This is a genomic window from Brachybacterium sp., assembly GCF_036379615.1.
Classification (GTDB): domain Bacteria; phylum Actinomycetota; class Actinomycetes; order Actinomycetales; family Dermabacteraceae; genus Brachybacterium.
Genome location: NZ_DASVGJ010000047.1, coordinates 1 through 56130 on the forward strand (window position 1 = coordinate 1; position 56130 = coordinate 56130).

Sequence of the window (56130 nt, forward strand, 5' to 3'; positions counted from 1 at the left end):
TGCAGGGTGGCGGGCGCTGGGTGCGCGCAGCTCTCCCGAGGCTCAGCTGTCCTGGAACTCCTCGTCGAGGTTGGTCTCGAGCAGGGCCGAGAGCACCTCGAGGGACTCCTCGGCACCGTCGCCCTCGGCGCGGAGCGTGACCTCGTCGCCGTGGCCGACGTTCAGCGTGAGCAGCAGGAGGATGCTGGAGGCCTTCACCGGACCCATCGCGCCGGTCTCGATCGTCACGGAGACCTCCTGTTCGCTGGCGGCCTGGGAGAAGATCGCGGCGGGGCGGGCATGGAGGCCGCTGGAACTCGCGACCTTCACGGTACGTGCTGGCATCTCGAACGCCTTTCTCGACGTGGTGGTCCTCAGGGTATCGCTGAGCGGGACCGGGTGGAGCGTCGCCCGGCGTTCGACCGCTGTTCACCGGGGGGATCCCCGGCCGGAGAGGAGTATTCCAGGTGCTCGGAATCGGTGGGGAGGCGAGCTCCTGTCCCTCTGCAGCGGTCACGGTCCGTCAGGGGTGGCGTGACGTCCGGTCGCGGTGCGAGGGCGCGCCGACCACGCCGGGGGAGTCGTAGCCGGACATCCCCGGGGCGCTCGCCCGGACGCCACGGGGGCCGATGGCGTCCCGGCCCGCCTCCGTCAGCTCGAACCACGCGATCATGTCCGGGCCGGGTGCGCGCCCGCCGAGCGCGGCCCAGGTGGTGCCGATGTGCTCCACGATCTCCGCCACGGGCAGCGACCAGGGGCGGAACCGTCCTGCCGTGACGAAGCCGGCGCGGATCTCCCCGCGAGCGAGCAGCCGAGCCAGCAGGAGCGGGCCGCGCCGCGTGAACTCCTCATCGTCCAGCGCACCGGCGTTCGCGAGCACCTCCACCACATGCCCGGGATGCAGCCACTGCTCGCGGCCCAGGGCGAGCAGTCGCTCCTCCAGACCGCTGCGAGCGGAGCCGGCGTGCGCAGCCAGCGCCTCCGCAGTGGCGTGCAGCGGTGCCCCGGGAGGCTGGTCGGTGAGCTCTCCGGTCGCGGCGACCTGCAGTTGGGCGCCCCGCGGACCGTCCAGCTGCCAGCCCGGGACCGTGCTCAGTCGCAGCGGACCCTGCGCTCCGCGGAGCACGAGCGCCAGATGGCCGTCGACCAGCTCGATCTCCTGGATAGAGGCCCCCACCACACGGTCATCGCGCAGGCCGACGGCCGCCTCCGGCGCCGGTCCGATCGTGGGTCCGTCGAGCTGCTGGATCCGTGAGTGGAGCACCCAGCCCCGCGCCGTGACGGTCCAGGTCCCTCGGGCACCGACCCGGGTGTGGATGATCGTCTGCCCCGGGAGGGCGTCGAGCAGGGGATGGCCCTGCGGCCGACCACCACCGGACAGGCCGGACAGGAAGGAGCGCATGCCCCCATCCTGCCGCACGGCCGATCGAGAACTTTCGTGAGGTCGGGCGAGGCCGACCGCATGGCCGATCGGAACCCGCCGCACCGCGGTCCGGGTGATCCGCGCGTGGGACGCTCTGCCCGTCTATCCTGAACAGATGACCAGCACCAACGACCGTGCCCCGGACCCCCGCCCGGCACGGACCCGAGCCGCCATCTTCGCCGCAGCCCGTGACCTCACCTCCGCCGACGGCGAGGTGACCGTGAACGCCCTCGCCAAGCAGGCCGGCGTGAGCCGCGCCGCCTTCTACAGCCACTTCTCGGGCCTCGACGCCCTGATGGGCGCGATGCTGGAGCAGATGTTCGAGAAGGCCTGGGAGCGAGGTGCCAAGTACGGCAGCGAGGGCACCGGGCTCAAGGAGCGGATCTGCTTCGGCTTCGGGATGCTGGTGGCCTACGTCGAGCGGCACCATGCCTTCCTGCGCGGTGCGCTGGAGTGGAAGTTCGCCCACCGCACCTTCATGGTGATGATCGAGATGATGACGGAGCTGCACGCGATCGCTCTGGACCGGCTCGGCGATGACCTCCCGGCGGGCATCGAGATCCGGTCGATGGGTCGCGCGATCGCCGGCGGTGCCGTCGCGCAATGCTGCCAGTGGCTGGTGGACACCGAGGAGGAGGCGCGCAGCGGCGGCGCCCCCGACGCCACCGAGCTGCTCCGGTCGATCCTGCGCAACGCCCCGGCCTGGTACACGGGGCTCGAGCCCGGCGCGGAGTTCGGTGTGGTGGAGCTGCTGGAGAACTGCCGGCAGATCAAGGCCGACGAAGAGGCCTGATCCCGGGGTGCCGGGCTCTGGGTCGGTCGCCGTTCCCGCCCGACAACAGCTCTCTCGACCCTGCCCGTTCAGCAGTCGCCGAGCAGGCGGAGCAGCACCCGTGCCCCGAAGCGCACCGCGTCCACCGGCACCCGCTCGTCGACCCCGTGGAACAGCGGGGCGAAGTCCAGATCCGCCGGCAGCTGCAGCGGGGCGAAGCCGTATCCGGCGATGCCGAGCGCGCTGAGCGACTTGTTGTCCGTGCCTGCGCTGAGGCAGTAGGGCAGCACCCGCGATCCCGGATCCTCCGCCTCGATCGCGCGGGTCATCGCGCCGACCAGCGGCGTCTCGCGCGGGGAGTCGACCGAGACGCCCACATGGTCGATGATCACCTCGACGTGCTCGCCGCTGAGCTCGTCCAGCAGGGCGAGCACCTCGTCCTGGTGCCCGGGCAGGAAGCGGCAGTCGAAACCGGCCTCCGCCGTCTGCGGGATGACGTTGACCTTGTAGCCGCTGCTGAGCATGGTGAGGTTGGCGGAGTCGCGCAGGGTGCCGGAGACGAAGTGCCGGGCCCCGCCTGCGAGCGGCAGGAAGGAGTCGATGTCCTGCTCGTCCCAGCCGGTGCCCGTGATCTCGGTGATCCCGTCGAACAGGGCGCGCACGCTGGCGATGTACTCGATCGGGAAGCGGTGCTCGTCGATCGCGGCGATCGCGCGCGCCAGGCGCACGATGGCGTTCTCGTCATTGGGCACGGAGCCGTGCCCGGCCCGGCCGTGGGCGCGCAGCCGCCCCCAGGCCAGGCCCTTCTCCGCGGTCTGGACCAGATAGGCGCGCACGTCCTGCCCGGTGTCCTTCTCCGGCAGGGTGATCGAGTAGCCGCCCACCTCGCTGATCGCCTCGGTCATGCCCGCGAACAGCTCGGGGTGATGCTCCACCAGCCACTCCGCGCCCCACACGCCGCCGTTCTCCTCGTCGGCGAAGAAGGCGAACATCAGATCCCGCGGCGGGGCCTGCCCGGTGCGGGCGAGATGACGGGCCACGGCGAGGATCATCCCCACCATGTCCTTCATGTCCACCGCGCCGCGGCCGTAGATCATGCCGTCGATGATCTCGGCGCCGAAGGGGTCGACCGTCCAGTCCTCCGCCCGGGCGGGCACCACGTCGAGGTGACCGTGGAGGATGAGGCCGCCTCGTGCGCGGTCCGCTCCGGGGATCGTCACCAGCACGCTGGGACGGCCGGGCCGGGACTCGATGACCGTCGGCTCCAGCCCCACCTCGCGCAGCAGCGCCACGACGTGGTCCGCGGCCGCGGTCTCGCCGCGCCCCCAGGTCGCGGGGTCGTTCCCGCCGAAGTTCGTCGTGTCGAGGCGGATCAGCTCGCGGGTGAAGCGGACCGCCTCGTCCTGCAGCGTGGTGAGCTCACCGGCGGTGGGGGCGGCGATCGGCATGCCGGGGTCCTCCTCGGGGGTCGGGTGCCCTCACCGTACTCGGCGGCACCCGAGCCCCGTCGGCCCGGTCATCACCCGCGCGGGCGCTGACAGGCTGCCCGGCGGGCTCACCTCCTCCCGCTCAGCCCTCGAGGTGGGCGCGGAGGAACCACTGGAACTTCTCGAGCTCGGCGGTCTGTCCGATGAGCAGGTCCTCGGTGATCGGGTCGAGCTCGCCGGAGAGCGTGATCGCCTTGCGGTTCGAGGAGATGACGCCCTCGTAGACGCCGTCCAGGGCCCTCAGGTGCTCCTGGGTGTCGGCCTTGCCGAGGGTGTAGTCGGACCAGCTGCGGTCGGCGACCAGTCGGCCGGGGGTGCCGACGGGGGAGGCGCCCAGCTGGGCGATGCGCTCCGCGAGCTCGTCGGAGTAGCCGCGCACCAGCTCGACCTGCGGGTCGAGCATCTCGTGGACGGCGACGAAGTGGGGACCGGTGACGTTCCAGTGCGCGTGCTTGAGCGTCAGGTGCAGGTCGTTCATCGCGTGGAGTCGGTCCTGGAGGGACTCCACCAGGCGGACGGAGTCGTCGGTGCCGAGACCGGGGATGGTGTAGGCGAGGTCAGTCATGTCGTCTCCTCAGAATCGATGACGGGGTGTCATCGCGTCCAACGACCGGTGCTCGGCGATTGTTCCGGCGCTGACCGATTGTTCCGGTGCTCGCCGAGTGCTCCTGTCCTCGCCGAATGCACCTGGAGGTTGTGGCCCGTCGATCACGCAGGTGAGCCTCGCCCGCCCAGGAAGCGCGCCGTACGATGGTCGTGACCCGCCCGCCCCTGCAGGAGGTGCGCCCATGGTGCAGATCTTCACGCTCCGCGAGCGGCTCGCCGCGCTCCCGGGCACGGTGCGTCGGCGCGCCGACGCCGCCGGACTCCGCTCTGCGCTGGTCGCGGACGCCCGGGCGGTGGTCTCGGAGATCCCGCGCGATGCGGACGCCGGCCATCTCGAGCGCGCGGCTCGGCGCCTGCTGCGACGCGCCGCCCAGGACGAGTTCGCGCGGGAGGGCGTGGCCCGGGTTCCGCTGCCGCCCGAGGCGACCGGACGGTCGGAGCTGCGCCGGGCCGACGTGGCCGGCGAGGCGAGCTTCCATGCCTTCGTCGAGGACGTGCTCAGCGCTGTGGACATCGCGCCCAGCCCGCTCGAGAGCGACGACGCCGTGGAGCTGCGGGATGCGCGCGGCTCCTCCGACGCCTACGGGCTCTCCCCCGAGGTCGCCTCCGACCTGGCGTCCTTCCTGCTGGGGCGCGCTCATGCGCTGGAGGAGAGGGACGAGGGCCTCGAGGACTATCTCGGCCGTCAGGCCGAGCAGATCCGTGAGGACGTCCGCGAGGTGCTGGTGCGACAGGTGCGGGTGCCGCTCGAGCTGCGGGTGGCGAGGGACCGGCACGAGCGCGTCTCCCGAGGCGAGTGGGCGCGTGATGACGCCGCGTCGACCGACGGGGAGGACTCCTCCCGGAGCGAGGGCGCGGAGTTCCCGCGACGGGCCCGGGCCGCCTTCGAGTTCGCGCAGTCCGAGGCCGGGCGTGCCGCCTTCGGGGTGCTGCGCTCTGGCGCCGAGCGGGCTGCGGGCAGGGCGTACGAGCGCTACGGCCACCGCGGTCCGACGGATCGGGACCGGGCGGATCGCGGCGCGACGGATCGCGACCGGCCCGGCAGCGGTGCGGCCGACCGCACCCCGTCGGGCGGGGAGAACTGGCCGCCCCGCACGCCGCCCCTTCACTGAGCCGCGGGGCCCCTGCCCGCTGAGGCGCGGCGCCGCAGCTCAGGGATCGCAGAGCTCAGAAGCTCAGGGATCGCAGAGCTCAGACGCCGGCCTTCTGCGCGAGCTGGCGCTTGATCCGAGCGAGCATCCCGGCCATACCGTTCAGCCGCAGCGGGCTGACCACCTCGGCCAGGCCCAGTGCACCGGTGACCGTCTCCGGGGTGCCCAGCACCTCGCCCACGGTGCGGCCGTCGAGCGCCTCGGCGAGGATCGAGGCGAAGCCTCGGGTCGTCGGCGCCTCCGGCGGGGCGGAGAAGAACAGCCGTGCGGTCGCCTCTCGTCCCGTGCCCTCCACCTCGGTGATCAGGAAGATCGGGGACTGGCACTCGGGAACCGGCTCCAGCAGCTCGGGATGCTCCGCATAGCGCTCCGGCAGCGCCGGCAGCTCCTGCGAGAACTCCAGCAGCAGCTGCAGGCGATCCTTGCCGGACAGCGCGTGGAAGTCCTCGGCGATCTCCGCGAAGGCGGCGGGGAGACCCGCGTCGGGTCCGGGGGCGGGGTGGGAGGAGGTGGCGCCGGTCATCGTGCGGGAACCTCGCCCGGCTCGGTGCCCTGGGCGATCGGCAGGCGCACGCCGTTGCCCCACTCGGTCCAGGAGCCGTCGTAGTTGCGCACGTTCTCGAAGCCCAGCAGGTAGGTGAGCACGAACCAGCTATGGGCCGAGCGCTCGCCGATGCGGCAGTACACGACCGTCGGCGTCGTGGTGTCGAAGCCGAGCTCCTCCTGGTAGATCGCTGCGAGGTCCGCACGCGGCTTGAAGCGGCCGTCCTCGGCGGCGGCACGGGCCCAGGGCACGGAGCGGGCGGTGGGGATGTGCCCGCCGCGCACGGTGCCCTCCTGCGGGTAGTCCGGCATGTGGGTGCGCTCGCCGGAGTACTCCTGCGGGGAGCGCACATCGATCAGCGGCCCGCCAAGGAAGTCCAGCACGTCCTCGCGGTAGGCGCGGATCGGTGCGTCCTGGCGCTCCACGACCGGGTAGCCGCTGGTGGCAGCCGGGATGCCCTCGTCGGAGGTGGTCAGCTCGCGACCCTCGGCCTGCCAGGCGGCGCGGCCGCCGTCGAGCAGGCGCACGTCCTGATGGCCGAACAGCTCGAAGACCCACAGTGCGTAGGCGGCCCACCAGTTCGACTTGTCGCCGTAGATCACCACGGTGGTGTCGCGGGTGATCCCGGAGGCGTCCATGAGCTTCGCGAAACCGGCGCCGTCGACGTAGTCGCGGGTGACGGGATCGTTGAGGTCCAGGTGCCAGTCGACCTTCACCGCGCCGGGGATATGGCCGGTCTCGTAGAGCAGCACGTCCTCGTCGGACTCGACGACCACGAGGTCCTCGGGCCGGCCGTCGGCGAGCTGATCGGCCAGCCACTGCGTGGTCACCAGCTTCTCGGGGCGGGCGTAGGCCTGCAGGGCAGGAGTCGGGTCAGCAGGAATGGTCATAAGTATCCCTTTCTACGGTCTGCGTCGCACACGAGTATCCCCAGTCTGTCACCGTGGGCGGGGGGATGGCATCCCGGGGGCTTCGCCCTGGGCGGACATCACCCTGGAGCCCGCTCCCGGCGTCACCCGAACCCGCTCCTGACATCGCCCTGCCCTCCCCGCGGCGACCGCACCGCGCGAGCTCGCACTGATTCGTCCGTCGCGCCTCTTCCGCGGAGCGCCTTCCGGCTCCTACGGTGAGGCCATGGAGAACCTGGATCAGGAACCCGTCATCCCCACCCTCGATGTCACCGTCCTGGACTGCACCGATGCCCTGCAGCTCGCCACCTTCTACGCCAAGCTCCTGGGCTGGCGCGTGGAGGAGGGCAGCGACGCCGACTGGGCGGAGCTGCTCCCGCCGCGCGGTCGGGTCTCGCCCGACGAGGCCGACGGGCAGGCCTCCCTCGCCTTCCAGCGCATCGAGAACTATCAGCGCCCTACCTGGCCCGAGGGTGCGCATCCGCAGCAGTTCCATCTCGACTTCGCAGTCTCGGACATCGAAGCGGCCGAGCCGCGGGCACTGGCCCTGGGAGCGATGGTCCACGACCACCAGCCCTCCGGCTCCGGCAGCTTCAAGGTGTACGTGGACCCGGCGGGGCACCCCTTCTGCCTCTGCCTCTCCGCCTGAGCTTCGCGGTGTGAACTGCACGGTCTGAACTGCACGGTCTGAGCTGCGCGGTGTGAACTGCACCGCCGGGGCGTCGAGCCCACCGGGGCGGCTCAGCTCGCGTAGACCTCGAAGGATGCGCGGATCTGCGCGGCCGAGGCGTCACCGTGCACCAGCGTCTGCAGCAGCAGGCGTGCCTTGACGGCCGGCAGCAGACCGGCCATGACCGCGCCCGCCTCCAGCAGATCGACTTCGGAGCCCGGATAGGCGTAGTGGTGGGTGGAGGTGCCGCCGGAGAAGGCGCGAGAGGCGACGACCACGGGGACGCCGGCACCGAGCAGGCGTCGCAGCCGGGGCATCGCGGCCGGTGAGACGTGCCCCATCCCGACCCCGGCGATCACCAGGCCCTGCATCTGATCGCGGGGCAGGTGGTCGAGCAGCTCGAAGTCCTCGTCGAGCCCGGCGGTGAGCACGGGGACCGCCGGGAGACGATCCGGCGGGAGACCCGGGAGCAGCAGCCCGCACCCCGCGACATCGTGGGGCAGAGGGCGGGGGAGGGGGGCGTGCAGCAGGCGCAGATCGTCATCCTCGATGATCGCGAGCGGCCCGGACGGCTCCGAGGCGAAAGCGGAGACCGAGCGGGAGGATGCCTTGGTGACCTGGTCCGCGAGGTGCGCATGCCCGTCGAAGACCACCAGCACCCCGAGCCCGCGGGCCGACGGCGCGGTGGCCGTCCGGATCGCGTCCCGCAGATTAGCGGGCCCGTCGGCACCCAGGTCGCTCGCCGGGCGCATCGCCCCGGTCACCACGCACGGCGCCTCGCGGTCCCAATAGCGCTCGAGCAGGAAGGCCGTCTCCTCCAGGGTGTCCGTGCCATGGGTGAGCACCACACCGGCCGCGCCGTCGTCCACCGCGGCCCGGGCGTGCTCGAGCACCGAGCGCAGGTGGTGCGGGCGCACGTCCGAGGAGGAGACGTTCGCCAGCGACTGGGTGAAGATCTCCGCGCCGCCGGCGACGGTCGCCAGCAGGCGCTCGCCGGCGGCGGCGTCGGGCCGGGCGTTCCCGCCGGAGGCGTCCTGGGACATGAAGATCGTGCCCCCGAGGGACAGCAGTGCGATCTTGCTGCGTGCGGAGTCGCTGTGCGCCCGGTCCCTGCTCACCGAAGAGTCGCTGCTCATGCCGGATCCGGCTCCTCGCCGAGGTAGACCGCCGCGGTGCGCACCGATGCCTTGCGCGCCGGCTTCTTGTCCACACCCGTGGCGACGTGCGCCTCGAACCAGGCCTCGGCGGTCGCGCGGGTGAACTCGGCGCCCTCGGGGGAGGCGGCGAACCGGCTCAGGCGCGGCATCAGATCGGCCGACGGATCCTCGAGGTGCAGCGCCAGCGCGTACAGCGCAGCGTCCCAGCCGCAGCCGGTCGCGGCGGGTCCGAAGTGCGCCCAGTGGGCGTCGGCCGGGACCGTGTGGCGCAGGGTGAAGCGGGTGCGGCGCACCGGGTCCGGGTCAGCAGCTCGGTCCTGGTCGGCAGTCTGGTCGGGGTCGCCGGCACCCTCGGGGTCCGAGGGCGGCGCACCCTCTGCCTCTGCCTCCTCGACAGGCTCGACCAGTAGTTCCATCTCGCTCGAGGTCTTGTCGAACTCCCAGGTCAGCAGCAGTCTGCGGGGTTCCTCGGCCGCGAGCACCGTGCCGCGGGTCTGCATGTCGGGCAGCTCGTAGGTGCCGCCCGTGATCGCCTCGCCGCTCGCCCGGCCGAACCATGCCTCGAGGTGGGCGCCGATGGTCAGCGCGGACCACACCTCCTCGGGGTGGACGGCGAAGGTCTGGGACAGGGTGACGTCATGGCCGCCGGTCACCGGGGTGACGGTGCGGGTGACCTCGGTCAGCTGGCTGGTCGGGGTGGCAGTCATGGGGCTCCTTCGAAGGCGGGGTGGGACCCTCGGGGTCCGGACCCACTGTGTCAGGTCCGGCCGGTCGCCGGGTGGGGACGGTCGCGGGTCGGGGGCGTGGGGAGGGAACGGGGCCGGTACGGTGCGCCGCCGGGCCGGACCGGGGGTTCAGCTTCGGCGCAGGCGCACGATCACCTCGGCGTGCGCCGTGTGCGGGAACATGTCCACGTAGCGGCCGGCGACGATGCGCAGCGAGGGCATCGCGGCGAGGTCGGTGGCGAGGGTGCTCGGATTGCAGCTGGAGTAGATCACGTCCCGCACCCCGGAGCGCTCCAGCCAGCCGGCCAGTTCGCGGCCGAGCCCGCGACGAGGTGGGTTCACCACCGCGATGTCGGGAGGGCCCGCAGCCCCGGCGGCCTCGGCGATCGCCCAGGTGGTGGCATCGTCGGCGAGGAAGGTGGTGTTCGTGACCCCGGCGGCCGTCGCCGCCTCACGTGCGCCCTCGATGGCCTGCGGAGAGACCTCGACGCCGGTGATCTGAGCGTCCGGCAGCGCCCGGGCGAGGTGGAGGGCGAATCCGCCGATCCCGCAGTAGAGGTCCCAGAGGCGGAGCGCCCCGTCGCGGCCCGCACCGTGGAGGGAGCCCTGGCCCGCGTCGCCGCTCGCACCCTGGCCCGCGTCGTCGTCCGGGCTCCGGTCAGTACCGGAGGCCGCCGCGAGCTCGCCCACCCAGGTCGCGGCCTGGCGGTACAGCTGCCCGGCGACCTCGGTATTGGTCTGCAGGAAGGACTGCGGGCGGGCGAACAGGGTCACGTCCCCGGTGCGCACTGCGATCGAGGCCGCGCCCGCGAGGTGGATCTCGCGCTCGCCCTCGACGGCGGTGGTGTGCTCGGGATGGATGTTCGCGGTGATCGCCACGAGCGAGGGGTGGTCCTCCAGCAGCCGCGGCAGATGCTCGCGGAGGCGGTCCAGCGCCTGCTCGCTGCGCAGCACCAAGCGGAGCAGGTACTCGCCCTCCGGTGAGGCGGTGACCAGGACGTTCTTGATCTCGCCGCGACGCCGGGCGACGTCATACGGCGGCACCTGGGCACGCCGGATCAGGGCCTTGGCCCCCTCGAGGATCTGCTCGACCCCGTCGGGGTAGAGAGGGCAGTCGCAGAGATCGGTGCCGGCGGACTGCCCCGGGAGGGTGAGGACGGGGGCGGCGGCGGTCCCGCCCACGGCCATCTTTCCGCGGGCGCGGAATCCCGCCTCGGGGCCGACAATCGGGGCCGCCCACACGGTGCCGGGGGCGAGGTGCCCGGCCAGCAGCTGCTCGACGCGGGCACCGCCCTCGGCGAGCTGCCGAGGGCGGGGGAGGTCCAGCAGCGTGCAGGACCTGCACGCGCCGGAGTCGAAGTGGGGGCAGCGCACCCGAGGAGTCTACGAGCGTTCGTGCGTCACAGGGTCCCGGTACCGTTCGGGACGGGTCACGAGACGCGGCTGCACTCCTTCGACAGAGGCCGCGCGGCAACCGGAGACCGAACCCGGTGCCCGTCGAGGAAGACCCGGCCGGAGGCGACCGCCCATCCGGTCAGGCGGCCCTCCCGGGCCGGATCGGAAGGATGACCATGACCGACGATGACCGCACCACCAGCTGGCGCGACCAGCTGATCGAGCTCGACCTGCCCGGAGTCGGGTCGATCACCGCCAGCGCGGATCCCGCGCTGTGGGCGGAGCCGGAGACCGCCGCGGGCTCCGGCCGCGTCCGTGACTGCACGCGGGACCCTGACCGTGACCGCGCGCCGGAGTGCGGTCCCGAGCGCGAGGCGGAGGCGTTCCGGCGCCGGGAGCCCACGTCCCCGCCCGATCCGGCCCGGGTGCGGCAGACGCTGCGCGGCCGGGTCCCGCTCGACCTCGCGCACACCTGGCTGGTGGTGCCCGCGCTGGGCCCAGTGCTTCCCACGCTCAGCCCCGAGGGGACCACGATCGCGGACCTCAGCGGTCAGGAGTCCCCCTTCGAGGTGCGCCCCGCACGTGACGAGGCGCCGCCGCGGCCCAGTCAGGAGGGAGTTCTCGCCGGAGCGCCGCGCCCCGGGACGCCTGCGAAGGGACGGCGCGGCCCGGTGCGGCCGCCGCAGCACAGCTGGTTCCGTCGGCCCGCGCTCGCCGAGGAGCTGCGCCGCCGCGGTGGACCGGTCGCGCTCGGCGCCCTCGTGGGCCCGCGCCGGGACTGGTTCGAACCGGCCGTCGCCGTGCGCGAGGACCTGCTCGCCGTGCATCCGGACCAGGCGCTCGAGAGCGCGATGACCGTCGCGGTGGACCACGGGCAGGCAGCGGTGCTGCGTCTGGGACCGCGGGGGCTGGACGTGGTCCCCACCGGCGCCGATCCCCGGATCGAGGAGCTGCAGGGACAGTCGCTCCTGGTCACGGCACGGCCCGCACAGTGCCCCCTGCAGGGCGAGGACGGCTGCGGGCCCTGCCGACCCGTCGGCGGGCCCTGGATCCGTGCCTCCCACGCCGCGCAGGTGGACTGGGAGGCGCGCCGCTCGCAGGCGCTCGCGGTGCAGGAGTGCGGGGTGTGCTTCGGGGAGGCGCTGCCGCCGGAGCCGGATCAGCCGCCGGTCCCGAGGCTGGGCCGACGCACCCCGGTGGTCCGCATCAGCCGCCTGCACCTGCGGGGAGGAGAGGTGGTGCGGATCGACCCGATCGCCCCGCCGTCGTGAGGGCGGGCGCTGCGGCAGGCGCCGTCAGACCGTCAGGGAGCGGGGTCGGTTCAGGCGAACCACTCGGTGGGCGGGCCCAGCGAGAGCAGGATCGAGAACACGATCGCGAGGCCGACCACCGTGATGAGCACAGCCGGGAGCGGGTGGCGCAGGGCCCAGGAGACCAGGCGCTCCGGGGCGGTGCGCCCCTGCTTCTCGCGCAGCTGCCAGGTGTCGCCGAGCAGGCCGCGGCGCAGCGCCCAGCGCTCGAACGGCACCGTGAGGTACGGGATGATCGCCGATCCGAGACCCAGCAGCAGATCCGTGAGCTTCCAGCGCTGATCGACCGCGACCAGCACCGTCACCACCGCATAGGCGAGGAAGGTGAAGCCGTGCAGCCCACCGCCGATGCGCACCAGCACATCGGTCGCCTCCACCACATACTTCAGGAACATGCCGGCCAGCAGCAGGGTCCAGGTGATCACCTCTGCGAGGGCGAGCACCCGGTAGAGGCGGGACGGGGTCGAGAGCAGGCGCATGCCCCGATGGTGCCAGGCGGGCCCGGGCGTCCGCTGGGGATCCGCTGCGGCAGAGCCTCCGACGAAAGAGGGAGCCGCAGGTGGACGATCAGGGGTGGCCGCTGCGCGTGCCGAGACTCACAGTGGAGGGATGACGACGCATACGATCCCCGGAGAGCTCTTCCTGCTGCTGACCAATGATGCGGGCCGCCAGGACTCGACCCAGTACCGCCGCCAGGCGCTGGCCGCCGCCGCGGTCGCCGAGCTGGCCCTGCGCGAGAAGATCGCCCTCACCGAGGAGCGATCGCCCGTGGTGCAGGTGCGGGACACCGAGCCGACGGATCTGCCCGTGCTGGACCAGGCCCTCGGCGCGCTCGCCGAGCTGGACGGGAAGAAGCTCAGATCCGTCATCGCCCACCGCTCGATGGACCTCACCGAGGTGATCGGGGAGGGCTACGCCGCCGCCGGTGCCGTGACGCGCAAGGACGGCTGGTTCTTCACGTCCTGGCCCGCGCAGGACGACACCCTCGAGAGCGCGCTGCGTGCCCGCCTCGCCCGCGCCGTCACCGAGCCGTCGGAGGCGAGCCTGCAGGACGGCATCCTGCTGGAGCTGCTGCGCGCCCAGCGCATCGCCCACCGCATCCTCCGGGACGAGCTGCCGGTCCTGGGTCGTCGTGAACTGGACCAGCGGATCGCCGCACTGGAGATCGACCATCCGGCGGCGACGGCCGTCCGGCGGATCATGGACGACATGGCGGCCGCGATGATCGCGTCCACGGCGGCCGCGGGTGCTGCCGGCTCCTGAGCCGCAGCACGGCCGCATCAACGCACCGGCGCACGGCCGCACCGGCGCAGCATCGCCGCGGCACCGGTGTCGCGCAGCCTCCCCTGCCTCCGCGCAGCTCGACTCAACTCAGCGCAGCTCGACTCAACTCAGCGCTGCCTCAGCGCAGCTCAGCGTCGGGTGGCGCGGGTGGTGCGAGCCGTCGCGACCGCGGTCCATGGATCCTCCGGCCAGGGATGCTTGGGGTAGCGTCCGCGCATCTCCTTGCGCACCTCCCGGTAGGGGCCGTCCCAGAAGGAGCGCAGGTCGTCGGTGACCGCGAGCGGCCGACGGGCCGGGGAGAGCAGATGGAAGAGCACCGGCACCCGGCCCCTGACCAGCCGCGGCGTCTCGGCCAGGCCGAACAGCTCCTGCAGCTTGACCGCCACCACCGGGCGGCCGTCCTCGGCTTCGGGGGCGGGGTACTCGATGCGGGCCGAGCCGCCCGAGGGGACCGCCAGCCGCTCCGGCACCAGCTCCGCGAGCTCCGCCGCCTCCGGCCAGGGCAGCAGCAGGCGCAGCCCGCCGGTGACGTCGACCGAGGACAGGCGAGTGGTGCGGGCGGAGAGCTGCGGGGCCAGCCAGGCCTCCAGGGAGTCCAGCAGTGAGGCCTCGTCCATCGCCGGCCAGGGTGCGCCGATCTCACGGTGCACGAGCGCGAGCCGCGCACGCAGAGCCGCCGCTGACTCGTGCATCTCCAACGCGGCCAGGCCTCGGGTGCGGACTTCGGTGAGCACGGCGGGGACGGCGTCCGCAGCGGTGGCGCGCACCGGGGTCGAGGTCAGCTCGATGGCCCCCAGTCGTTGCTGCCGACGGGCCCGCACGGTCCCGTCCTCCAGGCGGGCGGTGCGCTCCTCGACGCGCAGTTCCGCCCCAGCGAGCAGGGCATCCTGCTCGGTGAGCGGAGCGGCGGCACGGATCACCGCCCCGGTCCCATCGGTCGCGCGTCCCTCCGCCCGCTGCACCTCCCAGACCGCGATCCAGTCGTGGCCCAGCAGACCGCTGCCCTCGGGCAGGGCGGCGCGGGTGCCGGAGGCCAGCAGGTAGGAGCGGGAGCCGGCCCCCGTGCACAGCGCGATCCGCTCCGGCCGGGCGAGGGCGAGCACGGCACCGGCCTGGTGCGCGGGGTCGTGCGCGGTGAGGGGCACGGCCGGCGGGGCGGGCGGGTGCGCGGTCGGGAGGTGCGCGGTGGGGCTGGGTGAGGTGGAACGGGGCGCGGCGGGTTCGCCGGAGCGCCCGTCCGCAGCGGGACGGGCGAGGCGGGAGAGGCGATCGCGCTCGCGCCGCCAGCGCTCGACGCCCGGGGCGCGACCGGCGCGCAGGTCCGCGAGCAGTCGGGGGAGGTCCGCGCCCGTCGGGCGATGGTCATCGGAGACGGCCGCCACCACTTCCGCCGCGAGACGGGCCGGATCCCGTCCGGGCAGTCGCTGCGCCCCGTCGAGCAGGGCACGGGCCTCCCGCACTCCGACGGGCAGCCGCGCCACCCGGGTCCCCGACGGTGTGGGCCTGCCCTCGTCATCGACCAGGCCGAGGGCCTGCAGGGTGCGCTCCGCGGCGGCGATCTCCCCGGCCGGGGGCGGGGTCAGCAGCGGCAGGCCCACCCCGCGCGGCGTGCCCCAGCAGGCCAGGGTCAGGGCCGCGTCGGTGAGGTCGCTGCTGGTGATCTCCGGCGGGGACTGCGCCGGCATCCCGACCAGGTCCGATTCTGCGAAGGCCCGCACCGCCGCGCCCGGAGCCTGCCGGGCGGCTCGGCCCGCCCGCTGCTCGGCCGCGGCCCGGGAGGCGCTGACCGTGACCAGGCCGGACATGTCCCTCCCGCGGTCCCGCCGCACCTCCCGGGAGAGGCCGGCATCGATGACCAGGTGCACCCCGGGCACGGTGAGGGAGCTCTCCGCGAGCGCGGTGGAGACCACGATCCGCGGGCTCTCCCCGGGGCGTCGGCCGCTGGTGGCCCGGTCCTGCTGGGCGGCCGGCAGCCGGCCGTGCAGGGCGAGCACCTCCACCCCGTCGCCGACCAGGCCCCGCAGCCGGGCGACCACGTCGTCGACCTCACGGGCACCGGGGACGAAGACCAGCGCATCGGTGCCCTGCTCCCGCTGGGCACGAGCCGCGGTGCGGGCGAGGTGGTCGAGGTACTCACGAGTGATGCCGCGGGCATCCAGCCGCGGGACGGGTGAGGGTGCATAGCTGATCGCCAACGGATGCAGGGCGCTGGGCACCTCGACGATCGCCGCGCCGTCCAGCACGTGCGCGACCGCTGCCGCGTCGAGAGTCGCGGACATCGCCCCGACCACGAGGTCCTCCCGCAGCTGACGGGCCTCGGCGAGCATCCCCAGCAGCAAGTCCGTGTCCAGGGAGCGCTCATGCACCTCATCCAGCAGCACCGCGGCGACCCCGGGCAGCTCCGGCTCCGCGAGCAACCGGCGCAGCAGCACCCCCGGGGTGAGCATCTCCAGGCGGGTGCTCGCCCCCACCTGGCGCTGACCCCGCACCGTGAAGCCGATCGGTCCGCCGAGCGCGGACCCGTCCAGCTGGGCGAGGCGGCGTGCGGCCGCCCGCACCGCGACCCGGCGCGGCTGGGTGACCAGGGTGAGTCCGTCAGCGAGGTTCGCGACCAGCGGCGGCACCAGCGTCGTCTTGCCGGTGCCGGGAGGAGCGGTGACCACCATCGCGCCGGAACGGGCCGCCGCCTCGAGCTCGCTCCGTGCGGCCGCAACCGGCAGCCCCGCCCCGATGGCCTCGAGGTCGAAGCGGTGCGCGGGGGAGGGTGAAGCGGAGGAGGACGGGGCAGCGGCAGGCATCCTCCCATCATGCCGCTCCGAGGCCATCTCCCGGCCACGTGCGTCTCGGACGGGGTTCACCGGGCGGTGATGGGATGCGCCCGACCCCGTCGTCATGACCCAGGAGCCCCCGTGCGTCCCAGCCCTCTCCCCGCCCCGTCGGACGGCTTCGCCCGCCACCCTGTGCTGCATCGCCCGGTGCGGCGCCGCCCCGTGCTGCACCGGCTCGGTGCGCTGACCGGCGCGCTCGCGCTGTCCGCGCCCCTCGTGGCGACGGTGCTCGCGCCCGCGGCGCCCGCCCTCGCCGCCCCGGCCGATGTGCGGATCTCTGAGGTCGAGTCCGATGACCCCGACGGCAGCGCGGACTGGGTCGAGCTGGTCAACTCCGGTGCCGATCCGGTGGACCTCTCGGGCTGGTTCCTGCGGGATGACGACGACTCCCGCGACTGGCAGATCCCCGCCGGCACCGTGATCGCCCCCGGCGAGCACCTGGTCCTGGACCACGAGGACGCGGCGCCGGGAGGCTTCGACTTCGGCCTCGGAAAGGCCGATGCCGCACGCCTCGTCGCCGCCGACGGCACCACCCTGATCGACTCCCTGACCTGGACCGAGCACGCCCCCACCAGCTACATCGTGATCGACGGCGAGGTGACCGCCTCGGCCGAGGTCACCAAGGGCGCCGAGAACTCGGGCCCGTACGTCCCGCCGCCGGCCGCCGAGGAGCATCCGGACGGGGATGCGCTGCGCGTCACCGAGGCGGTCTCCGAGGGAGAGGACCGGGTCGAGATCATGAACGTCTCGGACCGCACTATCGACCTCACGGACTGGTACCTGCTGGATGAGAAGGACCTCCCCGCCGAGGTGCCCGCGGTGGTGCCCGCCGGCACCGAGCTCGCACCGGGTGAGCGCTACGTCTTCGCAGGGATGCCCTTCGGTCTCGGCAAGGGTGATCAGGCCCGGCTCTTCGCCCCGAACGATCGCCTCGTCGACTCTCTCGCCTGGCCCGCGGACACCCACGCCGCACCGTCCTGGCAGCGCTGCGGCCAGAGCGAGGGCATGAGCCGCGTGGCGACCCTCGGCGAGCCCAACGCCTGCGGCGATGTCATGGTCAACGAGACGAACTCCCGCGGCGAGGACTTCGTGGAGCTGAAGAACCTCGGCTCCGAGCCCGCGGACCTCAGCGGCCACCGGATCCTCGACTCCGACGACGAGCACGTCCACACCCTCGCGGCGGGCACCGTGCTGGCCCCGGGCGACCTGCTGCTGATCACGGGCGACGAGCTGGGCTACGGCCTCGGCGGCGAGGACCAGGTGCGGCTGCAGGACGCCGACGGCACGCTGCTCGGCCAGGTCTCCTGGACCGACCACGTCACCCCCTCGACCTCGCTGTGCGAGGGCGCGTACGTCGCCTCCGCGGCGGCGACCCCCGGCGCGGAGAACGACTGCGGCACCACCGAGCCGGTGACCACCACGCCGCTGCCCACCGACGGGGAGCTCGTCGTGCTCGATGACGCGGGCGAGTGGGGCGAGGACCTCTCCGGCCTGGACCTGCAGATCCTCGCCGACGGCAGCGAGGTGCTGTGGGGCGTGAACAACAACGCCGGCCAGATCTCCCGCCTGGTCCCCGCGGAGGACGGCACCTGGCAGCAGGCTGAGGGCTGGCCCACCGGCGGCAAGCACACCCACTTCGCCGATGGCACCGGGGAGCCCGACGGCGAGGGCATCTCGGTGGGCACCGACGGCCGGGTCTACCTCTCCGTGGAGCGGGACAACGCTGACAAGGGCACCTCCCGCAACACCGTCCTCGCCTTTGACACGAGCGCCGACGGGGACGTGCTGACCGCTGTCTCCGGGTGGGACCTCACCGCGACGCTGCCGGCGACCACCGCCAACGGCGGCCTCGAAGGCATCGAGATGGTGCCCGCGAGCGCCTTCGCGCAGCTGGGCGTCGAGATTCCCGCGGCCGAGGCCTACGCCTTCGTGGTCCTCGAGGACACCGGCGACGTCTACGCACTGGCCCTGCAGGACGACGGCAGTGCGGAGCTGGTCGCGACCCTGCCCTCCCCGCTGCCCGGCCTGATGGCGCTGGACCACGACGTCGCCTCGAACACGCTGTGGGCCTTCGCCGACGAGGCCCATGACGGTGCTTCCGTGCAGTACGACCTCGGCGCGGACACCGTCGCCGCCTCCGAGGTGTTCGCCCGACCGGACGGCATGCCCGCCCAGTTCGCGCACGAGGGCGTGGCCCTCGCACCGACCGATCGCTGCACCGACGGGGTGCGCCGGGCATGGTTCGCCGACGACGCGGACACCGACGGGCACGCGCTGCGGGGCATCGGCGTGGTGGACGAGCGCTGCACGACCGGCGGCGAGCCGGCACCGGGAGACGAGGAGGACGGCGCGCAGGACGGTGGGCAGGACGGCGAGCTCGCTCCGGGCGAGGACGACGGCCAGCAGGACGACGGCCAGCAGGATGACGGGGAGCAGGACGAGCAGCATGGTGGGGAGCAGGACGATCAGCCTCGTGGGGAGCAGGACGATGCGCCCTCGGCAGGAGGCGAAGCGCAGGACGGCTCGCCCTCGGCAGGAGGCGGCGCGCAGGACGGCTCACCCTCGACGGGTGACGTCGAGGCGGCCGAGCCTGCAGGTCCGCGGTCGGAGATGCTCGCCCGGACGGGCGTGAGCGCAGCGGCCATCACCGCGACCGCCCTGGCCCTGGTGGTGGGCGGGATCTGGCTGATCCGCAGCTCGCGGGGCGCCTGAGCGCCGCGAGCAGCGGGCGCGAGGCGGGCCCGGAGGCGGGACGTACCGGAGCCCGCAGGAGCGGGGTCTGCAGGACCAGGGTCGGCAGGACCGGGGCGGGGTGGACGCTCAGCCGGCCGCAGTTGCTCAGCGGATTCCGGATGCTCAGTTGATGAGGTCGAACTCGATCTGCTGGGTGTCTGCGCAGACGCTGGTCACCGAGATCGTCCACAGATCGATCGAGGCGGTCTCCCCGAGGGTGAGGTCCTCGATCGGGCGGGTGCTCCCGTCCCCGAGGGTGGCCGTGAGCTGCGCATCGTCGCCCTCGATGCCCACCGCCTCGATGGTGAGCGTCTCCCCGGCGCGCTCGGGCAGATCCGGAGTGGCGGTCTCGCCGACCTGCGCGTAGTAGGCGCCCTCGCCGGAGCAGGCTTCGGGCGCGACGAAGCCGTCGGGAGCAGGGGTGGCCGGGTAGGGATCCTGTGGGACTCCGGCGGCGGTCTGGCCCCCGCCGTCAGAGGGGCCGGACGCCTCCTCGGAGCCACCCGCATCGGAGGCACCTCCGGCATCGGACGCCTCCGTGGCGGCCGGGGACTCCTCGGGGCCCGAGGAGCCCTCACTGCAACCGGCGGCGAGCAGAGTCAGTGCGAGGAGCGCTCCGGCTAACCGGGCGAGGGAGGGACGGACAGGAGCGGTGCGAGCGGCCACGCGGATCCTCACGGCAGGAGATGTCGACGGGCGACACGCTAGCGGACCGCTCCGGCGTGTCACCATCTCTGGAGAGCATAGGTCGCTGGAACGCGTGAGTTCTGAGGAGAGCACGAGATCTCTCGAGAGCACGAGCGAGGAGGGGAGCAGGACATGGCAGGAGACGGAGAGCAGCGCCGGTCGCGCTCGCGACAGCCCGCCTCGGGACAGCCGGCCTCGGGGCAGCCGGACCCGGGACAGCCCGGTCCGCGCCCGACCCCGAAGGCTCTGGGAGGCAGTCTCGATCCCGCCCGACGGGTGCGCCCCGTCGACTGGAGCGCGACCCCCCGTCGACGCGCCCCCTCGACGGAGACCTCGACGGAGTCGGCCCCGGTGGCCGGCTCGGCACCGATCGCCGACTCGGCACCAACGGCCGGCGTGGCCGCGACGGACAGCACGCGCCGGACAGGCCCGTCGGCCCGGCTCCCGCAGCGGAGGGCCCGCACCGTCGAGCTGCCGCGCCCGGTCCCGTCCCCGCCGGCAGCGGCGGTCCACAGCCTGACTGCGGAGGATCCGCGCCCCGTGCCGCGACCGCTGCGGATCACCGACGAGGACATCCGCTCCGTCGGGGTCCACGGCCTGTCCTCGGAACAGATCGTGCAGACGGTCGCCGACCCGGAGGATGCCTGGACCGCGGACGCCGGTGCCAGCGACCACTTCCTGCGGGAGCGGATCGTGGTGCAGGTGCGACGGTCGGACAATGCCGTGATCGGCCTGTTCTCCGCGAACTACGCCCTGTCGGTGCGGCCCGCTGAGTACGAGCCCGCCCTGGACATCGCCGAGGACGCCGCCGGGCCGAGCGCCCGCGGTGGTCAGGGGACCCGGCATCCCACCTCGCGTCGCGAGCTGCTGCGCCGGATGGAGGACGAAGGCTTCGTGATCACCTCGGGCGCCACCCACGGACGGGTCACCCATCGCGACCATCCGGGACTGGTGCTGCCGTTCGCCTCGACCCCGTCGGATCGCCGCTTCACCCGTCACGCAGTGGCGCAGATCCGGCGCGTGTTCGGCATCGATCTGCGGCGCTGAGACCGCCGCGATCAGCGTCTGGTCGCTCACGGGCCGGACGGGACGAGGCTCAGAGTTCCCCGGTGGTCTCGCCGTTCTCCCTGGCCTCGCCAGCCTCGCCAGCCTCGCCAGCCTCGCCAGCCCCGCGGGCCTGCAGGATGCTGTACGAGCTGTGGCCGAGGGCGCGCAGCAGCTGGATCAGCCGGTCGAAGGCGATCGCCCCGGCGACCGCACGCATCACCTGCACATCAGGGCTGAGCCCAGCGCCGTCCGGCTCCCCGGGCAGCTCCCGGATCGAGGCGACGTCCGCCTGTGCGATCTGCGCGACCGGTGCGGCGTAGCGGCGCAGCGTCTCCGGACCGGCGGGCATGCCCCAGCTCTCGAAGCCGTGCAGCAGCTCATCGAGGGCGCGGCGCGGCGCGGTCTCGACGTCCGGCCAGCCCAGATGCGACAGCAGGGGAGCGATCGACGGATGCTCCGGCCGGTCCGGGTCCTCGGTCGCGGGCTCCTCCGCAGGCAGCCCCAGGGCGATCAGCTGGGCCGCACCGAGGGCGCGCAGGAACGGCTGCCGGGGATCGTCGAGGATCGCGGTCAGCTGCGCGATGCGTGCGATCGGGGCCTCCGCGACCTCCCGCAGCACCTGGATCAGCGCCAGGCGCTCGAGGTGGGCCCGGCCGTAGTCCTGGCGGGTCGCGGTCAGGCGTTCCCCCGCCGGGAGCAGGCCCTCGCGCCGGTAGTACTTGATCGAGGCGATCGAGACCCCGCTGGCCTCGGCCAGCTCTGACAGCAGCATGGTGGCTCCTCACCCGTGGAACGGCCCCGGATAGTGCACCGACCAGCAACTATCTTGATGGCGCAACAGGGGATAGCGACACTATCGTCCATCTCATGGACACCTTCACGCCAGTGATCACCCTCCACGCCCTCGCCGCCTCCTACGTGCTCGTGCTGGGGCCTCTGCAGATCCTGCGCCGTCGCCGCGACCTCGCCCATCGGGTGCTCGGCACCACCTGGCTGATCGCGATGCTCACGGTGTGCATCTCCAGCTTCTGGATCGCTCCCGACGGGTTCTCCTGGCTGCACGGTCTGTCGATCTGGACCCTGGTGTGCATGGTCGCCGCGATCGCCGGGATCCGGGCCGGGATCGTGAGCATCCACCGCGGCTTCATGGTCGGGTCCTACCTGGGCACTCTCGCGGCCTTCACCTTCGCGGCGCTGGTCCCGTCGCGGCTGATCCCGCAGCTCCTGCGCAGCGAGCCCCTGGTCGCCGCGGCCACCGCGGTGGGCGTCGTCGTGGTCGTGCTCATCGTGCACCTGAGCGTGGTGCGAGCTGCGGGGCGGAGCCCGCAGCGGATGCTCGACGAGGTGGGGGCCTGAGACCGAGCGCCGCGGAACTGGGGCGGCCCCGGGCATCGAGGTCCGGTCCGGCAGCCGGTGCACGGGGGAGTGGTGCAGGCGAGAGGGGGTCTGGCGGAAAGGGGCCCGGAAGAGTGCCCGGACAGAAGAGTGCCCCGGCTCGTCCCCACGAGCCGGGGCCATCCCTTTCCCCCGCGTCCCGGATGAGTGGAGCCTGCCTCCTCCTCAGTCAGCTGGCTCCTCCGGTGACGCGTTGCGACTAGTAGACCCTGCCTCCCGGAAAGACCCCTGTGGCGAGGCTGGTCTTTCGCTGAGTGCCCTGCACCCAGGGCCCGGTTCTCGCCGATGGCCTGCGACGATGCTGTGCCTACCGAGCGGTGGGGCGGTGCTCAGTCGACGGGGATCGAGATCCTCTGCCCACCGGTGCCGACGTCGTCGGTGTAGGTGACCTCGGCCAGCTCCATGTCCTCCGGGACGTCCGCGTACATCAGCGTGGGAACCTCGTCGCCGGGTTCGATCTCCCGGCCGTGGTCGTTGGTGATGTACGTCAGGAGGTACTCCTCGCCGTCGGTGGCGACGAAGGAGAACTGCTCGATGCCCAGCTCGATCGCCTCGTCGCCGTCGTTCGTGATCGTCACGGCGACCCCGATGAACTTCCCGTTCTCGGTGGTCAGCGTCTCATCCGGCGTCTCCAGCGTGGTGCCCTCCTCGGGCGACGAGACGGAGAGGGTGATCGAGGATCCGGACTCCGAGGTCGGCTCCTCCGAGGGGTCCTCGGTGGGGGACTCGATGGGGCCCTCTGTCACCTCCGTGGGATCCTCGGTGGGCTCCTCGCCCGGGTCCTCCGTCGGCCCTTCGCTGGTCGTGGGGCCCGAGGTGGGATCCTCCTCGTCGCCGTCGGCCGAGAGCCACCAGAATCCCGCGCCGGCCGCTGCCACCAGCACCAGGCCCAGGAGGAGGCAGCCGCAGGCCAGACCCACGTAGAGGCCGGTGCGGCTCTTCTTCGGAGCGACGGGCGGCTGCGGGCCGGAAGGGGGCATTCCGTAGGGGTTGCTCATGGTCTCTTCCATGTCGGAGTCTGGCTGTGCCGCTCACGGTATCGGTCACATGTCCAGTGCGCGATGGGGAGGACTCCCCGTCGCCGCGCGCAGCTCTCGAGGAGCGCATAACGGCACACGCAGCCCGATGGTCGAATTATGCTCGAGATCATTGCGCCGCACCCGATGCCGCGTTCCCTGACGACGACGTGCCCGCACCTTCAGCACACACAGGAGTCGAGAACCATGCTGACCCGACTGCACGACGCACTGCGCCTGCGCACCTCGCCGCCGATCTTCTTCGGCTCGGCGGCGATCATCATCGCGTTCGTGATCGCGACGATCGCCTTCACCGAGCCCATGGGCACGGCGACCAACGCCGCCTCGGAGTGGCTGATGACGAACCTCGGATGGTTCTACATCCTCGGCGTCACGGTGTTCCTGGCCTTCCTGATCGTCATCGCGGCCGGACGCTTCGGCCGCGTGAAGCTGGGACCGGACGACGAACCGCCGGAGCACTCCGGCGGTGCCTGGTTCGCCATGCTGTTCGCCGCCGGCATCGGCTCCATCCTCATGTTCTGGGGCGTCGCGGAGCCGATCAGCCACTTCGGTGACCCGCCGCGGGGCGAGGAGCTCGGCCTCGAGGGAAGCACCATCCAGGCAGCCCGCGACGCCATGAACTTCACCTACTACCACTTCACGCTGCACACCTGGACGATCTTCACCCTGCCGGCACTGTGCTTCGCGTACTTCATCCACAAGCGGAACCTGCCGCCGCGCGTGAGCTCGATCTTCCAGCCGCTGCTGGGCGAGGGCATCCACGGCCCGATCGGCAAGGCCATCGACATCATCGCGATCATCGGCACCGTCTTCGGCATCGCCGTCTCGGTGGGCCTGGGAACGCTGCAGATCAACGGCGGCCTCAACGAGCTGTTCGGGGTCCCCGAGACCGCGGGCTGGAACCTGATCATCATCGGCGTGGTCTGCGGGCTGGCGCTGATCTCGGTCTCGGCCGGCCTGGAGAAGGGCATCAAGCTGCTCTCCAACTTCAACATCGTGATGGCCGTGCTGCTGATGTTCTTCGTGCTGTTCGCGGGCGGCGCGACGCTGTTCATCCTCAAGGGCACCTTCGAGTCCTTCGGCAACTACCTGGTCGCTCTGCCGGAGCTGGCACTGTGGAACGACACCTTCGCGAACACCGGATGGCAGAACACCTGGACCGTCTTCTACTGGGCCTGGACCATCACGTGGTCGCCCTTCGTGGGCATCTTCATCGCCCGCATCTCCAAGGGCCGCACCATCCGCCAGTTCGTCGCCGGCGTGCTCGCGGTCCCGGCGGGCTTCTCCGTGCTCTGGTTCGGCGTCTTCGGCTACGCCAGCTTCGACATCGAGCTGCGCGGCGAGGGCGGGCTGGTGGAACGGGTCGTCACCGACGGCGACATCCCCGGTGCGCTGTTCGCCTTCCTCGACCATTATCCGTTCGCATTCCCCGTCTCGGTGATCGCGATCATCCTGGTGATCATCTTCTTCGTCACCTCGGTGGACTCCGCCGCGCTGGTCACCGATTCGATGGCCAACGGCCACGAGGACTACAACCCGCTCGGCCAGCGCATCTTCTGGGGCATCGCGATCGCCCTGGTGACCGCGACCCTGCTGGTGTTCTCCGGAGAGGACGGACTGACCGCGCTGCAGTCGACGATCATCCTGGTGGGACTGCCGTTCTTCATCATGGGCTGGTTCCAGATGTATGCCCTGCTGCGAGCCCTCAGGGAGGACGCCGGCGAGCTGCCACCGATGCGCACCCGCGAGTGGGCGCAGGTGCTGCCGCCGGAGGAGTACGAGCGCCGCGAGGAGGACGCGGAGTTCGACACCGAGGACTATGTCGTCGAGCCGACCTTCACCTCCGAGGTGCCGGTGCTCACCGACCCCTACGAGGAGGACGGGGAGTGGGCCGAGGCACCGGGTGCGGAGACCGGCACCCTGCCCTCGCGCACCGGCAGTGCGAAGGCGGATCTTCCCGAGGGCGGCCGACCGCTCAACGGCTGAGCGGGCGAGTCCGCCGCGGCGGTCCGCGGTGCGGCTGGACCCCTCAGGGTCTCCAGTCGGCCCAGACCCCCGGGATCTGATCCTGTGCGTGCAGCCCGGTACCGCGGATCTCCTGCACCCCGAACTGCTCCGACCAGCGGGCGAGGTGGGGCGGGCAGCCGCCGCGCTCCAGACCTGAGCGCAGGGCGGCGGCGATCTCCATCGCATCGCGGGAGCCGAAGATGACGATCCCTTGGACGGGCCGCGGACTGCGCAGCCCCAGAGAGTGGATCGTCCTGCGGTCTGGGCCGAGGAAGGTCACGGCGAGATCCGCGCCGGCGGAGATGTGCCAATGAGGGGAGATCATGCGCTGGCCGCCTCGGAGCGGTCGGATGGAGTCGATCGAGGAGAACACCCGGATCGAGGCCGGGTGGATCTCGGTGAACCACATCGCCCGCGGCTCGCCGCCGAGCAGGCGCCGTCCCACGACGATGCCCTCCCGGTGCACGTCGAGATGCGCCGAGGTGGACCAGGCCAGGAACAGCACCGAGACGAGCGACAGCAGGGCGCCGCCCAGCACCCCGGCCAGGATCCACGAGTGGTCGAAGCACAGGTGCAGGACCACGGAGAGCGCGATGAGCAGCGGCCCGATGCTCAGGTACCAGAGCACGGCGAGAGCGGAGGCCGAGGTCCGGTAGCTCCGCGCGAGCGGACCCAGCAGATGGTGATGCACGGTCAGCAGTGTGCCTTCCGCTCTCCGTGGGCGAGCGAGAGGGCCGATGCCCGCGATCGCGGTGCATCGGCCCTCCCGAATGCCAGGCGGAGCGATCAGCCGTTCGCCCGCCGCCTGTCCGCGCTGCGGCGGTAGTACATCGCGAGCATCGCGCCGGAGAGGTTGTGCCAGATCGAGAAGATCGCCGCGGGCAGGGCGGCGGCCGGGCTGAAGGCGCTCGCAGCGAGCGTCGCGGCCAGTCCCGAGTTCTGCATGCCCACCTCGATGGAGGTGGTGCGGGCGGCGCGCTCGCCCTGCTTCAGCAGGCGGGCGGCCCAGTAGCCGAGCAGGTAGCCCAGGCCGTTGTGGAGCACCACGGCGAGCAGCACGATCGCCCCGGCGGAGACGATCGCGTCAGTGGAGCCGCTGACCACCGCGATGACCACCAGCGAGATGCCCGCGACGCTCACCCACGGCAGGGCGGGCAGCACCTTGTCGACGAGCTTCCCGAGCAGCAGGCGCACCACCAGGCCGCCGACGACGGGGATGAGCACCATCTGCACGATCGACATCGCCATCGCGCCCGCATCCACCGGCAGGTACGAGCCGGCCAGCCACAGCGTCAGCAGCGGGGTCAGCAGCGGGGCGAGCAGCGTGGAGATCGAGGTCATCGTCACCGACAGGGCGGTGTCCGCCTTGGACAGGTACGCGATCACGTTCGAGCTGGTGCCGCCCGGGGCGCTGCCCACCAGGATCACGCCCACGGCGAGCTCCGGCGGGAGCTGCAGCAACAGGGCCACGCCCAGACCCACCAGCGGCATGATCAGGTACTGGGAGACCACACCGATCAGCACCGGCAGCGGACGCTTCGCGACCAGCGCGAAGTCAGGGAGAGTGAGCGTCAGGCCCATCGCGAACATGATGACGCCGAGGAAGATCGCCGTGAACGGGGCGATGGCCTGGCCCGCGGTGGGCACGAAGAAGCCGAGCGCCGCAGCGGCGAGGATCAGCGCCGGGAAGATCGTCACCGCGATGCGGGCGGAGCGGTCCTCGGAGGTGCGGGCGGAGGCGGCGCGCTGCGTCGCGGCCGCGTCGGGGGTCGGGGCGGGAATGTTCATGCACGGCATCGTACCGTTCGGTGAGATGGGATCCCACGATGTGGACCTCGGGTGGGCTTGAGGGAGCCCGACCTCTCACGGGCTGTCCGCGAGGATGCTGCGGCCCACCGTCACACCGCCGGAACGGACATCGAGAGGCGCGGAGCCGTGCCACAGCAGGTGCCCGCTCATGACGGCGGAGATGCCGAGGGTGGAAGGCGTGGGGTCGCCGCCGCTCAGGCCCGCTGCCGGGCCGGCACCTGCCAGGCGTGGACCGGCTCCCCGATGTCCACCGCGGCACGGTAGAGCCGGGTCATCTCCGCCAGTGCCTCGGAGCGGGTCGCGCCGCGCAGCTCGAGGGAGGTGACGGTGTCGATCTGCCAGCGGGCGCCGTTGCGGCCGGTGCGGGCGCGCTCGGAGAGGATCTCGCTGTAGCGCTCGATCACGGGCTCGTCGGCACCGAGATCCCGCAGTCCCTGCATGGCCTGCGGGATCAGCTGCTCCTGGAGGAGGTCCGCCACCCGCACACGGCCCACCTTGGGCCAGCGCACCCGGGCCTCGAGTCCCCAGCGGGCGCATTGCTGGAAGGCCTCGGCGGCCTGTTCGAAGCTCATCCGGGACCACAGCGGTCGCCGCTCGTGGACCAGCGAGCGGAGGATCCCGTAGAAGAAGGCGGCGTTCGCGGCCATGTCCGCCGGGGTCGGCCCGGCAGGCAGCAGGCGGTTCTCCAGGCGCAGGTGCGGGACATCGGTGCCGGGATCGTAGATCGGCCGGTTCCAGCGCCACACGGTGCCGTTGTGCAGCATCAGCTCGTGCAGCCGGGGCGAGGAGCCCTCGGTGAGCAGCGGCTCCTCGGCCATGTCCCGGGACTCCGGGATCAGCGCCGGGAACAGTCGGACGTTCTCCTCGAAGAGGTCGAACATCGAGGTGATCCAGCGCTCGCCGAACCACACTCGCGGTCGCACGCCCTGGGTCGCGAGCTCGGGCGGTCGGGTGTCCAGCGCCTGCACGAAGGTGGGGATGCGGGTCTCGTGCCACAGCCTGCGGCCCAGCAGGAAGGGGGAGTTCGCGGCCAGCGCCACCTGCGGGCCGGCGATCGCCTGTGCCGCGTTCCAGGCGGCGGAGAACTGCTCGGGCGGGACCTGCAGGTGCAGCTGCATCGAGGTGCAGGCGGATTCCGGAGCGATCGAGTCGAAGGTGACGTCCAGGCCCCGCCCCTTCCCCTCGCCCTCGATGCTCAGGTAGATCTCCTCGCCGCGTGCCTCCAGCACGGTCTTCTCCAGCGCTTCGTAGCGCGCGCCGGGGGCCCGCCACTCGTCGCCCGCGAAGAGCTCCTCGGTGATGGTGGGCAGGTGCCCGATGGGGATCACCCGGGCATCGCGGGCCTGGGCGGCGGCATCGGCGCGGTCGACCTTCTCGGTGAGCTCACGCTCGAGCAGGCGCAGCCCGTCCCCGTGCGGGTGGGAGACGGGCAGGTTCGCCTCGAGGTTGAAGCGGCCGATCTCGTGGACGTACTCCTCGTCGTCCAGATCCTCCAGCAGCAGGTCGGAGATGAGTGCCGGGGCCATCGTGTCGGTGCGGGCGAGGTTCATCTCCAGCTCGACCCCCACCGTGCCCTCGTCCACGAACTCGGCGGTGTCCAGGAAGGTCTCGAACAGGTCGAGGTTGCGCCGCAGCTCCCGGCGGTACCGGGTGCGCTGGGAACGGGTGTATTCGGTCGTGCCGATCTCGCGTCCCATGGTGACCTCCGGGTGGTGGGGTGGGGCGTGCTCATCAAAGCACGCGGCGACACCGGAGGAGAACCGGGGAGCAGGCGGCGGAACGACTGGTCGGCCGGGAGCTTCGCCCGAGGGGGCGGACGGGTCAGGCGGTGAACAGGGCCACGGCGCGGATGGCGGTCTCGATCAGGCCGTAGGCGAGGGCCGCGACGACGACCACGGCGAGGGTGATCGCCACGATGCGATGGCTCGCGCCGGCCTCGGCATGGGCCTCGGCGCCGCCGTTGCCGTCGATCGCCTCGTGGGCGCCGGCGCGGTCGGCCTCCTTCTTCTGCGCGACCACGGCCTCGTCCTCGAAGTGGGAGGCGCTGACCGTGCGGATCAACAGGTTGGCGACGAAGCCGATCACGAGGATGCCCGCCATCAGCCACATCGAGAGCTTGTACAGGTCCATGCCGGAGTGGCCGGCGGCGGTCTGCGACTCGACGATGCTGTTGACCAGCAGCGGTCCGGCGATACCGGCGGCCGACCAGGCGGTGAGCAGGCGGCCGTGGATCGCGCCCACCTGGTACACGCCGAAGAGGTCCTTGAGGTACGCCGGGACGGTCGCGAAGCCGCCGCCGTAGAAGGAGATGATCACGAGCGCGGAGAGCACGAACAGGGCGAGCGAGGCCGAGCCCACGGTCGCGAGCACCACGTAGAGGACCGCGCCGACACTCAGGTACAGCGCGTAGTTGACCTTGCGCCCCAGATAGTCCGAGGTGGTCGACCAGACGAAGCGTCCGGCCATGTTCGCCAGCGACAGCAGCCCCACGAAGCCCGCGGCAGCGGCCGCGGCGATGCCGAAACCGTCCGAGACCATCGGGGCGGCGTTCTCGAGGATGCCGATGCCGGCGGTCACGTTCGTGAACAGCACGACCCACAGCAGCCAGAACTGCGGGGTGCGGATCGCCTGCTTCGCGGAGACGGAGCCGGTGGTCTGCGTGGCCTTGACCGGCTGGGCCGCGGGATCGTAGCCCTTGGGCGCCCAGTCGGGGTGGGGCAGGCGGATCACGTAGGCGCCGAGCGCGATCGCCAGGAGGTAGCAGACGGCGAGCGTGAGGAAGGTGGGGGTGAGGCCGGCGACCAGGTGCTCCGGCTCCGGGCCGCCGCCGAACAGCGCCATCAGCTTGTTCGAGGCGGGGCTCGCGATGAGCGCGCCGCCGCCGAAGCCCATGATGGCCAGGCCCGTGGCGAGTCCGGGACGGTCAGGGAACCACTTCATGAGGGTGGAGACCGGGGCGATGTAGCCGATGCCCAGGCCGATCCCGCCGATCACCCCGTAGCCGAGGTAGACCAGCCACAGCTGACCGGTCGAGATGCCGATCGAGGAGATGAGGAAGCCGAGCACCCAGAACCCGCCGGCAGCGACCATCGCCATCCGCGGTCCCACCCGCTCGACCCAGGTGCCGGCGATCGCGGAGGAGATGCCGAGCATCGCGATGGCGAGGGAGAAGATCCAGCCCACGGCGACCTCGCCGACGCCGAAGTGGCTCTGGAAGGGGATCTTGAAGACGCTGAACGCATAGACCTGGCCGATGCACAGGTGGATGGCCAGGGCCGCGGCGGGGATCAGCCAGCGGTTGAAGGACACCGGGGCGATGATCGCGGTGCGGTCGAGGACAGACATGAGGACTCCGGGGAGAGAAGGGGGCGCAGGCGTCATCGGTGAAGCCTCCGGGTGAGGATAAGGGGCGACGACGCTTCGGCTCCAGCTCTTCGAGGCGGTGTTGCGCACCGATCCGGGCGGACGGCCGCGGTGGCGCTCGGCTCGCGCACAACTCCTCTCCAGTTCCCGCTCGACCTCTGCGCCGGAAACGGTGCTGACGTGCCTAGTGTCCAGGTCATGACTGATGACGGCGCTCGGCCCGGAAGCCTCCCGGACCGCTCGTTCACCCCGCTCGAGGAGCGGCTCGATGCCTGGGCGCACCGCCGGATGGCGGCGCTCGCCGTGGCGGCCGGGCCGTGGCGGAGGGGGCTCCTGGAGTTCGCCGTGTTCACCGCGAAGCAGGCCTGGGCCTGCCTCTTCGGTGCTGCGATGCTCGTGCTCCTGGTGCTCTCCCGCCTGCTGTATCCCGAGGACGCGCTGCTGGTGCGCAGCGACGCCCTGGTGATCGCCGCCGTCGCGGTGCAGGTGGCGATGCTGGTCCTGCGCCTCGAGGGCGGCCGGGAGCTGTGGGTGATCGTGCTGTTCCACGTCGTCGGCACCGTGATGGAGGTCTTCAAGACCCACGTGGGCTCATGGGCCTATGAGGCCGACGGCCTGCTGCGGATCGGCGGGGTGCCGCTCTACAGCGGGTTCATGTACGCCGCGGTCGGCTCCTACATGGTGCGCGTGTTCCGACTGTTCGAGCTGCGCTTCACCCGCTATCCGCCGATCTGGGCGACGGCACTGGTCGCCGCGGCGATCTACGCGAACTTCTTCACCCACCACTACCTGCCGGACATCCGCTGGCTGCTCGTGGCGGCCGTCGTGCTGCTCTACGCGCGCTGCGCGATGAGCTTCCGCAACCACCGCACCGGGCCGCGTCGGCGGATGCCGATCCTGCTCTCCTTCGTGGGCGTCGCGTTCTTCCTGTGGATCGCGGAGAACGTGGGCACCTGGGCCGGGGCATGGATCTATCCGCACCAGTCCGCGCAGTGGCAGCTGGTGCCGCTGACGAAGTTCGTGGCCTGGCTGCTGCTGATGATGATCTCCGTGGTGCTGGTGACCCTCGTGCACCGGCCCGAGGCACCGGAGCCCGAGGCACCGGAGCGTGGGGCCCCGGTCTCCGAGGGCGGATCGGCGGCGCTCAGGCCGCCACGGCCCGCCGATCCGCGCGCCGATGGCGCAGGTGCTGGATGACCGAGAGCGTCACGACGCCCAGCAGCACCAGGTGAGCCGTTGCCGCCACGAGGTCGCAGGAATATCGTGGAGGGACCATCCGGTCGGCGAAGGAGCCTGTGATGATGGACCTCGAACACCGCTATGACCACGTGATCATCGGAGGCGGAGTCGCCGCCGACGCCGCGGCCCGGGCTCTCCGGGAGGCCGCCCCGGACGCCTCCATCGCGATCCTCTCCGCGGATCCGCACAGCCCCGTCTACCGGCCCGCACTGTCCAAGGAGCTCTGGCACGGGGAGAGCTCCGACCCCGAGAGCCAGGAGCTGCACACCGCCGAGGACACCGGTGTCGCCCTGTTCACCTCCACCCTGGTCACCGAGCTGCTGCCCCACTCGCACACGGTGGTCACCGCCCGCGGACAGGTGGTCCACTACGGCACGGCGCTGCTGGCCACCGGGTCCTCCGCCCGGCATCTCCCGGGCGTGCACGACGACCGCGTCGTCGGTCTGCGGACCGTCGGCGACTACCGCCACCTGCGCGGTCTCGCCCGCGACGGGGCGCGCATCGTGGTGGTCGGCGGGGGCTACCTCGGCACCGAGGTCGCCGCGGCGCTGACCCGCACCGGCGCCGAGGTGACCCTCGCCCACTCCGGGCAGCGGATCCTCGAGCACATGCTCCCCGCCTCGCTCACCGAGCACCTCGAGCAGGTCTTCGCCGAGCACGGCATCACGCTGGTCCCGGGCTTCCGCCTGGCCGGGATCGACACGGGAGACGAGCTGACGCTGCGTTCCGAGGGCGGGGTGGTCCTGACGGCCGACGCCGCACTGCTGGGTCTCGGCGCCGAGCTGAACACCACCCTCGCCGAGCATGGAGGGCTCGACCTCGAGCGCGGCGCGGTGGTGGTGGACCGGTCACTGCGCACCAGCGCCCCGGACGTCTTCGCCGCCGGTGACATCGCCCTGTTCCACGATCCGCTGCTGGGGCTGCGCCATGTCGAGCACGTCGACAATGCCGAGGCCTCCGGCACCACGGCCGGGAAGAACATGGCCGGCGGCGACGAGACCTACGAATACACCCCGCTGTTCTTCTCCGACCTCTTCGAGGACGGCTACGAGGCGATCGGCCGTCTCGACGCCTCGCTGGAGATGCGGGAGGTGTGGAACCCGGAGCGCACCGCGGCGGTCGTCCACTACCTCGAGGACGGCAGGATCGAGGGTGTGCTGCTGTGGAACACCTGGGACTCGGTGCCCCGGGCCCGCGAGGTCATGGCCGCCTCGCAGGAGGGCGAGCTCGCCGCGGACGCGCTGGAGGGACGGATCCCGCCGGGCTGAGCCGTGCCGCGGGCCGGGGACCGCCGCAGGAGCCGGCCCGCCCGCCCGGACCCGTCGCCCGCCGTACACTTCCGGCGTGGACGCACAGACACCGACGCCCCCCGCTCACCGCCCCGCCGGCACCCGCGCCGACGCACCTGCTCCGACCCGCGCGGTGATCCTCGCGCGCGGCCTCGGGACCCGGATGCGGAAGGCCGACGACACCGCCGCGCTCGACGAGAAGCAGGCACGGGTCGCCGCGAGCGGAGTGAAGGCCCTGATCGACGTGGGCCGCCCCTTCCTCGACTACGTCCTGTCCGTGCTCGCGGACGTGGGCGTCACCGAGGTGTGCCTGGTGATCGGGCCCGAGCACGACCTGCTGCGCGAGTACGCCGCCGCCGCGAGCGGAGGCCGGGTCACCGTCACCACCGCGATCCAGGACGAGCCCCGAGGCACCGCCGATGCCGTGGCCGCCGCCCGGGACTTCGCCGGCGACCAGCGCGTCATCGTCCTGAACTCGGACAACTACTACCCGCGCGAAGCGCTCGCCGCGCTCGCCGCCGCCCCCGGCAGCGCCCTGGTGGGCTTCGACCGTGCCGCCCTGGTCGCACGCTCGAACGTCCCGGCCGAGCGGATCCGCGCCTTCGCGCTCATCGCCCAGGACCCGCAGCATCGACTGCGCGACATCGTCGAGAAGCCGGATGAGCAGACCCTCGACACCTATGGCCAGGACGCCCCCATCTCGATGAACGCCTGGCTGTTCACCCCCGCCATCTTCGACGCCTGCGCACGCATCGAGCCGTCGGTCCGCGGCGAGCTGGAGATCATCGACGCCGTGCGCCTGCTGGTCCAGGAGGGGGAGCCCGTCACCGTGGTCCCCGCGGCCGTGGGAGTGCTGGACATGTCCTCCCGTGGTGACGTCGCCGCGGTGCAGCAGGCGCTCGCCGGGATCGAGGTGCGCCTGTGAGCGACGTCCTGGAGCAGCTGCTCGCCGGCTCCTCCGCGGACACCGTCACCTGGTTCGTCCCCGGCCGGATCGAGGTGCTCGGCAAGCACACCGACTACGCGGGCGGGCGCTCTCTGCTGGCCGCCGTCGATGCCGGGCACACCCTGACCGCCACCGCCCGCACGGACCGCGTGCTGTGCGTCCGCTCCGAGGGCATGGACGGCGCCGTCCTCCTGGACCTGGCCGCCCCCGGCGCCCGTGCCGAGGGGAGCGACGGGCACTGGGGCGGCTACGTGCGCACCGTCGCCGACCGCCTCGAGGCGAACTTCCCCGGCACCCTGCGGGGCGCGGACATCACCATCACCTCGACCCTGCCGCGCGCCGCCGGGATGTCGAGCTCCTCGGCGCTGGTCGTCGGCCTCGCCCTGGTGCTCATCGACCTCTCGGGCATCGCCGCCGAGGAGTCCTTCCGCGCACAGATCACCACGACGGAGCAGCTCGGGGAGTACCTCGGCACCGTCGAGAACGGGCAGAGCTTCGGTGACCTCGAAGGGCACCGCGGGGTGGGCACCTTCGGCGGCAGCGAGGACCACATCGGGATGCTGTGCGCCGTCCCGGACGCCCTGGTCCAGTACTCCTTCTGCCCCGTGCGTCACGAACGCACCATCCCCTTCGGCCCGGAGCTGGCGCTCGTGGTCGCCGTCAGCGGGGTGGAGGCGGAGAAGACCGGCGCCGCGCTCGAGGACTACAACCGCGTCTCCCTCGCCGTCACCGAGATCCTGCACCGCTGGCACCGCGACAGCGGCCGCGAGGATCCCACCCTCGCCGATGCCGTCCGCGGCGGTCCCGCCGCCGTGTCCCGGTTGCAGGCGCTCACCGCCGCCGACGACCACCTCCGCGGTCGGCTCACCCAGTTCCTCGACGAGTCCGAGCGCCTGGTCCCCGGGGCCGCCCTCGCCCTCGAGGAGGGCGACCTGACGGAGTTCGGGCACCTGGTGGACGAGTCCCAGGCCGGCGCCGAGAGGGGCCTGCGCAACCAGGTGCCGGAGACCGTGGACCTGCAGCGACTGGCCCGTGAGCTGGGAGCCCACGCCGCGAGCGCCTTCGGAGCCGGCTTCGGCGGCAGCGTCTGGGCGCTGGTGCCGGCCGACGGCGCCGAGGAGTTCGGCCGTCGCTGGCTGGAGTCCTACCGGGCCGCGCATCCACTGCGGGACGCGGCGACCGTCACCGTCACCCGACCCGGGGGAGCAGCTCGCCGACTGCCGTGAGAGCCCGTGACAGACTGGGCCCGTGAGCACGCCGATGAACAACTCCCTGCCCTGGCCCACCGAGGCCGCAGTGCTGCCGCTGGCCTCCGTGCGGCCGGTCCTGGACCGCCTCGCCTCGCTGGTGAACACCCACGAGCAGGACGCCTCCCTGATCCCCGGACTCGCCGTCACCGAGGAGGAGGTGGCGGCCGATCCGCCGCCCGCCCTCGAGCAGATCGGCGACGAGCTCGGCGGCATCACGGTGCGCGGGCTGACGATGCTGACCCTCCAGATCGAGGACCGCACCGACGTGGGCCCGTACACGCTGCTCGGGGACGCCACCAGCTACTACCCGCTGTACGAGACCCCGGACTCGGCCGTGGTCCTGGCGCTCGACGAGGACGGCACCCCGGGGGCCGTGTACGGGATCGGCGAGGACCTCGCGCTCCAGCTCGCTGCCGAGGACCTCCCGGGCTACCTCGATCGCTTCGCGGACGCCCTCGAGGCCACCCTCGACGCGCTCGAGGCGAGGGGACCGGCAGACGAGGACTCCCAGGACTCCCGCACCGATGCCGCCGAGCAGCTGATGGACGAGCACCTCTTCGCCGCGATCCTGGGGATGGACGAGCTCGCGGACGCCCCGGAGGTTCCGTTGCAGGATCCCGCAGCGGCCGGCATCGAGGGTCTGCCCGCCGGGACGCTCGCCGTCGCCGATCTGCGTACGGCGCGCGTCGGCGCCCGCGTGGACCTCATCGAGGTCGAGGTGCCCGGCGACCCCCTGGAGACGCACGTGGCCTGGCGCGAGCGCGGCCGGGTCATCGCCCTGCTCGGCGGCTGAGCCGGCCCCGCCGGCCGACCCCTCCGGCCGCCCCCGTCGGCTGGCCCCGCCGACCGACCCCTCCGGCCGCCCCGTCGGCCGGCCCCGCCGACCGACCCCTCCGGCTGCCTCCGTCGGCCGAACCTGCTCGTCCCCTCCGCGCGGTGCTTCATGTCCGTCCGGGGGAGGGCGGGTGAACTCTCGGTGCCGCCGCCCGTGGTGGGGAGAACTCCCCATTCCCGCTCCCCGGAGAGCTTCGTAGGTTAAGCTCGACATGGCCACGAGCGGGGGAGACGACGTGAGCGGGTTCCTGGGGGCCGATACCGAGACGCTGCGGCACCACGCGGGAGCCGTCACCGGCGGCGCCGCCCACCTCGAGGGTGTCGCGGCCCGGCTCGGCGCGCTGCTCGAGTCCGTCGCCTGGGCAGGGCCGGACGCCGACGCCCTGCGCGCGGACTGGAGCGGACGGGTGCGACCCGACCTGCGGGATGGAGCGGACCGGCTCCGCGAGCACGCGCACTCGCTGCACTCCCATGCCGCGGAGCAGGACGCGAGCTCGGCGGCAGGAGGAGCGGGCGCCGGTGAGGGGGCTGTCGTCCCGGCCGGCTCGGGAGCGGGGTCCGACGGGGACGCGCCGCCACCACCCGCCGCGCAGGAGGCGGTCCGCGGCGGGGCGGCAGTCTCCGCGACCGTCGGCGCCGCGAGTCCTCTCCTCGCCTCGGTCCATGCCTCTGACCTCGAGCTCGTGGCGATGAGTGCCCCGTCGGAGGGGAGTGGTGCCCGGGTCTCGCAGGCGATCGGCGAGTCCGCGCTCGCCTTCGACGACACGGGCATGGAGCTGAGCCCGCCGGAGGTCGAGGACACCGTGAGCGTGGACGGCGACCACGAGCTCGCCCCGGCGGATGACGAGGCACCCTTCGGTCTGGACGCCGACGGCGCAGCGCGCGTGCTGGCCCCGCTCACCGCCTACGAGGTGGGCGACCACGGGACCTACTACACCGACGCCGACGGCCGGATCTCCTACATCGAGGCGACGGGCGGCGGCGAGGAGATGAACCCCGACCTCCGCGAGGTGCTCCCCGATGTGACCTACCACGTCAACGACTCGACCTTCTATCGCACGGACGAGCTGGGCCGCACCGAGCACATGTACGTCCCCGAGGTGATCGTGGACCGAGAGATGAGCCGCAGCCAGTCCATCCAGTCCACGATCGCCGAACGCTGGGACATGGCCGGGGACGGCGCCTCCGAGCCGATCGAGTTCAACGCCGGGCACGTGCTGGCCCGTCAGCTGGGCGGCATCCGCGAGGAGATCAACTACACCCGCCAGTGGGACGAGGTGAACCAGGCCCGCAGCGGCCAGGACACCATCTACACCTTCGAGGCCATGATGGCGGACGGGATCAGCGAGGAGAACAGCTCCTACTCCTACGAGACCCGGGTGAACTGGGGGCCGGAGCAGCCGAGCGGGGTGGGTCCCGACCACGACAGCGAGCCCTGGGAGTACGTGCCGGAGAGCTACGACGTGGCCATCCATGAGGATGGCGAGCAGATCGTCGACGCCCACCTGCCCAACTACCCTGACGGGGCACGGTTCCCGGAGTGAAGGCACCGGCTGGCGCCCGTCGCTCCGCCGCGCCCCACTGCGGCTTCCGATCTCCGACTCACGATCCCTGTCCGCGACCCCCGACCGCGACCCCGAACCCTGTTCCCGACCGATCCCGAGTGGAGGGACCTCCCATGACGCAGACTCCGCCCCCACCCCGCTCGCCGATGGAGCAGCAGGGTGAGCTGCTCCAGGATCTCGCCGGCGTGCTGCTGGCCTCACTGGAGTTGCCCGAGGACTGGGCGAGGCTCGGCGCCGCGTTCCTCCCGCACGGCGACCGCTGGGCCGGACGCTTCGTGATCAGCACACGGGGCGGGGCGGGCTGCGGCGACGATGCGGGGGGCGATGCCGAGGCCGGCAGCGCCGCTGGTGCCGCTCGTGCCGCGGCGGAGAGCGCCGTGGCGGACGGCGCCGCCCGCGGCGGGGATGCCGTCTTCGGCCCCGAGTCCCGGGTGACCGCGCTGCTGGATGCGCTGCAGCAGGTCACCGCCGAGCAGTCGCAGGCCTGCGTCTCCTGCCGGCTGCAGATCACCCGCACCTCCGCGGAGCCGGGACGGATCGCAGTCTCCGGCGATCTGAACTATGACCGTGATCCCGGCAGCTTCGACGGTGTGGGCGGGGTCGATGCCGATTACGCCCGTCGGCTCGCCGTGCGTGTCGGCACGGACCGGCTGCCCGGTTGGGTGCGGGACCTCCTGCCGGCCTCCTGAGGCAGTGCGGGGCGCTCGGGGTTCACCCCGTGTTCACCTTCATCGCGCCAGGCCAGCGCATGGGTAGTCCTCCCCATGGCCCGACGCGGGCGGGCGGATTACGGTAGGTGCGACATGAGGGGACCGGCGACGCCGGCGGACGGGGAACGAGCGGGGGACCGGCGGTCGATGAACGGATTCTGGGGCACGGACACGGATGCTCTGCGGACGATGGGCGCCGTGTGCTCGCGCCGGGCGGAGGCCCTGTCCGATCTCGAGCAGATGCTCTCCTCGGCGATCGACACTCTCGAATGGGTCGGGGAGGACGCCGACCGCTTCCGCGCCGAGTGGACCGGGGTGGTGCGCACCGGCCTGCAGGACCAGGAGGTCGAGCTGCGCCACCGGGCGCGTCGGCTCGCGCAGCACGCCGATGAGCAGGAGATGGTCTCCTCGCCCGACGCTCCCGTCCTGGGCGGCGGCGGGGCCGGGAGCGGCGGAGGTGGCTCCTGGGCGAGCTCGGGAGACTTCCTGCGCGACGTCTTCCAGCAGGTGGGGGACCTGCTCGGCGGACTGACCGGGGCCGGTTCCGGCCCGCTGGGCCAGGACGGTCCCCTCGGCGAGCTGCTCCGTGAGGTGCTCAGCACCCCCGAGGGTCGGGCGGCGTTCCTCGGCGCCTTCCTCGGCAGTCTGCTGGGCGGTCTGCTCGCGGACGTGATCTCCCGCGCGATCGGGCTCGGGCTCGCGCTCGAGAACCTGCTGACCGGCCTGGACCTCACGGCAGCACTGAGCACCCTGCTCGGCGAGGAGGGGCTCGCGCCGGTCGAGGCACCGCCCGCCGGAGAGTCTCTCGCCCAGCGCGCCGACTCCACGGGCGGGGAGCAGCCCGGTGGCGGGGCCGGCTCCGGTGAGTCAGGTGGGGGCGGCGGTTCGGGGGCGGAGCCCGAGGGTGGCTCCGGCGGTGGTTCCGGCAGCGGTGGCGGCTCGGGCAGCGGTGGGTCGGGCGACGGCGGCGCAGGTGGCGGGGCCGGTGGAGGCGCGGCGGGTGCCGAAGCCGCAGGTGCCGATTCCGGTTCCGCGTCCGGCACCGCGGCCGGTCCAGGGCAGCACGCCACGGTCCACGGTCCGGCCCAGAGCCCGGGCTCCGGGCCGTCGGGGCTGATCCAGGCCTCGGCCGATGACGGCCCGCAGACGCTGCTGGAGCGTCTGCTGGAGATGCTCGGTGACGCCCTCGGCGGGCAGCCGGCCAGCGGCTCCTCGATCGGTGCGGACATCGGCTCCGCCGGACTCGGCGGCCCCTCCCGCTGAGACGGCTCCTTCCGCTGAGCCCGCTCGACGCCGGGTGCGCCGCGGCGGGTCTACCCTGGTCGGACCGCCTCCCATCCCGTGAGGCCCCCCGATCAGGAGCCGTGACATGTCCACGCCCAGCACCACCCCCGCTCCGGTCCTCGTCCTCGTCCCCGGCGCCACCGGTGCCCCGGCGGACGGCGGACCCCGCTTCCACCTGGCCGACGCGACGGTCCCGCAGCTGTCGGTGACCGATCTCGTCGCGACCCGTGGCGACGGGGTCTTCGAGACCATCGGCGCCTTCGACGGCCGCCCCGTCAACGTCGGCCCCCACCTGGAGCGGCTCGCCCGCAGCGCCTCGATGATCGACCTGCCCGCCCCCGATCTGACCACCCTCGCCGAGGCGGTCGACGCCGCGATCACCGCGCACGACCCGGTGGCGGAGCTCAGCGTGCGCGTCATGCTCACCCGCGGCATCGAGGGCGCCGACCTCCCCACCTGCTGGATCCACGCCCGCGTCTCCGACGACTGGAGCCCGTACCGCGCCGGGATGCGGGTGGCGGTGCTCGAGCGCGGACTGTCCACCGCGATCGCCGACACCAGCCCCTGGCTGCTCCCCGGGGCGAAGACCCTCAGCTACGCGGTGAACATGGCCGCCGTCCGCGAGGCCAAGCGCCGCGGCGCGGCCGACGTGCTCTTCCTGGCGAGCGACGGCTATGTGCTCGAAGGGCCGACCTCCACCCTGCTGGTGCGCCGCGACGGAGAGTTCCTCACCACCCCGGTCAGCGCCGGAGTGCTGGCCGGGACCAGCGTGACGTCCCTGTCCAGCTGGCTCGCAGCGCAGGAAGGCGCCGGGGTGCGGGAGCAGCTGCTGACGGTCGCGGACGTCGCCGGCTCCGACGGTGCCTGGCTGCTGTCCTCGACCCGGCTCGCCGCCCCCATCACCCACCTCGACGAGGTGGAACTGCCGGTGGACCACGAGCTCACGGCCCGCTTCGAGCAGGTGCTCACCGGCCGGGCCTGAGCCGCCCGCCCGCGCTCAGGCGTGCGCGAGCACCTCGCGGGCGAGCTCGACATCGACCACGACGGTGCCGATGACGCCGCTGCGCAGCACCCCGAGCACCCCCGGTGCCTTCTCGGGGCCGGCCGCGACGCCCACCACCTCCGGGATCCGCAGCAGCTCCGAGAAGGTCACCGCGAGCACCCGCTGGTCCGTCGGCGCCCCGAGCGGCACCCCGTGTCCGTCGATGAAGCGACCGCAGACGTCCCCCACGGGGTGCTGGGCGGCGAAGGTGGCCTGCTCGGACTCGCTGAGGCGCATCAGATCGAGCACATGGGGCGAGGAGTGCATGCCCATCGATCCGATGCCCACCAGCGCGAGCTCCACCTGCGCGGCCGCGGCCAGCACCTCCCCGATGCTCGACTCCCCGCGCAGGGTCGCCACGGCGGTCGCCGATTCGAGCACCGCGGGGGCGTAGAGCGTCCGCGGGGTCGCCCCGAGCCGGGAGGCGAGGACCCGCAGCACGGACTCGCCCGAGTCGAACTGGTCCAGGGAGCTGTGCCCGCCCACCAGCGGCAGCACCTGCGGCGTCGGCCGCGGACGCAGCATCTCCAGCTGCGCGACCACGCTCTGGACCGTCTGCCCCCAGGACACCCCGAAGCTGCGCACCGTCGCACTGCGCTCGGTGAGCACGGCCGCTCCCGCCCGTGCCACCACCTCCATCGCAGTGGTGCGCGGCGCGGAGACCACATGCGCCTCACGGAGGGAGAACGCGGCGCGCAGGGCGGCCTCGAGCGCCTCGTCCCGCTGGGGAGGTCCGTCAGGGTCATGGATCGTGATCTCCACGATCCCGCGGTCCCGCGCCTGGGTGAGGATCCGGGAGACGTTCGAGCGGGACAGGCCCAGCTCCTGCGCCACCTCCGTCTGGGAGCGGCCCTGCTCGTAGTAGAGGCGCGCCGCGCGCACGACCATGGCGGTGTCACGAGGGGCGGGCATGGGGGCTCCTGATCCGACTGCTGCCGAACACGAGGACGCGCCCGGGCGAATGCGCCCAGCGTACGCAGACCAGGGGTCAGAAGTGCCAGAATCGACGTGAGCCCCCGGGAGGAACCATGAGCACTGTCCCACGACCGTCCACCGACGGCGCCGACGGCGCGCCGCTCGAGCTGACGGTGGTCCTGGCGCACCTGGACGTCACCGATGCGGAGGACGTGCTGCGCTCCCTCGCCGGGCGGCTGCTGGACGCCGGAGCCGTCACCGTCGACTTCCCCGAGGCCCTGCGGGAGAGGGAGCGGACCTACCCCACCGGGCTGCCCACGCCGATCCCCACCGCGATCCCGCACGCGGATCCGCATCACGTGCTGGTGCCCGGGCTGGCTCTGGCCACGCTCGCCCGGCCCGTGCCCTTCAGGGAGATGGGAGCGCGGGAGGGCACCGTCGGAGTGCAGCTGGTGGCGATGCCGCTGCTGACCGACGCGCGCGAGCACCTCGCGGCGCTGCAGAGGCTGATGGGACTGCTCAGCGATGAGGCGGCCGTCGCGGAGCTGATCGCCGCGCAGGACGACGAGGAGCTGCGCGAGCGCGCCGCGACCCTCCTGGCCCACGCGCTGCCCGGCGCCGAGGAGGCGGGCGCATGAGGACTCCGCGCGTGGCCGTGAAGGCGCTGCTCATCCGTGATCGATCGATCCTCATGAACCGATACGTCGAACCGGATGGTCGGGAGGTGTTCGCACTGCCCGGGGGTGGTCAGGAGCACGGGGAGGACCAGGTCGCGGCCCTGATCCGCGAATGCCGGGAGGAGATCGGCGCGCAGGTCGAGGTGCATCAGGTGGCCTGCTTCTTCGAGGTCATGACGGCGCCCGGCCGGCGCGACGACACCGTGATCGATTCCTTCCACCAGGTCAACATCGGCTACTGGTGCGGGCTGGCCGAGGGGGAGGAGCCCGGAGAGGGCACCGAGCCCGATGCGCGACAGGCCGGCACGGCCTGGCTGCCGCTGGACCGCTTGGGCGAGCACGAGGTCCATCCGCCCGCCCTCGCCCGCTGGCTCGAGTCCGATCCCAGCGACCGACCGCTCTCCCTCGGCGTCAGTCCCGGCTGAGCGCAGGGCGTGTTCGCCCTGGTCGTGAACCCGGGAGAGCGCTAGCCTGGACCGGTACCGACGCGGCGACGCGCCGCGACCTCAGAGCTAGGAGCATCATGACCACCTCGCCCCGCATCTCCTTCCACGACGGCCGTTCGATCCCGCAGCTCGGATACGGGGTGTGGCAGGTCGCGAACGAGGTCGCCGCCGACGTGGTGGTCAAGGCGCTCGAGGCCGGCTACCGCCACGTCGACACCGCCCGCGGCTACAACAACGAGGCGGGCGTGGGCCAGGCGCTGGAGACAGCGGGCCTGGACCGTGACGACGTGTTCGTGACCTCGAAGGTCCCCAACCAGGATCAGGGCCGCGATGCGACGCTGCGCTCCTTCGACGGCACTCTGGCGGACCTCGGCCTCGAGGAGCTGGACCTCTACCTGATCCACCGGCCCGCCCCGTCCCAGGGCCTCGCCGTGGAGACCTGGAAGACCCTCGCCGAGCTGCAGGAGCAGGGCCGGATCCGCTCCATCGGCGTCTCCAACTTCCGCATCGAGGACCTCGAGAAGATCGAGGCGGAGACGGGCGTGCTGCCCGTGCTGAACCAGATCGAGCTGCACCCGTACTTCCACCAGCCCGAGCTGCGGGAGTTCCACGCGTCCAAGGGGATCGTCACCGAGTCCTGGTCCCCGCTGGGCCAGGGTGGCGGCGAGCTCACCGACCCCGTGGTCACGGCGATCGCCGAGGCTCACGGCGCGGACGCGGGCCAGGTGCTGATCGCCTGGAACCTGGCGCTGGGCAACGTGGTCATCCCCAAGTCCGAGACCCCGCAGCGGATCGTCTCGAACTTCGCGTCCCTCGAGGTCCAGCTCACCGAGGACGAGGTCGCGCAGATCACCGCCCTGCACAAGGGTGACGCCGGCCGTCAGGGCGGCAACCCGAACGATTTCGCCGGGCGCCAGGGCGCCTGAGCCCCCGTCGCGCGTGTGCGTGGTTGCAGACATGGGGTAATAGGGGCCTGATAGCCCCATGTCTGCAGCGCCCCCGCCCGTCGCGCGGGTTCGGGGTTGCAGACATGGGGTAATGGGGGGCCGTTAGCCCCATGTCTGCAGCGCCCCCGCCCGTCCCGCGGTCGGCTGCCTGCTCAGGCGGTCGGGACCTGGGTGGACAGCGTCGCGGCGAAGGGATCGAAGTCGGCCGGCATCGGCTCGACCTCGGCGAAGCTCGAGGTGAGCTCCACGATCGAGTTCTCGGCGATGGCGGTCTCGATGCCCACCATGATGTCCAGGACGTGCGCGGCGATCTCGCCCTGCGCGCGGTGGGGCACCCCGGCGCGCAGCGCCCGAGCCATCTCCAGCACGCCCAGGCCACGACCGGTGGTGGCGCCGGTGGCGGGCACCGGGGTGGGGCTCTCGCCGCGGTACTCGGTCAGCGCCGAGTCGCCGTCGAACACGTTGGGATCGGGGAAGGCGAGGGTCGCCTCGGTGCCGTACACCTCGACGAAGCCGGCGCGGGTGTGCGGGGAGTCGAAGCTCAGCAGCACGGTGGCGTTCTGTCCCGAGGCGAAGCGCAGCAGCGCCGCGACCTGGGTCGGCACGGTGACGTCGAAGACCTCACCGGCCTTGGGGCCGGAGCCGATGGTGCGCTGCTCACGGGCCTTGGAGCCGACGGCGCTGACGGAGACCACGGGACCCAGCGCGAGCACCAGGGTGGTCGCGTAGTAGGGGGCGATGTCGTACAGCGGCCCCGCACCCTCCTGGAAGAGGAAGGCGGGGTTGGGGTGCCAGGACTCGGGGCCCGGGCTCTGGAACAGGGTCAGGGCGCTGGCGGGGGTGCCGATGGTGCCGTCGCGCAGGGTGCGCAGTGCGGTCTGGATGCCCGCGCCGAGCACGGTGTCGGGCGCGCCGCCGACGCGCACCCCGGCCTTCTCGGCCGCGGCCAGCAGGGCCTTCGCGTCGGCCGGGTCGGTGGTGATCGGCTTCTCCGTCCACACGTGCTTGCCGGCGGCGACGATCGCCTGGGAGATCTCCGCGTGGGCGGTGGGGATGGTCAGGTTCACCACGATCTCCACGTCCGGGTGGTCCAGCACGTCCTGCGTGGTGCCGTGGGCGGGGACGCCGAACTCCTCCGCGCGGGCCTTCGCGGCCTCGGGGAAGAGGTCGCCGACGATGTGCACGGTCACGTCCGGGAAGGAGGTGAGGTGCTCGAGGTACTGCCCGGAGATGGTGCCGGCGCCGATGAGGCCGACGCCGACGGGGCCGGTGCGGGGCTGAGGGGTCATGGGGTGTCCTTGGTGAGGTGAGACGGTGAGACGGTGCGTCGGTCGCGCAGCGCGTCGGCCGTGCGGGGTGGGTGGGTCGTGCTGGTCGTGCTGGTCGTGCGTCGTGCGAGTCCTGCGTCGAGCGATCGTGCGGGAGGGGGAGAGCTCAGAGGACGGAGCGCAGGTGGGCGATCGAGGCGGCGATGCCCTCGAACATGTCGCCCGCGTAGTCGTCGAACTCGATGACGCCGTAGGCGACCCCGGCGGAGGCCTGCAGGGTCTCTGCCAGGGGCATCGCCCCGGTGCCGAGCGGGAGCTGGGCGGCGGGGTCCTCGGAGAGGTCGCCGTCCTTGAGGTGGACCAGCTGCACCCGATCGCCGAGGCGACCCAGCAGGGCGGGGACGTCGGCGCCGCCGACGGCCGCCCAGTAGGTGTCGATCTCGAGGATCACCTGCGGGTCCAGCGCCTCGGCGAAGACCTCGAGCGCGGTGCGGTCCCCGAGACGCGAGGAGAGCTCGAAGGCGTGGTTGTGATAGCCCACCCGGATTCCCGCCTCGGCAGCGGCCGCGGCCCGCTGGTTGAGGGTCTCGGCCAGGGCGCGCACCTTCTCGGCGTCCGTCCAGTCCTCGGGGTTCCAGTGCGGGTCCACCAGGTACTGCACGCCGACGGCGCGGGCGGCCTCGAGCACGGCGGGGAAGTCCACGTCCCCGAGGAAGGACTGGTGGGCGCTGGGGAAGTCGATCGGGAACTGCTCGCGGGCCCGCACCAGCTCGTCGCGGTATTCCACGAGCTGATAGGGCTCGGCGTGGGTGAGACCGAGGTCGACCAGGCGGGACACCGTGCCCTGGACGTCGGTCGCGAGCGCGTCGCGCACGCTGTACAGCTGGACGGAGATCTCCATCGGGAGCCTTTCGGGGGCAGGTGCGGGCGGATGCCCGGGGTGGGAAAGCGGTACCACCTGAGACGGAATCATTTCACAGCACCGGCGGTCAGGCCGGCGACGAAGTTCTTCTGCATCATCAGGAAGCCGACGACCACCGGGATCGACACCGCGATCGAGGCGGCGAGGATCTGGTTCCAGTAGACATTGGTCTGGGTGGCGTACTGCCGCAGGCCCACGGCCAGGGTGCGGGTGTCCTCCGTGGTGAGCACGGAGGCGAACAGCACTTCGCCCCACGCCGTCATGAACGCGTAGATCGCCACCGCCACGATGCCCGGGCGGGCGGCCGGCAGGATGATCCGCAGCAGGATCGTGAGGTTGCCGGCGCCGTCCACCTTGCCTGCCTGGTCCAGCTCCTTGGGGATGCCGTCGAAGTAGCCGGCGAGCATCCAGATGGAGAAGGGCAGGGAGAAGGTCAGGTAGGTGATGATCAGGCCGATGCGGGTGCCCACCAGCGGCACGCCGAAGGTGGTGTCGATGTTGACGAAGATCAGGTACAGCGGCAGCAGGAACAGCACGCCGGGGAACATCTGGGTGGAGAGCACCGTGGTCATGAAGGCGTTGCGGCCGCGGAAGCGCCAGCGGGAGACGGCGTAGGCGGCGAAGATCGCCACCACCACGCTGAACAGGGTCGCCACCGAGGTCACCACGAGCGAGTTCATGAAGTACCGCGCCAGCGGCACGGTGGACCACATCTCGATGAACGGGGCGATGGTCAGGCGGCTGGGCAGCCAGGAGAACCCGGCCTGCACATCGCCCAGGGGCTTGAAGCTGGTGGTGATCATGACGTACAGCGGCAGCAGCACGAACAGGCCGAGGCCGGTGATCACGACGACGCGGAAGATCTTCTCGCCGAGGGTCTCACGCATGGGAGGACTCCTTCCTCCACTGGGTGAAGAACAGGTAGAGCAGGGACACGACCAGCAGGAACAGCAGCAGCATGACGCTCATCGCGCTGCCCACCCCGAAGTCCCAGGACAGGAACGAGGCGTTGTAGATGTGGAAGCTGATGAGGTTGCCGGCAGGGGGCTGGGCGGTGCCGAACAGGATGTACGGCGTGTTGAAGTCGTTGAACACCCACAGGAACATCACCAGCAGCATGGTCTGGTTGACCGGGCCGAGCATCGGCAGGGTCACGGCGCGCCACTGGCGCAGCGGGGTCGCGCCGTCCATGGCGCTGGCCTCGTAGAGCTCGCCCGGGATGGACTGCAGCCCGGCCATGAACATGAGGAACGCGAAGGGCCACATGCGCCATACCGCGACCACCACCACGGAGACGAAGGCGTTGTCGCCGATCAGCCAGAACGGTGCCTCGTCCAGCAGGCCCAGCTGGTCCACCAGGATGTGGTTGATGACGCCGGTGTCGCGCTGGAGCATGAAATTCCAGGTGATCACCGCGGCGTACAGCGGCAGGGCGTAGGGGATGAGGAACAGGGTGCGGAACACGCCGCGCCCGCGGAACGGCCGCTGCAGAGCGACCGCCGCAGCCATGCCGAATCCCCAGCTCAGCCCCACCACCAGGATCGTGAAGCCGACGGTGACCAGGAAGGAGTTCAGCAGCTCCTGGCCGATCGGGGTGTTGATGTCCACGGCGATCTGGTAGTTCTCCAGCCCCGCGAAGGGGGCTTCCGTCCAGCGGCGGATGAAGAACTTGGTGAGCTCGACGAAGCTCATCCAGAAGCCGGTCACCATCGGGATGATGTGGATCAGCACCTCGAGCACCACGGCGGGCAGCAGGATCAGGTACGGGAACCACGTGCGGCGCGGCCGACGGCGCGGCGGCGGGGAACCGGTGCGCGACGCGGGAGCCGAGGTCCCGGGGCGGCTGGTGAGGGTCATGGGGGTCCTTCGAAGGCGGGTGCGGTGAGGATCGGGGGCGGCCGACGGGGCGGGCGACCGATGGAACGTCCGACTGGTGGAACGGGCGACCGGTGGAACGGGCGGCCCTCGGAGCGGGCGGAGCGCCTGCGCGGCGGCGGCGCGGCGAGCAGGGCGGGGTCCGCGGGGGAACCCCGGCCGACGGCGCACCGCGGCCGAGGGGGCGGGATCCCGCCCCCTCGGCCGCGGGTCGCTCAGGCCCGGATCGAGTCCTGGGCCGTCTGCATGGCGGTGAGGACGTCCTCGCGGGTGACCGTCCCACCGGTGGCGATGGTCGCGAACATGCTGTTCATCGCCTGGCCGACGGTGGTCTCGAACTGGTCCTCCCACGGCACCAGGGGCAGCGGGGCGGAGCGCTCGGAGTAGACCTCCATGAACATCTCGGCCTGCTCGGTGTCCTCGGTGAAGGTCGGCTCGCCGTCCACCAGCACGGGCAGCGAGGCGAAGGGCTTGCCGAGCTCGGCCTGGCTCTCCGGGGAGGTCATGAACTTCATGAACGCCAGCGCGCCGTCACGGTTGTCGGTATCCGCCATGGCGGCCAGGTTGATGCCGGCCAGGTGCGAGGCGGTGTCCTCGACGGCATCGGCCGGGGCCGGGAAGGGGACCGCCTTGAACTCCTCGGGCTTCATGCCCTGGGACTCGATGGTGGCGTTGGCGTTGTTCTGGTTGATGATCATCGCCGCCTGCTTGTTCGCGAAGGCGGTGACGGACTTGGTGCCGTTGTCGAACTGCGCGTTGGAGGGGTTGACGACCTTGTGCTCCTGCATGAGGTCCAGGTAGCGCAGGATGCCGTCGACCACGCCGTCCTCGGTGAAGGTGGGCTCGCCCTCGGCGTTGTTCAGCGCGGCGCCGTTCTGGATGGCGTTGATGAAGGCGAAGTGGTTGTTCTCGGTGTAGGAGCCGGCGGCGAGCGACATGCCGTACACGTCGCCCTCCGGATCGGTGAGGGCCTTGGCGGCCTCGACCATCTCCTCCCAGGTGGTGGGCGGCTCGATGCCGGCGTCCTCGAACATCTTCACGTTGTAGTACATGCCGTAGGCCAGGCCGTACAGCGGGATCGAGGTCGGGTCGGTGCCCTCTGCGCCTCCGGTGGCGAGCGCCGCCTCGACGTAGCGGTCGCGCCCGCCGAGCGCCTCGAACTCCTCATCGCCCAGCTCGAGCAGACCGCCGGTGGCCTGCAGGCTCACACCCCAGGTGTTGCCGATGTTCAGCACGTCCGGGCCCTGGCCCGAGGTGATCGCGGTCTGGATGCGGGTCTGGAGATCAGCCCAGCCGATGACCTCGAGGTTGACCGTGATGCCGGACTCCTCGGTGAACCTCTCCAGGACCGGGGTGAGCACCTCCTTGTCGTTCTCGAGGCTGGTGCCCTGGTTGGAGGCCCAGTAGGTGAGCTCGCCGGGGGCGTCGTTGGACCCGCCGCCGCTGCCGGAGCCGCCGCCGCAGGCGGCGAGGCCGGCCGCGGACACAGCGGCGAGAGGGGCTGCGGACAGAAGTGTGCGTCGTCGCATCGGGGGGACTCCTTGGTGCACCGTCATCGGTGAGGGTTCTCAGAAGGGGCGGCGGCGGACCGCCGTTCCGGCCGGTGGGTCCGGCGGAGCTTAATCGATTCGAACTTAATCGATTCGGCGAGTATGCCGGGAGTGCGCGAGCGATGTCAACGAGCAGAGGTCACGGACCGGTGACAGCTCGGGAAGGGCTGTGAGGAACGGTCGTCAGTGCGTGGCCGGCAGGGTGCGGCCGGCGATGCTGGGTCGCTGGGCTGAGTAGGAGTCGGGTCGGCCGTCGGCGGTCGAGTCGCGGGTCACCAGGCTCGCCGGGTCGACCTCGACCGTGCGGCCGCCGGTGAGGCTCCCCTCGATCTTCTGCACCAGCAGGTCCCCGGCGGAGCGTCCCATGTCGAAGGGGCGACGGCTCAGGGCGGTGATGGCCGGAGAGGTGACCTCGGCGATCAGCGAATCGTCCCAGCTGACCAGGCCCAGATCACGGGGCACCTCGATCGCGTGGGACGCGGCGGCGCGCAGGGCGCCGAGCGCGATCAGGTCGCTCGAGGCGATCACGGCCGGGCGGGCGCTGATCCGGCGATCGATGCTCTCGAAGGCCTGATACCCGGAGTCGATCGTGTAGACCCCGGAGGCGTGGGTGTGCGGGATCCCGTGCTCCGCGCACAGCTGCTCGAGCAGTCCCAGGCGGCGCCGCTCGTGCGCGAATCCGGAGGGACCGGTGAGCTGGAGGCAGCCGTCGTACCCGCGCTCGACGATGTGGTCGACCACGGTCGCGGCGTCCTCGGCCTCCGCGGTCATCACCTTCACGAAGTCCTCGGGGCCCGTGTAATGCCCCAGCACCGCGAAGTCCAGCGCCAGCGACTCCAGCACCGCCGGGCGGTGGTCGTCCTCGGCGAGATCCAGCAGCACCACCCCGTCCACCCGTCGCTGATGGGCCCAGGTGCGGAAGACGTCCCCCTCCTCGTCCGCGCCGCCGCGGACGAACCGCAGCAGCAGCTCGTAGCCGTGGACGCTGGTCGCCGACTCGATGCCTGCTGTGACGGCCGAGTAGAACGGCTCCCGGGAGACCTCCTCCGGATCACGCACCAGGACCAGCCCGATGTTCCCGCTGCGGCCACGGCGCAGGGCCTGCGCGCCGGAGTGCGGGGTCCAGCCCACGGCCTTGGCGTGACCGAGCACCCGCTCGCGCATCGCAGCGCTCACGCCGGGTTTGTCGTTGAGGGCATAGCTCACCGTCGCAGGGGAGACTCCGAGCTCACGAGCGATCGTCGTGACGGTCGGGCGGGTGGGCTTCCGCGGCATGGGCGGCTCCTGATCAGCGGCGGGGTGCCGTGTGCTCGGTGGCGGGGCGCCGTGGCGCATCGCCTCGGCGGCGCCGTCCACGGCACCGGGTGGGCACAGGATAGTGCGAGGGCTCTGCCGGCTCCGGCACCGGCTCCGGCGCTGACCCGGGCACCGGCGGTCGTAGGGTCGGGGCATGAGCCTCCCCACCGCCGCCGCCCCGGACCAGGAATCCTGTGCCCACTGCCTGCTCGATCGGGACGGGACCGTGCTCGCCGCGGAGTCGGCTCAGAGACCCTTCTACGCGGCGAGCACCATCAAGCTGCATGTGCTGCTCGCCGCGCTGCAGCTCGCCGAGCGAGGCGGGCTCGACCTCGACGAGCTGGTGCCCGCGAGGCGCACCTTCACGGGAGCGGACGGCGCCCCGTTCACCCTGGGCGGTGACCATCTCGACCCAACGCACCCGGCCGAGGGGACGCCCGTGAGGGTGCGGGAGCTGCTGCAGCGGATGATCGACCGCTCCAGCAACGAGGCCACCGACCACGTCCTCGCCCTGATCGGCCTCCCCGCCGTGACGGAGACGATCAGGGGGCTCGGCCTGACGACCACGCGGGTGGAACGGCTGATCGGGGATCCCGGCGCGCTCGCCGCAGGAGCGACCAACGAGACCGGAGCCGAGGACCTCTCCCGCACGATGCTCGCGGCCGTCTGCGGAGCGACCAGGACGGACGCGACCTCCCCACTGCTGACCACGGCATCCCTCGATCTCGTGCGGGCCGCGCTGCGCGCGCAGCAGATCCCGGTGATCACCACGGCACTGCGCCCGGGCCTGGACCACGGCTCGAAATCCGGCTGGGTCGACGGGTACCGCCACGACGTCGCCTTCATCGGGGACCCGGACGGCGAGGAGCTGCGGGTGCTCGCGGTGATGACCGCGGGGCTCGGCCCGGAGGCGGCGGATCGCCGGATCAGGCAGCGGGTGCGGGAGCTCCTCCCCGACCTCGTGACCTGAACGGCGCCGGTTCTCGGCCGGTCACACGGTCGGGTACGCCAGACGGACCCGACGGGCGCCGGCGTACTCGCCGGTGGGGTCGTACTCGGTCAGGGACATGATCTCCACGCTGCGCGCGGCGTTCGGTGCCTGCATGATCTGATCCTCCCCGAGATGCAGGGCCACGTGGCGGATCGAGGTGCCGCCGGGCTCGGTCGCGAAGAACACCAGGTCGCCGCGCTGCAGATCCTCGCGCTCCACAGGCTCCAGGCCCGAGTCGTGCATCTGGTTCCCGGCATCGCGATGAATCGTGATCCCGTGGTGGTGGAACAGCGTGTAGGTGAAGCCGGAGCAGTCGAAGCCGTAGGCGCTCACCCCGGCCCACAGATAGCGCAGCCCCAGGAACCGCTCCCCGGTGGCGATGATGTCCTCCGCCGTGGGCAGCGGCGGCTGCTCCCCGCGCTCGCGCACCACCACGTCCTCGGCCGGCAGGTAGGCGTGCCGGCCGCCGGGGACCGCGACCCTCACGGCGTGCGCGGTGCGGCCCAGCACCGGCAGGATCGTGTCGAAGGAGACCGGGATGCCCGGATGCTTCCCGGAGGGTGTTCCGGTGAGAGTGCTGGTCAGTGCGGTGACCGTGGCGGTCGGGGTCGAGGCGGCGAGATCGGCGAAGTCCTCGTCGACCACCAGCTGCACGGTGGGGACCCAGCCCGGATAGCCGCGCGGGTCGCGCGGGGTGGGTTGGGCGGTGACCACGATGTGCGCCCCGTCCCCGACGATCTCGTCGACGATCACCTCGCTGCCCAGCACGGCCTGCGACTCGAGCTCCCCGGTCAGCCAGCGCCGGGTCTCGGTGTCCTGCATGTTCTGGTTCCAGGCATCCAGATCGACGGGGCGGGTCAGTGAGGGGTCGTCGATGCCGGGGCGGGCGGTGTCCGGCTCCACCCATAGCGTCGTCGCGGTGACGGCGACATGCGCGATGGCTCCGGGAGTGAGGCCCTCGCCGGGCGCGGGCGCGTCGACGGGCCGAGGCCGTTCAGCGGCCGGGCCGCCGGGAGCGCCGGCGGATGCGGGCGCGGAGCCGGCGGCGTTCGCCGCGGAGGAGAGGGCGGCGAGCCCAGCGGCGACGGTGCCGGCTGCGGCCAGGTGCAGGCCGTCACGTCGGGTGAGCGAGGGCCGGCCGGGGCGATGGGTGTGCGGCATGAGCGTTCTCCTTCGACGGGCCCCGGGACGGGGCGGTGGGTCATGCGTGCGAGCAGGTCATGGGCGAGAGCGGGCGTGAGGCTCCGACGGTGCGTCGGGGGCGGGGTCGACATCTGCCGACAGGAGCTCGAGCCCCAGACCGGGCCCCCCGCGCAGGCGCAGCCAGGCGCCGTCCTGCGAGAAGCCGCCGTGCGGGGCGCCGGAGGTGAACCAGGCCGGCGGGTCCAGGTCGATCATGGTGATCGCCGGATGGGCGATGGCGAGGTGCGCGGCGGCGGTGATCGAGATGCGGGGCTCCATCATCGCTCCGACCATGCACTCCATCCCGGCCTCGCGGGCGATGTCCGCGATCTCGAGCGCTCCGCGGAGCCCGCCCGTCTTGGCGAGCTTGATGTTCAGCAGGTCGCAGGCGCCGAGGTCCACCAGGCGGCGGGCGTCCTCGGCGGTCCACACCGCTTCGTCGGCCATGATCGGCAGCTCGACCGCGGCCGCGACCCGAGCGAGCCCTTCGAGGTTGCGCGCCGCGACCGGCTGCTCGACCAGGTCGATCGGCAGGCCGTCGGCCTCGAAGCCGGTGATGATCTCGATCGCCTGCTCCGGGCTCCAGCCCTGGTTCGCGTCCAGTCGCAGGCGGGCCTCCGGCGCGGACCCGACCACCGCGGCGAGACGTCGGCGGTCCTCCGCGATGTCGTGCCCCAGCTTGATCTTGAGGATCTGCTCCCCGCTCGCGGCGGCGGCCCGGGCATGCTCAGCCATGACGTCAGGATCCTCGAGCGAGATCGTCATGTCGTTCATCAGACCGTCCTCGAGCCTGCCTCCGAGCATCTCCACCAGAGGTCTGCCGGCAGCCTTCGCCCAGGCATCGTGCAGGGCGACCTCGGCAGCGGCCTTCGCGCTGCTCGCCCCCTCGAGCGCGCCGGCGATCGCCGAGGTCAGCTCGCCGAGCGTCCCGGACCTGCCCTCGAGCGCCGCCCGCAGCGGACCGGCGAGGGCCGCGGTGATCGACGCCGCCGACTCCCCGGTGACGGCCAGGGTCTCCGCGGCGGAGCCCTGGCCGATCGTCCCGTCGGCCAGCTCCACCTCGGCGACCACGTACTCGACCGCCTCGGTGCGGCGGGCGGCCGTGACGAACGGGCGCAGCAGCGGTGCCCGGTGGCGGTGATGACGCACCCCCGCCACGTGCAGCGTGTCGGCGCCGGGCCGGCGCTCCTGGGCGGTCACAGCGCGGACATCAGCTGAGCGGCGGCGAGCCCCACGAAGGTGCCCATGAACGACCCGATCAGCGCATACAGCACGCCGACAGGGACCAGCTGCTTGTGGAACGCCGCCGCGACCACAGGGGCCGAGGCGATGCCGCCCACGTTCGCGGTCGAGGCGACCGCGAGGGAGAACAGCTCCGTCTTGGTGAGCTTCGCGTAGAGCACCATCACCGCCGCATGGACGACGAGCACGATGGCACCCATCAGCAGGTAGATCGGCGCCTGCGTGATCGCGGAGAAGTCCGAGCCGGAGGCGATCTGGCCGATCACCACGAACAGCATCAGCGTCGCGACCTCGCTCGAGCCCGCGGTCCTCCCCAGCGGGGTCACCGCGACCACGAGGCCCAGCAGGGAGACGATGAGGATCGACCAGGTGGTGCCGTTGATGACCGCTCCGTACTCGGGCAGCAGGCCACCGATCCACATCGACAGGATCGAGATGAACAGCGCGCCGAACACCACGATGGACAGCGAGGCGACGGTCACCGGGCGCTTCTCCTCCTCGAGCGTGCCGGCGTGGGACTCGAGGTAGGTGGTGTTCGCCTTGGTCCACGTGTTGAACTTCGGGGAGACCGCGACCGAGGCGAACATCAGCATCAGCCACACGGAGTAGCCGATCGTGTCCGTGATCAGGGCGTAGCCGAAGATGTTCTCGGGCGCCTGCAGGATGTCCTGCACCGCGACCATGTTCGCGCTGCCGCCGGTCCAGGAGGCCAGCAGCGCACCGAACACCTTCCACGACTCGTTGTGCACCGCGTTCTGGAAGATCGCGTAGACGATCACCATGCCCGCGGAGAGCGAGGCCGCGGCGACGAAGAAGGTCAGCAGCAGCTTCGGACCGAGCCTGATGATCTTGCGGAGGTCGCAGCCGAACAGGAACAGGAAGATCATCGCCGGCAGGAGCACGTCCTTGACCTGCGCGATGGGTGCGCGGGTGGCGTCGTCCTGCCCGAAGACGCCGAGCGTGTTGAGGGTCGCGCACAGCAGGTACATGAAGACCATGCCGGGCACGTACTTGAAGACCTTCCAGCCGGTGGTGCGTTCGAGCACGATCAGCACGCAGGACAGCGCCAGCAGGACGCCGAGCATGAGCAGGCCATCGGTGATCACGGGGACTCCTGGGTCGTAGGGGAAGCGGCCGCGGAGAGGGGACAAAAAAATCGGAAGCACCGGGGACCGGCACCTGCGTGGCAGGCGCGATCTCGGTGCTTCCGACGGGATCCGGTTCGGTGAGGTTCCGGGCGGGCGGCAGCGGGTATGCGGTTGTCGAGAGAGCGGGCGCCGGGACGGCGCGCTCTCAGATCATGCGGTCACCCGGTGGGAGCGGCCGACAAGTCGCGGTACTTCGCCGCGGCGCTGCGCACGGCGGCGGCGAGCGCCCTCTGCGAGGACCCGTGGTACCTGTCGGTGATCGATTCCACCAGGGCGTCATCCTCGAGGAGCGAACGCCCCACCAGCAGCTCGCGGACGAACTCGACGGTGAGCGTCAACGTGGCGGTGCAGTCCGCGGCGCGGATGACGTGGGTCTCAGTATCGACCACGAGACCGATGAAGAAAAGCCCCCACTGCGAGGTGATCGGATTGTTCGTGGGGGATTTGGCCTCGCCGGTGAGGTAGATGCTGGTGCCCATGGGGGAAGCCTAGGTGGTGCGGATCCCTCCGACGGGAGCGGGCGAGCGCGGAGCAGGGCCGGAGGACTCGGCCGGGGGACCCGGCGACTCGGTCCGCGGGACCGGGCGACCGCGGCCGACGGGGAGTCGGCCGCGGTCGGAGAGGGTCAGCGCAGGTTCGCGGGACCGGCGTCCTCGGCCTTCTTCTCGGCGGCGGCGCGGCGCTCCTCGCGCTGCGAGTCGAGCTCCTCGGCGTGGGTCTCGGCATCCTCGGCCGCGGCGAAGGCCCGGGCCTTCTGCATCGCCGGGGAGAGATCCGTGAACTGGCCGCCCACCTCGCCGCGCACGCGGTTGTCGGCACCGGTCGGCGCGGGATCGTTGCCCTCGCCGGTCAGTGCGCCGCGGATGATGTTGGTGGAGACGTCGACGCCGGCGGTGGTGTCGGAGACCGTCACATCGGACCCGAAGTAGTTGGCGTCATCGCAGTCGATGATGCCGCCGCCGGTGCCGAGCTGCACCCCGGCGTTGCCGGTGAAGGCGGCCGCGCCGTCGACCTCGCTGCCGCACACGGAGGTGCCCTCGGCGTTCGCCGAGACGGTCAGCCCCCGCGCGAGGGTCGAGTCGATGATGTCCGTGTAGGTGGCGTTGTCGCTGCTCACCGCGCCGCCGATGGTGACGGTCTGCAGATGCACGAGGCCCTGCTCGACGGTCACCTTGCCCGCGATGGAGGAGTCGTA

The 56130-nt window shown here is 72.1% G+C and carries 52 protein-coding genes (1 of these 52 only partly in view); 22 read left to right on the forward strand and 30 right to left on the reverse strand.

Translation table 11 applies throughout. The features are described 5' to 3' along the window. Window positions 1-42 precede the first annotated feature (42 nt). A complete protein-coding gene (locus VF289_RS08650; protein ID WP_330883109.1) occupies window positions 43-324 on the reverse strand; it encodes an HPr family phosphocarrier protein in 282 nt (93 codons plus the stop codon). A gap of 178 nt (window positions 325-502) precedes the next feature. Next, entirely contained in the window at window positions 503-1381 is an 879-nt protein-coding gene (locus VF289_RS08655; RefSeq protein ID WP_330883111.1) for a hypothetical protein, read from the reverse strand. Between the two features lie 136 nt (window positions 1382-1517). On the opposite strand from VF289_RS08655, the gene VF289_RS08660 reads away from it, so the two are divergent. Then, the gene (locus VF289_RS08660) at window positions 1518-2195 is read left to right on the forward strand and encodes a TetR/AcrR family transcriptional regulator (protein ID WP_330883112.1); all 678 of its coding nucleotides are present in this window, start codon (window positions 1518-1520) and stop codon (window positions 2193-2195) included. A 68-nt stretch (window positions 2196-2263) separates the two neighbouring features. On the opposite strand, the gene VF289_RS08665 is transcribed toward VF289_RS08660, so the two are convergent. Beyond that, window positions 2264-3622 (reverse strand): M20/M25/M40 family metallo-hydrolase, encoded by a 1359-nt coding sequence (locus tag VF289_RS08665; protein WP_330883113.1) that lies wholly within the window; start codon window positions 3620-3622, stop codon window positions 2264-2266. Window positions 3623-3743: 121 nt separating this feature from the next. After that, window positions 3744-4226: a DNA starvation/stationary phase protection protein gene (locus VF289_RS08670; RefSeq protein ID WP_330883115.1), complete on the reverse strand. Its 483-nt coding sequence runs from the start codon at window positions 4224-4226 to the stop codon at window positions 3744-3746. 223 nt (window positions 4227-4449) lie between these two features. On the opposite strand from VF289_RS08670, the gene VF289_RS08675 reads away from it, so the two are divergent. Then, window positions 4450-5379, forward strand: a complete 930-nt coding sequence (locus tag VF289_RS08675) for a hypothetical protein (protein WP_330883117.1) — start codon at window positions 4450-4452, stop codon at window positions 5377-5379. Between the two features lie 79 nt (window positions 5380-5458). On the opposite strand, the gene VF289_RS08680 is transcribed toward VF289_RS08675, so the two are convergent. Both VF289_RS08680 and VF289_RS08685 read right to left on the reverse strand, forming a co-directional pair. Beyond that, entirely contained in the window at window positions 5459-5941 is a 483-nt protein-coding gene (locus VF289_RS08680; RefSeq protein WP_330883119.1) for a SufE family protein, read from the reverse strand. Continuing rightward, window positions 5938-6852, reverse strand: a complete 915-nt coding sequence (locus tag VF289_RS08685) for a sulfurtransferase (RefSeq protein WP_330883121.1) — start codon at window positions 6850-6852, stop codon at window positions 5938-5940. Before VF289_RS08685 ends, VF289_RS08680 begins: the two co-directional genes overlap by 4 nt. A 244-nt stretch (window positions 6853-7096) precedes the next feature. Here VF289_RS08685 and VF289_RS08690 point away from each other — a divergent pair, with 244 nt between their 5' ends. Next, window positions 7097-7519 (forward strand): VOC family protein, encoded by a 423-nt coding sequence (locus VF289_RS08690; RefSeq protein ID WP_330883123.1) that lies wholly within the window; start codon window positions 7097-7099, stop codon window positions 7517-7519. Between the two features lie 92 nt (window positions 7520-7611). Here the strand turns inward: VF289_RS08690 and VF289_RS08695 are convergent, their stop codons facing one another. The 3 genes from VF289_RS08695 to VF289_RS08705 all read right to left on the reverse strand — a co-directional run bounded on the left by VF289_RS08695 (window position 7612) and on the right by VF289_RS08705 (window position 10796). Continuing rightward, window positions 7612-8676, reverse strand: coding sequence for an asparaginase (locus VF289_RS08695; RefSeq protein WP_330883125.1), 1065 nt, complete (start codon window positions 8674-8676; stop codon window positions 7612-7614). Further along, complete coding sequence (locus VF289_RS08700) at window positions 8673-9404, reverse strand: SRPBCC domain-containing protein (protein ID WP_330883127.1); 732 nt, start codon at window positions 9402-9404, stop codon at window positions 8673-8675. Before VF289_RS08700 ends, VF289_RS08695 begins: the two co-directional genes overlap by 4 nt. A gap of 147 nt (window positions 9405-9551) precedes the next feature. Continuing rightward, complete coding sequence (locus VF289_RS08705) at window positions 9552-10796, reverse strand: methyltransferase domain-containing protein (protein WP_330883129.1); 1245 nt, start codon at window positions 10794-10796, stop codon at window positions 9552-9554. 197 nt (window positions 10797-10993) lie between these two features. Here VF289_RS08705 and VF289_RS08710 point away from each other — a divergent pair, with 197 nt between their 5' ends. Beyond that, a complete protein-coding gene (locus VF289_RS08710; RefSeq protein WP_330883131.1) occupies window positions 10994-12088 on the forward strand; it encodes a hypothetical protein in 1095 nt (364 codons plus the stop codon). A 50-nt stretch (window positions 12089-12138) separates the two neighbouring features. Here VF289_RS08710 and VF289_RS08715 read toward each other — a convergent pair whose 3' ends face one another. Next, window positions 12139-12606, reverse strand: a complete 468-nt coding sequence (locus tag VF289_RS08715; protein ID WP_330883132.1) for a DUF3817 domain-containing protein — start codon at window positions 12604-12606, stop codon at window positions 12139-12141. Window positions 12607-12736: 130 nt separating this feature from the next. On the opposite strand from VF289_RS08715, the gene VF289_RS08720 reads away from it, so the two are divergent. Continuing rightward, on the forward strand, window positions 12737-13390 hold the full coding sequence (locus tag VF289_RS08720) for a GOLPH3/VPS74 family protein (protein ID WP_330883134.1): 654 nt from the start codon (window positions 12737-12739) through the stop codon (window positions 13388-13390). A gap of 149 nt (window positions 13391-13539) precedes the next feature. On the opposite strand, the gene hrpB is transcribed toward VF289_RS08720, so the two are convergent. After that, window positions 13540-16209: an ATP-dependent helicase HrpB gene (gene hrpB / locus VF289_RS08725; protein WP_330883135.1), complete on the reverse strand. Its 2670-nt coding sequence runs from the start codon at window positions 16207-16209 to the stop codon at window positions 13540-13542. Window positions 16210-16320: 111 nt separating this feature from the next. Here hrpB and VF289_RS08730 point away from each other — a divergent pair, with 111 nt between their 5' ends. Next, a complete protein-coding gene (locus tag VF289_RS08730; RefSeq protein ID WP_330883137.1) occupies window positions 16321-18951 on the forward strand; it encodes a lamin tail domain-containing protein in 2631 nt (876 codons plus the stop codon). A gap of 144 nt (window positions 18952-19095) precedes the next feature. Here the strand turns inward: VF289_RS08730 and VF289_RS08735 are convergent, their stop codons facing one another. Next, window positions 19096-19638, reverse strand: coding sequence for a hypothetical protein (locus VF289_RS08735; protein ID WP_330883139.1), 543 nt, complete (start codon window positions 19636-19638; stop codon window positions 19096-19098). A gap of 561 nt (window positions 19639-20199) precedes the next feature. Between VF289_RS08735 and VF289_RS08740 the strand changes: the two genes are divergently transcribed. Continuing rightward, window positions 20200-20706, forward strand: coding sequence for a hypothetical protein (locus tag VF289_RS08740; RefSeq protein WP_330883141.1), 507 nt, complete (start codon window positions 20200-20202; stop codon window positions 20704-20706). 49 nt (window positions 20707-20755) lie between these two features. Here the strand turns inward: VF289_RS08740 and VF289_RS08745 are convergent, their stop codons facing one another. Next, complete coding sequence (locus VF289_RS08745) at window positions 20756-21478, reverse strand: MerR family transcriptional regulator (RefSeq protein WP_330883143.1); 723 nt, start codon at window positions 21476-21478, stop codon at window positions 20756-20758. A 95-nt stretch (window positions 21479-21573) separates the two neighbouring features. On the opposite strand from VF289_RS08745, the gene VF289_RS08750 reads away from it, so the two are divergent. Continuing rightward, complete coding sequence (locus tag VF289_RS08750; protein ID WP_330883145.1) at window positions 21574-22062, forward strand: DUF2306 domain-containing protein; 489 nt, start codon at window positions 21574-21576, stop codon at window positions 22060-22062. Between the two features lie 368 nt (window positions 22063-22430). Here the strand turns inward: VF289_RS08750 and VF289_RS08755 are convergent, their stop codons facing one another. After that, window positions 22431-23099 carry a DUF4352 domain-containing protein gene (locus tag VF289_RS08755; RefSeq protein WP_330883147.1) on the reverse strand — a complete coding sequence of 223 codons (669 nt, stop codon included), beginning with the start codon at window positions 23097-23099 and terminating at the stop codon, window positions 22431-22433. Window positions 23100-23324: 225 nt separating this feature from the next. On the opposite strand from VF289_RS08755, the gene VF289_RS08760 reads away from it, so the two are divergent. Then, window positions 23325-25124: a BCCT family transporter gene (locus tag VF289_RS08760; protein WP_330883149.1), complete on the forward strand. Its 1800-nt coding sequence runs from the start codon at window positions 23325-23327 to the stop codon at window positions 25122-25124. A 43-nt stretch (window positions 25125-25167) separates the two neighbouring features. Here VF289_RS08760 and VF289_RS08765 read toward each other — a convergent pair whose 3' ends face one another. The 4 genes from VF289_RS08765 to VF289_RS08780 all read right to left on the reverse strand — a co-directional run bounded on the left by VF289_RS08765 (window position 25168) and on the right by VF289_RS08780 (window position 30299). Further along, window positions 25168-25836, reverse strand: a complete 669-nt coding sequence (locus VF289_RS08765; protein WP_330883151.1) for a hypothetical protein — start codon at window positions 25834-25836, stop codon at window positions 25168-25170. Between the two features lie 95 nt (window positions 25837-25931). After that, window positions 25932-26933 (reverse strand): bile acid:sodium symporter family protein, encoded by a 1002-nt coding sequence (locus VF289_RS08770; RefSeq protein ID WP_330883153.1) that lies wholly within the window; start codon window positions 26931-26933, stop codon window positions 25932-25934. Window positions 26934-27148: 215 nt separating this feature from the next. Continuing rightward, window positions 27149-28651: a glutamate--cysteine ligase gene (locus tag VF289_RS08775; RefSeq protein WP_330883155.1), complete on the reverse strand. Its 1503-nt coding sequence runs from the start codon at window positions 28649-28651 to the stop codon at window positions 27149-27151. Between the two features lie 124 nt (window positions 28652-28775). Beyond that, entirely contained in the window at window positions 28776-30299 is a 1524-nt protein-coding gene (locus VF289_RS08780) for an L-lactate MFS transporter (protein WP_330883157.1), read from the reverse strand. Between the two features lie 216 nt (window positions 30300-30515). On the opposite strand from VF289_RS08780, the gene VF289_RS08785 reads away from it, so the two are divergent. The 9 genes from VF289_RS08785 (at window position 30516) to VF289_RS08825 (ending at window position 40416) form a co-directional block, all read left to right on the forward strand. Continuing rightward, window positions 30516-31514: a DUF817 domain-containing protein gene (locus tag VF289_RS08785; protein ID WP_330883159.1), complete on the forward strand. Its 999-nt coding sequence runs from the start codon at window positions 30516-30518 to the stop codon at window positions 31512-31514. 101 nt (window positions 31515-31615) lie between these two features. After that, on the forward strand, window positions 31616-32824 hold the full coding sequence (locus tag VF289_RS08790; RefSeq protein ID WP_330883161.1) for an NAD(P)/FAD-dependent oxidoreductase: 1209 nt from the start codon (window positions 31616-31618) through the stop codon (window positions 32822-32824). Window positions 32825-32900: 76 nt separating this feature from the next. Next, on the forward strand, window positions 32901-33770 hold the full coding sequence (locus tag VF289_RS08795) for a nucleotidyltransferase family protein (RefSeq protein ID WP_330883163.1): 870 nt from the start codon (window positions 32901-32903) through the stop codon (window positions 33768-33770). Beyond that, the gene (locus tag VF289_RS08800) at window positions 33767-35017 is read left to right on the forward strand and encodes a galactokinase family protein (protein ID WP_330883165.1); all 1251 of its coding nucleotides are present in this window, start codon (window positions 33767-33769) and stop codon (window positions 35015-35017) included. Before VF289_RS08795 ends, VF289_RS08800 begins: the two co-directional genes overlap by 4 nt. Window positions 35018-35039: 22 nt before the next feature. Beyond that, entirely contained in the window at window positions 35040-35834 is a 795-nt protein-coding gene (locus tag VF289_RS08805; RefSeq protein ID WP_330883167.1) for a hypothetical protein, read from the forward strand. A gap of 277 nt (window positions 35835-36111) precedes the next feature. Further along, window positions 36112-37419 (forward strand): hypothetical protein, encoded by a 1308-nt coding sequence (locus tag VF289_RS08810; RefSeq protein ID WP_330883169.1) that lies wholly within the window; start codon window positions 36112-36114, stop codon window positions 37417-37419. A gap of 134 nt (window positions 37420-37553) precedes the next feature. Then, window positions 37554-38129: a hypothetical protein gene (locus VF289_RS08815; protein WP_330883172.1), complete on the forward strand. Its 576-nt coding sequence runs from the start codon at window positions 37554-37556 to the stop codon at window positions 38127-38129. 168 nt (window positions 38130-38297) lie between these two features. Then, complete coding sequence (locus VF289_RS08820) at window positions 38298-39413, forward strand: hypothetical protein (RefSeq protein WP_330883174.1); 1116 nt, start codon at window positions 38298-38300, stop codon at window positions 39411-39413. Window positions 39414-39519: 106 nt separating this feature from the next. Continuing rightward, entirely contained in the window at window positions 39520-40416 is an 897-nt protein-coding gene (locus tag VF289_RS08825; protein WP_330883176.1) for an aminotransferase class IV, read from the forward strand. Between the two features lie 15 nt (window positions 40417-40431). On the opposite strand, the gene VF289_RS08830 is transcribed toward VF289_RS08825, so the two are convergent. Further along, entirely contained in the window at window positions 40432-41388 is a 957-nt protein-coding gene (locus tag VF289_RS08830; RefSeq protein ID WP_330883178.1) for a sugar-binding transcriptional regulator, read from the reverse strand. Window positions 41389-41504: 116 nt separating this feature from the next. Between VF289_RS08830 and VF289_RS08835 the strand changes: the two genes are divergently transcribed. The 3 genes from VF289_RS08835 (at window position 41505) to VF289_RS08845 (ending at window position 43440) form a co-directional block, all read left to right on the forward strand. Beyond that, window positions 41505-42029, forward strand: a complete 525-nt coding sequence (locus VF289_RS08835) for a PTS sugar transporter subunit IIA (protein WP_330883180.1) — start codon at window positions 41505-41507, stop codon at window positions 42027-42029. Beyond that, window positions 42026-42493, forward strand: coding sequence for an NUDIX domain-containing protein (locus VF289_RS08840; RefSeq protein WP_330883182.1), 468 nt, complete (start codon window positions 42026-42028; stop codon window positions 42491-42493). The genes VF289_RS08835 and VF289_RS08840 overlap by 4 nt, the downstream gene beginning before the upstream one ends. A 98-nt stretch (window positions 42494-42591) precedes the next feature. Beyond that, entirely contained in the window at window positions 42592-43440 is an 849-nt protein-coding gene (locus VF289_RS08845; protein ID WP_330883184.1) for an aldo/keto reductase, read from the forward strand. 173 nt (window positions 43441-43613) lie between these two features. Here the strand turns inward: VF289_RS08845 and VF289_RS08850 are convergent, their stop codons facing one another. The 6 genes from VF289_RS08850 to VF289_RS08875 all read right to left on the reverse strand — a co-directional run bounded on the left by VF289_RS08850 (window position 43614) and on the right by VF289_RS08875 (window position 50351). Beyond that, window positions 43614-44750 (reverse strand): Gfo/Idh/MocA family oxidoreductase, encoded by a 1137-nt coding sequence (locus tag VF289_RS08850; protein WP_330883186.1) that lies wholly within the window; start codon window positions 44748-44750, stop codon window positions 43614-43616. 145 nt (window positions 44751-44895) lie between these two features. Next, window positions 44896-45630 carry a sugar phosphate isomerase/epimerase gene (locus VF289_RS08855; RefSeq protein WP_330883188.1) on the reverse strand — a complete coding sequence of 245 codons (735 nt, stop codon included), beginning with the start codon at window positions 45628-45630 and terminating at the stop codon, window positions 44896-44898. 68 nt (window positions 45631-45698) lie between these two features. After that, window positions 45699-46538: a carbohydrate ABC transporter permease gene (locus tag VF289_RS08860; RefSeq protein WP_330883190.1), complete on the reverse strand. Its 840-nt coding sequence runs from the start codon at window positions 46536-46538 to the stop codon at window positions 45699-45701. Next, window positions 46531-47508, reverse strand: coding sequence for a sugar ABC transporter permease (locus tag VF289_RS08865; protein ID WP_330883192.1), 978 nt, complete (start codon window positions 47506-47508; stop codon window positions 46531-46533). Before VF289_RS08865 ends, VF289_RS08860 begins: the two co-directional genes overlap by 8 nt. Window positions 47509-47741: 233 nt before the next feature. After that, window positions 47742-49055: a sugar ABC transporter substrate-binding protein gene (locus tag VF289_RS08870; protein ID WP_330883194.1), complete on the reverse strand. Its 1314-nt coding sequence runs from the start codon at window positions 49053-49055 to the stop codon at window positions 47742-47744. 204 nt (window positions 49056-49259) lie between these two features. Then, entirely contained in the window at window positions 49260-50351 is a 1092-nt protein-coding gene (locus VF289_RS08875; RefSeq protein WP_330883196.1) for a LacI family DNA-binding transcriptional regulator, read from the reverse strand. A 175-nt stretch (window positions 50352-50526) separates the two neighbouring features. On the opposite strand from VF289_RS08875, the gene VF289_RS08880 reads away from it, so the two are divergent. After that, the gene (locus VF289_RS08880; protein WP_330883198.1) at window positions 50527-51342 is read left to right on the forward strand and encodes a serine hydrolase; all 816 of its coding nucleotides are present in this window, start codon (window positions 50527-50529) and stop codon (window positions 51340-51342) included. A 21-nt stretch (window positions 51343-51363) separates the two neighbouring features. On the opposite strand, the gene VF289_RS08885 is transcribed toward VF289_RS08880, so the two are convergent. From VF289_RS08885 to VF289_RS08905, 5 genes are all read right to left on the reverse strand, one after another. Then, the gene (locus tag VF289_RS08885) at window positions 51364-52524 is read right to left on the reverse strand and encodes a C40 family peptidase (RefSeq protein WP_330883200.1); all 1161 of its coding nucleotides are present in this window, start codon (window positions 52522-52524) and stop codon (window positions 51364-51366) included. Between the two features lie 57 nt (window positions 52525-52581). Further along, a complete protein-coding gene (locus VF289_RS08890; RefSeq protein WP_330883202.1) occupies window positions 52582-53745 on the reverse strand; it encodes a dipeptide epimerase in 1164 nt (387 codons plus the stop codon). After that, window positions 53742-54893, reverse strand: coding sequence for a DUF819 domain-containing protein (locus VF289_RS08895; protein WP_330883204.1), 1152 nt, complete (start codon window positions 54891-54893; stop codon window positions 53742-53744). The genes VF289_RS08890 and VF289_RS08895 overlap by 4 nt, the downstream gene beginning before the upstream one ends. 200 nt (window positions 54894-55093) lie before the next feature. Continuing rightward, entirely contained in the window at window positions 55094-55414 is a 321-nt protein-coding gene (locus VF289_RS08900; RefSeq protein WP_330883206.1) for a DUF3870 domain-containing protein, read from the reverse strand. A 146-nt stretch (window positions 55415-55560) separates the two neighbouring features. Further along, on the reverse strand, window positions 55561-56130 hold the 3' portion of the coding sequence (locus tag VF289_RS08905; protein ID WP_330883208.1) for a hypothetical protein. It continues 417 nt past the right edge of the window; only the last 570 of its 987 coding nucleotides appear in the window; the start codon falls outside the window, past its right edge — the gene reads right to left on this strand; it ends in the stop codon at window positions 55561-55563.

What these genes read in the sequence shown, in the direction of transcription:
- VF289_RS08650 (WP_330883109.1), bottom strand. Translation starts at nt 324, where the DNA reads ATGCCAGCACGTACCGTGAAGGTCGCGAGTTCCAGCGGCCTCCATGCC.
- VF289_RS08655 (WP_330883111.1), bottom strand. Translation starts at nt 1,381, where the DNA reads ATGCGCTCCTTCCTGTCCGGCCTGTCCGGTGGTGGTCGGCCGCAGGGC.
- VF289_RS08660 (WP_330883112.1), top strand. Translation starts at nt 1,518, where the DNA reads ATGACCAGCACCAACGACCGTGCCCCGGACCCCCGCCCGGCACGGACC.
- VF289_RS08665 (WP_330883113.1), bottom strand. Translation starts at nt 3,622, where the DNA reads ATGCCGATCGCCGCCCCCACCGCCGGTGAGCTCACCACGCTGCAGGAC.
- VF289_RS08670 (WP_330883115.1), bottom strand. Translation starts at nt 4,226, where the DNA reads ATGACTGACCTCGCCTACACCATCCCCGGTCTCGGCACCGACGACTCC.
- VF289_RS08675 (WP_330883117.1), top strand. Translation starts at nt 4,450, where the DNA reads ATGGTGCAGATCTTCACGCTCCGCGAGCGGCTCGCCGCGCTCCCGGGC.
- VF289_RS08680 (WP_330883119.1), bottom strand. Translation starts at nt 5,941, where the DNA reads ATGACCGGCGCCACCTCCTCCCACCCCGCCCCCGGACCCGACGCGGGT.
- VF289_RS08685 (WP_330883121.1), bottom strand. Translation starts at nt 6,852, where the DNA reads ATGACCATTCCTGCTGACCCGACTCCTGCCCTGCAGGCCTACGCCCGC.
- VF289_RS08690 (WP_330883123.1), top strand. Translation starts at nt 7,097, where the DNA reads ATGGAGAACCTGGATCAGGAACCCGTCATCCCCACCCTCGATGTCACC.
- VF289_RS08695 (WP_330883125.1), bottom strand. Translation starts at nt 8,676, where the DNA reads ATGAGCAGCGACTCTTCGGTGAGCAGGGACCGGGCGCACAGCGACTCC.
- VF289_RS08700 (WP_330883127.1), bottom strand. Translation starts at nt 9,404, where the DNA reads ATGACTGCCACCCCGACCAGCCAGCTGACCGAGGTCACCCGCACCGTC.
- VF289_RS08710 (WP_330883131.1), top strand. Translation starts at nt 10,994, where the DNA reads ATGACCGACGATGACCGCACCACCAGCTGGCGCGACCAGCTGATCGAG.
- VF289_RS08715 (WP_330883132.1), bottom strand. Translation starts at nt 12,606, where the DNA reads ATGCGCCTGCTCTCGACCCCGTCCCGCCTCTACCGGGTGCTCGCCCTC.
- VF289_RS08720 (WP_330883134.1), top strand. Translation starts at nt 12,737, where the DNA reads ATGACGACGCATACGATCCCCGGAGAGCTCTTCCTGCTGCTGACCAAT.
- hrpB (WP_330883135.1), bottom strand. Translation starts at nt 16,209, where the DNA reads ATGCCTGCCGCTGCCCCGTCCTCCTCCGCTTCACCCTCCCCCGCGCAC.
- VF289_RS08745 (WP_330883143.1), bottom strand. Translation starts at nt 21,478, where the DNA reads ATGCTGCTGTCAGAGCTGGCCGAGGCCAGCGGGGTCTCGATCGCCTCG.
- VF289_RS08750 (WP_330883145.1), top strand. Translation starts at nt 21,574, where the DNA reads ATGGACACCTTCACGCCAGTGATCACCCTCCACGCCCTCGCCGCCTCC.
- VF289_RS08755 (WP_330883147.1), bottom strand. Translation starts at nt 23,099, where the DNA reads ATGAGCAACCCCTACGGAATGCCCCCTTCCGGCCCGCAGCCGCCCGTC.
- VF289_RS08760 (WP_330883149.1), top strand. Translation starts at nt 23,325, where the DNA reads ATGCTGACCCGACTGCACGACGCACTGCGCCTGCGCACCTCGCCGCCG.
- VF289_RS08770 (WP_330883153.1), bottom strand. Translation starts at nt 26,933, where the DNA reads ATGAACATTCCCGCCCCGACCCCCGACGCGGCCGCGACGCAGCGCGCC.
- VF289_RS08775 (WP_330883155.1), bottom strand. Translation starts at nt 28,651, where the DNA reads ATGGGACGCGAGATCGGCACGACCGAATACACCCGTTCCCAGCGCACC.
- VF289_RS08780 (WP_330883157.1), bottom strand. Translation starts at nt 30,299, where the DNA reads ATGTCTGTCCTCGACCGCACCGCGATCATCGCCCCGGTGTCCTTCAAC.
- VF289_RS08785 (WP_330883159.1), top strand. Translation starts at nt 30,516, where the DNA reads ATGACTGATGACGGCGCTCGGCCCGGAAGCCTCCCGGACCGCTCGTTC.
- VF289_RS08790 (WP_330883161.1), top strand. Translation starts at nt 31,616, where the DNA reads ATGATGGACCTCGAACACCGCTATGACCACGTGATCATCGGAGGCGGA.
- VF289_RS08815 (WP_330883172.1), top strand. Translation starts at nt 37,554, where the DNA reads ATGACGCAGACTCCGCCCCCACCCCGCTCGCCGATGGAGCAGCAGGGT.
- VF289_RS08820 (WP_330883174.1), top strand. Translation starts at nt 38,298, where the DNA reads ATGAACGGATTCTGGGGCACGGACACGGATGCTCTGCGGACGATGGGC.
- VF289_RS08825 (WP_330883176.1), top strand. Translation starts at nt 39,520, where the DNA reads ATGTCCACGCCCAGCACCACCCCCGCTCCGGTCCTCGTCCTCGTCCCC.
- VF289_RS08830 (WP_330883178.1), bottom strand. Translation starts at nt 41,388, where the DNA reads ATGCCCGCCCCTCGTGACACCGCCATGGTCGTGCGCGCGGCGCGCCTC.
- VF289_RS08835 (WP_330883180.1), top strand. Translation starts at nt 41,505, where the DNA reads ATGAGCACTGTCCCACGACCGTCCACCGACGGCGCCGACGGCGCGCCG.
- VF289_RS08840 (WP_330883182.1), top strand. Translation starts at nt 42,026, where the DNA reads ATGAGGACTCCGCGCGTGGCCGTGAAGGCGCTGCTCATCCGTGATCGA.
- VF289_RS08845 (WP_330883184.1), top strand. Translation starts at nt 42,592, where the DNA reads ATGACCACCTCGCCCCGCATCTCCTTCCACGACGGCCGTTCGATCCCG.
- VF289_RS08850 (WP_330883186.1), bottom strand. Translation starts at nt 44,750, where the DNA reads ATGACCCCTCAGCCCCGCACCGGCCCCGTCGGCGTCGGCCTCATCGGC.
- VF289_RS08855 (WP_330883188.1), bottom strand. Translation starts at nt 45,630, where the DNA reads ATGGAGATCTCCGTCCAGCTGTACAGCGTGCGCGACGCGCTCGCGACC.
- VF289_RS08860 (WP_330883190.1), bottom strand. Translation starts at nt 46,538, where the DNA reads ATGCGTGAGACCCTCGGCGAGAAGATCTTCCGCGTCGTCGTGATCACC.
- VF289_RS08865 (WP_330883192.1), bottom strand. Translation starts at nt 47,508, where the DNA reads ATGACCCTCACCAGCCGCCCCGGGACCTCGGCTCCCGCGTCGCGCACC.
- VF289_RS08870 (WP_330883194.1), bottom strand. Translation starts at nt 49,055, where the DNA reads ATGCGACGACGCACACTTCTGTCCGCAGCCCCTCTCGCCGCTGTGTCC.
- VF289_RS08875 (WP_330883196.1), bottom strand. Translation starts at nt 50,351, where the DNA reads ATGCCGCGGAAGCCCACCCGCCCGACCGTCACGACGATCGCTCGTGAG.
- VF289_RS08880 (WP_330883198.1), top strand. Translation starts at nt 50,527, where the DNA reads ATGAGCCTCCCCACCGCCGCCGCCCCGGACCAGGAATCCTGTGCCCAC.
- VF289_RS08885 (WP_330883200.1), bottom strand. Translation starts at nt 52,524, where the DNA reads ATGCCGCACACCCATCGCCCCGGCCGGCCCTCGCTCACCCGACGTGAC.
- VF289_RS08900 (WP_330883206.1), bottom strand. Translation starts at nt 55,414, where the DNA reads ATGGGCACCAGCATCTACCTCACCGGCGAGGCCAAATCCCCCACGAAC.